Below are 56,047 nucleotides of genomic sequence, written 5' to 3'. Positions count from 1 at the left end.
GCTGCTGTGCGCAACGGCGAAGCGGATGCAGTCCTTGCTGACCGGTCGTTCCTGGCACCCTTTACCGAAGATGGCTCGGGCTTGCTTTTTGTGGGTGACGACGTTCCGCTGGGCGGCGGTGTCGGCATGGGTATCCGCGAATCCGATGGTGAGCTGAAAGAGAAGTTCAACGCGGCCATCCAGTCCATGAAGGACGATGGCAGCCTGAACGCGCTGATCACCAAGTGGGAAGTGTCCTCGACCTTCTGATAAACTCTGCGGCGCGCCTTACTTAGGGCGCGCCGCCTCAGAGCCCTTGCAAGTCAAAGAGGCCCGCCATTTTCTCGTTCTGCACCGATCCCGAAACACTCGGCACGTTCCGTTGGTTTGCCTGTTACCTGACCAACGGTGTGCATTGGCTGTTTTATCTATCCTTCTTCAAGGTCCTGCTGCTGCTGGCGATCACCGCCCCGGTTGCATTGGGGTTCGGCTTTCTGGGGGCCATGGCCGCGCGGTCACATTTTCCACCGCTTGCCATGTTGGGCAAAGGCTATATCGCCATCGTTCGCGGTGTGCCAGATATCGCGTTCTTCATGTTCTTCGTGATAGCGCTGGATCAGGCATTCGAATGGACGCGCCACAAGATTCTTTGCCCCGAATGGACTGACCCCGTTCGACAGGGCAATGATTTCATCGTTTGTCAGGCCGCCAAACTGCCGCTTGGAACTGCACCCGAATGGGTTCACGAGACCTATGGCTTCTTCCTGGCCGTTATTACTTTTTCAATCGTGTTTGGCGCATTTGCCGCCAATGTTCTGTTTGGCGGCATGCGCGCCGTCCCGCATGCGCAACTGGAAACCGCCGAAGCTTACGGTATGACCCGCCGCCAGACATTCTGGCGCATTCTGGTACCACAGATGTGGGTCTACGCCCTGCCCGGCCTGTCTAACCTTTGGATGGTGCTGATCAAGGCCACACCGTTGCTGTTCCTGCTGGGCATCGAAGACATCGTCTATTGGGCCCGCGAACTGGGGTCGTTCAAAAACCCGAAATTCACCCAATACCCGCACGGCGACTGGCGTATGTGGTACTTCCTTGCTCTGCTCGTGTTTTACCTGGGCATGACCCGCGTCTCGGAAATCGGCCTTGAACGGTTGATGCGTCGCCTGTCGCACGGACAAGCCACCGCAGGCGGAGAGCTTCTGCGCAAGGAGACCACCGCATGAGCTGCATCCAGACCATCCAGGACTATGCGCTTCGCTCGGTCGGCATCGGTGAACGCCTTCTGCCGCGCAATGATTTTACACTATGCGAGCAATTCACCCTGATCGGTTCGGGCATGATCTGGAATATTTATTTCGGGATCATGGCGCTGGCGACCGGGTTCTTTCTGGCTACAGCGCTGGCCGTTGGCAAAGCGTCAAGCAAGAAATGGCTGCGCAAACCGTCCGAGTGGTTCATTTTCCTGTTCCGGGGATCTCCTCTGTTCATCCAGTTTTTCTTTGCCTACTTCTTCTTCCTGTCCCTCAAGCAGAGTTTTCCCTTCTTCGACGCACTGACCTCTGCCTGGCTGGGAGCGTTGATCGTGTTGTTCTGCAACACCGCCGCATATTCAGGCGAGATCTTCTATGGTGCCCTACGTTCGATCCCCAAGGGCGATATTGAGGCTGCAGACGCCTATGGAATGACCGGCTGGTCGCGGTTTCGCCGTATCATTTGGCCGACCATGCTGCGGCTTGCCTGGCCTGCCTACACAAATGAGGCGATCTTTTTGTTCCACGCCACCACGCTGGTCTTCTTCTCGGCCTTCCCAGTCTGGCAACAACGGGGCGATGCGCTTTATTACGCGGGCTATTTCGCGGACAAGACGTTCAATCCGTTCATCCCCTACCCTATTCTGGCCTTCTATTTCATTCTGCTGACTCTAGTGGTGATCTGGGGCTTTGGGCTGGTGAACAAACACCTAAACCGGCACCTGCCCGTGGCCAAACGCAGCAAGATGAAGTTGAGACTAAATCTGGCCCGCTGAGACACAGCATTCCTGTCGCAGGCTTTGATGCGGTTCTGGCAGTGGTCCCGAAAGCACGCCACCGCAGAGCGGCCCCGCAGCTTCGCCGGCCAACACCCCGAGGCGTTTCTTCGTGAAGCTCAGAACTTGGAATTTTGATACCACCAAGCCCTTCCGCAGCCTTTGCACCTGTGCTGCCCTGGCGCTTGTCATCTCGGCTCCGTTAACAGCGGCGCTGATGCTGGTATCGTCCATTCCGTTCCTCGTTGGCGAGTCTCAGGCCGGCCCGGTTGTCACACTAGCCTATGTCGGGCTGTCGTTTCTAATGGCAGCTTTTACCCTGCCTTTCATGTTGCCGCTGATATTTTCACTGGTGCCATTCACGGCTCTGTTCCCTCTGGCGGGCGCGGCCCTGTCCTTTCCTTTGATCCGACACGGCCGGATCAAGAAACAGCCGCTCCTGTGGATCTGGGTTGCGCTTTGGCTGATCACCTTCTTTGCAGGAATTCTGTCTGGTAAGATCTCGGTCTAAGGAAAAATCGCCGCCGCGAACAGCAATGCACATGCATTCAGCCGGACAAGCAGCCTTGTAATTATTCAACCGATGATGAGGGAGATGGTACCGCCTCCCTGGCTTGAACAGGGGACCTCTGGATCCACAATCCAGCGCTCTAACCAACTGAGCTAAGGCGGCACTCGTGAGGGGCGATGTACCGAACGCGCCGAGGGAATGCAAGAGGATTAAAGCCGAATTTCCCACCTTTGTTCGACAAGATCGACCCCGAAAGAATGCACCGGTTTGCTACCCGTCAATTGCCATCCCGTCGCCTGATACAGCGCGCAAGCGGCACGGTGGCTTTCGTGGGTCCATAGCGACATTTTCTCAAACCCAGTGTCGCGGGCGTGGTCCATACAGGTATGCAGCAAGCGCTTACCCAAACCTTTTCCACGCGCCTCGGGCATCAGAAAGAACAGGCGCAGTTTTGCGATGGTCTCATCCAGTCGCACGCAGAAGATACTGCCCAGAGGAACGCCGGCCTGTTCCGCGATCCAACCGCGATCACAGGAGGGATCATGGGTTGCCACAAACTCATCCAGTATCTGCTGCACAAGGCGCGCAAAGCTTTTGTCGAACCCTTCATCGCGCTCGTAAAGAAGGCCGTGCTGCGCGACCAGCCACGGAACGTCTGATGGGTGAAAAAGTCTGATCACCGTGTCGTTCATTCCTCATCTGACCCGATCAGCGGCTTGATTCTCAAGTCTTTGCGCGCTAGCACAAACGCTCATCCCCGGAGGCGCAAATGGGTATCAACACCGAACGTGACATTCAGGCCAACCTGCAAATCGGCCCGACCGACCAAGGCATGGTGCGCCTGTTCATCGAGGCTGATGGCGTCGAGATTCCGATGGATTTCGAACCCGACGAGGCTGAAGAAATCGCCGAAGAGATCCGCGCTGCCGCGCAAGCCGCGCTGGCGGTGAAAGGCTAACGCGCTAAAGCCTTGGGTCTCGCAATGCGTGCAGCCTTCGGGCGGCATCGGTTGCAAATTTCTGGATCATCTTCTTCCGGCGCGCCGGAGCCAGCTTATCCTCTGGGGCCATGCGCACGATCTCGGCGTCATAGGCGTCGGCGATGATCAGACCAGTCTCGGCAGGCAACAGCTCGGTCGGGAACTCGGTATCCACGGCCCAGAAGAATCGGTCGCACCACTCCAAATAGCCCTGCCACTTGGAATCCGATTGGTAATCCGCTCGGCTGGATTTGCATTCCACTACCCACAATTCACCCTTGGGGCCCAACCCCATAACGTCCACACGCAACCCGCGCGCCGGCACGAATTCCTCAACAGAAACAAAACCATGCGCGCTGAGATGACGCGCCACGCCGCGTGCTAGCTTCTGGCCGGGTTGTAGATCCAATGTCATTGGGAAAATGTGAACAATTCGTGAACAAATTGCAAGAGCGAGATTGCTGTTGACATGATACCATATGGTATCAAATAAATATGAAACCTAATGGTATCGGATATGAGGAAACGGATGCCTGACCAAATCCAAAACGCGTTTCGCGCGCTTGCGGACCCCACGCGCCGGGACATCGTTCAGATGCTTGCATCGCAGGATATGACAATCGCGCAACTGACAGATTGCTTCGACATGACCCGAGCGGCCGTCAAAAAACACCTGACCGTGTTGTCGGACGGAGGCCTCATCCAGGTCGAAGCTCGGGGGCGAGAACGCATCAACCGTCTTGAACCCAAGGGAATGGCCCCTGTTCTGGATTGGTTGAGCTTCTTTGATCAGTTCTGGGACGAGCGCCTGCGTAACTTGAAAGAAGCCATTGAGAGGAAAGAGACATGACCAACGCAGTTTTGCAAAAGACCATCTTCCTGCGCGCTGAGCCGGACACTGTCTGGGACTATCTGACCGAACCGGAACGCCTTGCCGAATGGTTTCACAAGCCCGAACGCCCTCTGGCAGCAGGACAAAAGCTTGAGATGTTCGGAACCACAAGCGGCGATCTGTTGATCTGGGGAGAGGTGCGCGAGGCGCGCAAGCCGCAGTATCTTGAATATACCTTCACGGTAAAACCGATGGGAGACGTTGTCAGCGTGGTCAAATGGACGTTGGAGCCCGTAGACGGCGGCACGCGATTGTCCTTGGTGCACGAAGGCCTGCCGCAGGGCGCCCAGGCTTTCGGCCTGATCCTGGCCCTGGACAACGGTTGGGACGAGCATTTCGGCAAGATGCGCAAATCTCTGCACGAAACTGTTGACGCTTAACCCCTTGTGCCAGCCCGTCAGACGCCCTAACTAAGCCTTTGGCGGGTTCTGCCCTTCTTGTGACTGGTAGCATTCTGGTGGCCTTAAGCAATTCCGAGGGGGCTGGCTCTGTTCAGGTCCTGGCCTGATTATCTGGCGCCCACCTGTACATACAGGTCCTCGGGAATCACACCGCACGGTTGACTGGTGGTCCCGCCACATTTTTCTAAAATTATCAGCGCTCTGCGCGTGAGCTTTGCTTGGCCAGCACAGGTTTGAACACATTAACGACGGGTGATCCACGGCGCGGACCACACGGCCTTTCCGCCATGCTCATGATCTTGTAGGCGAACTGGACACCTGCAAAAACGATGCCGTTCATAAACCAGATCATGACGAGTGCCACCAACCCAACATCCGAACCCCAAATCAACCCGCGCAGATTGGCCACGTTCACAGCCAACAGCACGCCGACAAATACGGCCGAGATCACAAATCCCCAGATAACCTGAGTGATATAAAGACGAATGAGCTTGGGCATAGCGGCACTCCTTGTTTGGTCACAAGCGTAGCCTTCGGATGCTCTGAGTAAAGGCGTCAGAACGCCTCGGGCTGAGCCTCGCGCGCCATGTGGTCCAGTACAGCGTTCACGAATTTCGGCTCTTTGCCTTCCGGGAAAAAGGCGCGGGCCACGTCGACGAATTCGGTGATGACCACTTTGGGCGGCGTGTCACTCTGGGTCAGTTCGGCCCCGGCGGCGCGGAAAGCGGCGCGCAAGGTCGGGTCGATACGTGCGATGGGCCATTTGGCCACCAGCGCGCGGTCGGTCATCTGGTCGATGGGGGCCTGATAGTTCACGGCGTCCTCGACCAGTTTGCGGAACAGGCGGATATCGCCGTCCAGCATCTCTTCCCCCTCATAAACGGCACCAAACCGGTGATCCAGAAACTCGGTCACGACCGCTTCGGTCGTCTGGCCTGACTGCTCCATCTGGAACAGTGCCTGCACGGCGTAAAGCCGGGCGGCGGATTTCATCAGGCGTTTCTGGTTGGCCGGTTTCGGCGCGTCTGTCTGGGTCATGCTGTCGTGGATCCGTTGCTGTCGCCCGCCACAAGGATGGACTCGGACGGCGGCTTGAAGCCCACGCCCTTTTTGGAAGAGCCCCACTTACGGCTGAGCGCGATCAGATGCAAGGCCGCAGCGGCTGCCCCGCCCCCTTTATTCATCTTTTTGGGATTGGCGCGGACCTCGGCCTGTTCGTCATTCTCGACGGTCAGGATACCGTTGCCGATCACTAGACCCTGAAGACCCATCAGTTGGATGGCCCGACTGGAGTCGTTACAGACAGTTTCATAATGCGTGGTCTCGCCGCGAATAACGCAGCCCAGCGCAACATAGCCGTCGAAATCGCACTGACGGTCGGCCATTGCGATGGCGGTGGGAATCTCCAGCGCGCCGGGAACTTCGACCACTTCACAGGTGCCGCCTGCGGCCTCGATCTCTGCTTTCGCACCGGCGACCATATTGTCCGCGATAGCGCGATAGAACGGAGCCACCACCAGCAGCAGTTTCACCGGCTTGTCGAATGTCGGAGTCGGCAGGACGCCGTGTTTGTCTTGTTCAGCCACGATCAGTCTTCCTTGAGGATGGAACGGGTGCCGACGATGGACAGGCCAAACGCGTCGAGCCCCAGATATACGGTTTCGGGCGAGTCGGTCAGCAGCACCAGCTCGTGAATGCCCAATTTGGACAGGATCTGAGACCCCAGTCCTGTTTGTTTGATGGTCCGAGGGCCTTCATCCTCGACCGCGTAAAGCGAGTTGCGCGGTTGGCGGAACAGACAGACGACGCCGCGCCCCTCTTCGGCGATCTTCTCCATCGCACGCGGCAGTTCGCGCGAAGATTTAGGCCCGAGGCCCAAGATATCCGGCGCTTCGTGCAAAGCATGGGTGCGGGTCAGAACGGGCTCGGGCGTGGTGATGTCGCCTTTGATCATGACCACATGTTCGATGCCATGAAGCTGGTCAGTGAACAGCCGCATCTCCCATTCGCCACCATATTCCGAATTGACGGTTTCACGCGACGTCTCGACCACCAGATTGTCATTGCGGGATCGGTAGGTGATCAGGTCGCTGATCGTACCGATTTTCATGTCATGGGTTTGTGCGAATTCCACCAGATCGGGCAGACGCGCCATTGTGCCGTCGGGCTTCATGATCTCGCAGATCACGCCCGAAGGGTTCAGTCCGGCCAAGCGCGAGATATCAACCGCAGCCTCGGTATGGCCCGCACGCACCAGCACCCCGCCCCGCTTGGCGCGTAAGGGGAAGACATGGCCCGGGGTGGCAATGGCCGCCATCGTGTTTTGTTCATTGATGGCCGTCGCAACAGTCAAGGCGCGGTCAGCGGCGGAAATCCCGGTCGACACACCTTCGCGTGCCTCGATCGACACGGTGAACGCGGTTTCATGACGCGAGGAATTGTTCACCGCCATCATCGGCAGGCCCAGCGCATCCACCCGTTCCGCGGTCATCGGCAGGCAGATCAGGCCGCGCCCATGGGTGGCCATGAAGTTGATCGCCTCGGCATCCGCAAACTCGGCGGCGATAACCAGATCGCCTTCATTCTCACGGTCTTCGTGGTCGACCAGAATATACATCCGACCTTTGCGCGCCTCTTCGATGATCTCTTCAATCGGGCTGATCACGTCGCGCAGTTGCGCCTCGACGGGTCCGGGGGTTTCAAAGCTCATTGGGCAGCCTTTCGCAGAGCATGTTTGCACGGGTGGATAGACCACCCCGCGCGCAAAGACCAGTCTGCAAACGTCCCGAACCGGTCAGAACGCGGCGTTTAACTCAGGACATTTCGGCCAGACGCGCGACGTAACGAGCCAGCGTGTCGATCTCAAGGTTCACCGTGTCTCCGACCGCAACATCGCCCCAGGTTGTCACCTCTTTGGTATGAGGGATGAAGTTAATGCCAAAGTCACATCCGTCCACGTCATTGACGGTCAAAGACGTCCCGTTCAGCGCAACAGATCCTTTCGGCGCGATGAACCGCGCCAAGTCCTTGGGAGCGCGCAGGGTGACGCGGGTGCTGTCGCCTTCGTCCTGCATGGCCACAATTTCGGCCACGCCATCCACATGGCCCGATACGATATGCCCGCCGAGTTCATCGCCAACTTTCAAGGCGCGTTCAAGGTTGACGCGTTTCCCGAGTTTCCAGCCATCCAGATTGGTCTTCGACACGGTCTCGGCGCTGATCTGGACATCGTACCAGTCATCGCCCAGCGCGATCACAGTCAGGCACACGCCGTCACTGGCAATGGATGCGCCGATATCAATCCCAGCAGTGTCATAGCCCGTCTGAATGCGCGCCCGCAAATCGCCCTGCTGATCTAACTCGGTAATGGTTCCGATATCTGTGACGATCCCAGTGAACATTTTCTTTACCCTTGGTTTGCTAACCTATGACCCGTTGTCCCTGTCGAGGTAAGCGTAACCGCCATGGCGGGCAAGCCCTGCCTTGCCGGGAATGATGGAAACGGGCATAAATTTAGCCATAACACCACACGAGCAGTCCTCATGCCACCAATCCCCCCAGACGCGGATCAACGCGTCTTTCTGTTCCTGCAAGGACCGCACGGCCCGTTCTTCAACGCGCTAGGGCGGATTTTGCGCAAAACAGGGGCGACGGTGTGGCGCGTGGGGTTCAACGCTGGCGACCGAGCCTTTTGGTTCGACCGGGCCAGCTATATCCCATTTCGCGGCAGGCCTGAAGATTGGCCGGACACATTCACCCGACTGATAACGGATCTCGGCGTCACAGATCTGGTGCTTTATGGCGACACGCGACCGATCCACGCGCAGGCTGCCGAAATCGCGCAAGAAAACGGGCTGACAGTGCATGTGTTCGAAGAAGGGTATCTTCGCCCCTGGTGGGTGACGTACGAAAGGGCGGGCTCGAACGGGAACTCGCGGCTTATGTCCATGGATATCACGCAGATGCAGGATGCGTTGGAGCAGACTGACACTCAGACATCGCCTCCGCCTGCCCATTGGGGCGACATGCGTGAGCATATTTTCTATGGTGCGCTCTATCATTGGTTCGTCCTGTTTCTGAACCAACGCTACCGTAATTTCCGCCGTCACCGGGAATTACCCGTCTCACGGGAGTTTCTGCTTTATTTTAAACGCTTCATGCTGATGCCCTTCCACAGGCTACAACGCTTTTGGGCCACCCAGCGCGTGCGCCGGACAGGGCAGCCTTACCATCTGGCGTTGCTGCAACTTGGGCATGACAGCTCAGTACAGGCGCATTCGGATTTCAACGGAATGAGCGAGTTTCTGGAACATGTCATTCACGGTTTTGCCGAAGGTGCGCTCCGGCATCACCAACTGGTGGTCAAGGAACATCCTCTGGAAAATCATCGGGAGCCTTTGCGACAACGCACACGCGATCTGGCCCGCTCTTTTGGGGTTGCCGACAGGGTGCACTATGTCCCCGGCGGCAAATTGGCCCGTCTGTTGGATGAGGCCAGCTCGGCCGTGACGATCAACTCGACAGCAGGACAGCAGGTGCTTTGGCGCGGCATACCGCTGCGCATTTTTGGACGGTCGGTCTATGACAAGGCGGAATTCGTCTCGCAACAACCGCTTGAGGCGTTTTTTGCGAATCCCACCCGGCCCGATCTGGACGCCTACCGGAGCTATCGCCGGTTTTTGCTGAAGACCAGCCAAATTCCGGGTGGTTTCTACTCGGTGCGAGGGCGTCGGCAGCTGCTACGCCGTGCGGCTGATTTGATGCTGAACCAATATGATCCCTACCAAACCCTGCTGAACGAGACCGAGAGGCCACAGTTGAAAATCGTGCAAGGACTCGAACGAGTTGAGACTGGAAGTCGTGCGGCGAACCGGTTAGCCTGACACAAACAAAAAAGACTGAGGATATTCGGCAGTGCAGTGCTTTCCCATCCGCTGGGCACGGGGGGTCTCCCTTGTGGCCGCTTTCGGTCTGCTGGCGGCGTGCCAGCTTCCCAAATCTGGTCCTAATAAATCCGAAATATTAGCGGGCTCCACCGCGAATGGAGGCAACGCTTTTGTCGTCGAGGTGGATGACCGCGTCACCAAGGAAACATCGGCCATCCCACAATTCGGGTTCTCAGCAGCCTTTCGCAGCGCGCCAAATCTGACGGCAGACACGGTGCGCCCCGGCGATGTTCTCGGTCTGTCGATTTGGGAAAACGTCGACAACGGCCTTTTGTCGGTTCAGGCGGGCGCGGCCACATCCCTGAACGAAGTGCAGGTCGATAGCGAGGGCTTCATCTTTGTCCCATATGCCGGGCGGGTCCGCGCAGCGGGCAACACTCCGGAACAATTGCGCATCGTCATCACCGACAAGCTGCGCGAGCAAACCCCTGATCCGCAAGTCGAAGTACGCCGTGCTGCGGGGGATGGGTCAACCGTATCTTTGGTTGGCGGTGTGGCGTCTCCGGGCATTTACCCGATCGAACGCCCGACCCGAACGCTCAGTGGGATGCTGTCGCGGGCTGGTGGTGTTTCGGTCGGTTCCGATATCGCTCTGGTCACACTGATACGCGGCGATCAGCGGGGGACGGTCTGGTACAACGACTTGTTCAGCGATCCCAAACTGGACGTCGCGCTACGCGCCGGAGATCGCATCTTGATCGAGGCGGACACCCGCTCTTACGTGGCGCTTGGCGCCACCGGCGGGCAATCGCGGGTAGCCTTTGACAGTCAGGACCTTTCCGCCCTAGAGGCTTTGGCCCAGGTTGGCGGCTTACAATCTCTGTCCTCAGACCCAACCGGTATTTTCGTGCTGCGCAAGGAACGCGAAGAAATCGCACGTGCGGTCATGGGGCAGCCTGATCTGCAAGGGGATCAGCGCATGATCTACCTATTGAACCTCACCGCACCCAACGGGCTGTTCATCGCGCGCGATTTCGTCATCCGCGATGATGACACGATCTATGTCACCGAAGCCCCCTACTCACAGTGGAGCAAGTCCATCTCGCTGATCGCGGGCGGCCTGACACCGCTGGCAAATGTCACAACGCTGACAGGCGGCTGATGTATTCCGGCACAACAGCCGGGGACAGTCGGACCCGACTGCTTGTCTACAACGGCGGGTTTCTGACCCAACGCCGCATCCGCCGAATCCTGACGCTTGCAGGTTACGACATCCGCCTCGGCCTGCCGAAAGACGGCGACTTGGTGGGTGTCTGGGGCGACAGCCCCACCGCGCATCGTGGCCGATGGGTGGCAGAAAGGTATGACGCACCCATCCTGCATGTCGAAGATGCCTTTCTGCGCTCTCTTCATCCCGGTCGAAGCGGAGAAGTCCCTATGGGTCTGTTGCTGGACCGGTCGGGCCTGCATTTCGACCCGTCGCTACCCTCTGAGCTTGAGACACTTCTGGCCACACACCCGCTGGACGACACCGCCCTTCTGAACCGCGCCCGTAGCGGGATCGAGCGTTTGCGTGACGGACATCTTGGCAAATACTCGGCCTATCACCCGGACATCAAACCACCTGAACCCGGATATGTTTTGGTCGTTGATCAGGCACGCGATGACGCCTCGGTCAAGGCCAGTGGCGGGGATCTGGCGCGCTTTCGCGAAATGCTGGTGATGGCGCAAGAGGAGAACCCCGGCGCCCGCGTCCTGATCAAAACGCATCCCGAAACCATCCAAGGCCACCGCCCCGGCTATTACTCGGACCATGATGAGACAGACCGGGTCACACTGTTCAGCGATCCGATCAGTCCCTGGACCCTGCTGGAAGGCGCCGTTGGCGTTTACACGCTGTCGTCGCAATTCGGGTTCGAGGCCATTTTGGCCGGGCACAAACCGCGTGTCTTTGGCCTGCCATTCTATGCCGGTTGGGGATTGACGCAGGACGAGCCCTACCTGCCCCGTCGCCAGCGCAACTTGACACGACCGCAGCTATTCGCGGCGGCGATGATCTTGTACCCGACATGGTACGACCCATTCCGAGATCAGCTCTGTCAGTTGGAAACCGTTCTGGACACGCTCGAAGCGCAGACCCGCGCATGGCGGCAGGATCACAGAGGGTGGACCGCCTCGGGGATGCGTTTGTGGAAACGTAAACACATCCAACAGATGTTCGGGCGCGAGAAAAAAGTCAGGTTCACCCCGGATATTCCGACGGCGGGCGAACAACCACATATGGTCTGGGCCAATCAAGCCGAGGCGACGGATCACGTTGTGCGTGTCGAGGATGGATTTCTGCGGTCTCGGGGGCTGGGGGCCCGGCTAGTGCCCCCTCTGTCGCTGGCGACGGATGATCTGGGAATCTACTATGATCCAACCCGTCCCAGCCAATTGGAAAACCTGATCGCCCGGCGCGAAACCCTGCGCCCGGATCAGGAGCTGCGCGCCGAGGGGCTGGTGGCGCAGATCATCTCGGGCCAGATCAGCAAATACAACACAGGCGACACCGCCCCCGCCCTGCCCGATGGGCACCGCATTTTGATTCCAGGTCAGGTCGAGGATGACGCATCGATCCAGCTGGGGGCAAGCGATGTCCGCACCAATGCAGATTTGCTACGCGCTGTGCGCGCCGCCAACCCGGACGCAGTGCTGATCTACAAACCCCATCCTGATGTCGAGGCTGGCCTGCGCAGTGGCAATATCGACGCCCGCGATCTGGTGGACGTCGTCGTCTCGGATACCGATCCGGCCTCATTGTTGGCGCAGGTGCACGAGGTCTGGACCATGACCTCGTTGCTTGGGTTCGAAGCGCTGATGCGTGGGATACCCGTGACCACTCTGGGCGCGCCATTCTATGCAGGTTGGAGATTAACGACCGACTTGGGTTCAGTTCCCGCGCGGCGCGGCGCGCGCCCGTCAATGCTGGGGCTGGTCCATGCCGCATTGATAGACTACCCGCGCTATCTTGATCCTGTGACCGGCCTACCCTGCCCCGTCGAAGTTGCGGTTCAACGTCTGTCCGAGGGATATCAAAACGACCGGCCTGGATTACGGGCACTGTCGAAACTACAAGGGCTCTTTGCGACCTACGCGCATCTCTGGCGGCGCTAGCGCAGGGATCTTTCCCAGCGGTGCAGGATATCCGGCCCGATGGCACGGGTTTCCATCAAAGAAAACCGGGGCGCGGCCTCCAGCGTTTCAAGTCCCAGCGCCCCAATCGCGGGCAGCCCCTCGGCCCCGATGGTCAACCCGGCGCTGAAACCGATCAGCTCATCCACGAGATCCTGCGCGAGCAAAGACGCAGCCAAAGCCGAGCCGCCCTCACAAAAGACACGGGTCAAACCGGCCTGCCCAAGTTGCTGCACCAAATCCAAGGGATCAATTTGATGATCGTGCAAGGCACAAGGGATCAAACGCGCGCCCAACCCCTCCCACGCTTTTGCCCGCTCGGGGTCGGGGGATGGTCCGTGACAGAGCCAGACCGGGATGTCCTTGGCCGTTCTGGCCAGTTGCCCCAATAAGGGAAGGTCCAAATGGCGCGAGACCACCACGCGAACCGGTTGCGCCTGGACCCCCAAATCACGCACCGTCAGTGAGGGGTCATCCGCCCGTGCGGTCCCAGCGCCCACCATCACCGCATCGTGGCGGGCGCGCATTGCGTGGACGGCTCGGCGCGCCGTGGGACCGGTAATCCACTGGCTGTGCCCGGACGACGTGGCAATACGGCCGTCAAAACTGCTGGCCAGCTTGAGCGTTACAAACGGGCGACCCTGCTCGTTCTTCAGGAAAAAGCCCGCGTGATCCCGCTCGGCCTGATCCAAGAGGACACCGGTCGTGACTTCGATCCCCGCGTCGCGCAACATCGCAAAGCCCTGCCCCGCCACGCGCGGATCACTGTCTTCGATGGGTGAAATCACGCGCGAAACACCCGCAGCAATCAGCGCCTGCGCGCAGGGAGGTGTCTTGCCATGATGCGCACATGGTTCCAGCGAGACATAGGCCGTCGCACCGCGAGCCGCGTCACCAGCCTGTTTCAGTGCCTCGGTTTCAGCATGCGGGCGACCGCCGGGCTGCGTCCAACCGCGCCCGACAATCCGACCGTCCCGCACAAGGACACAGCCCACAGACGGGTTAGGCCAGCACAACCCCTGTCCGCGCTGCCCCAAAGACAGGGCCAGCGCCATATATCGCTTATCTGAGTCGCTCACTCGTCCGTCGAAGGCTGCGGCGGGCGCAGTTCGTGGACGAATTCCTCGAAATCATCGGCCGCCTGGAAATTCTTGTATACGCTTGCAAAGCGTACATAGGCGACGGTGTCGATCCGTGCCAGAGCTTCCATGACAATCTCACCGATTTTGTTCGAGGGGATATCCGTCTCGCCCATGCTTTCCAGCCGCCGAACGATGCCCGAGATCATCTGGTCGATACGCTCGGGGTCAATGGGCCGTTTCTGCATCGAAATACGGATCGACCGTTCCAGCTTGTCGCGGTCGAAATCTTCGCGCTTGCCGTTTGTCTTGATCACGACCAGATCGCGCAATTGGACCCGTTCATAGGTGGTAAACCGCCCGCCACATGCCGGGCAAAAGCGACGTCTGCGGATCGCAACGTGATCCTCAGCCGGGCGTGAATCTTTCACCTGTGTGTCAATATTTCCGCAAAACGGGCAGCGCATCCGCCGTCTCCTCGTCCCTATATCCGCCTCTTTTGTAAGCGCTGTGGCTTACTTATCCACAACTATAGGGCAGCCGCTAGGGTTTGGGTAGTCGGAAAATTTTACCGCAATATCCTGATTCTAAGCAAAATGCGCCGCGACCTTGCGGGTATGCGGTTGGGAGCGATGTTCAAAAACGTAGATCCCTTGCCACGTTCCCAAAACCGGGCGACCGTTCGCCACCGGGACAGTCAGCGACACGGGCAACAAGGCTGCCTTGATATGCGCAGGCATATCGTCTGGGCCCTCATAAGTGTGCCGCAAGTAAGACATCGATGGATGGTTCGAGGGCGGCACCAGCCGTTGAAAAAAAGCATTCATGTCCGTCTGCACCTCGGGGTCTGCGTTCTCCTGTATCACCAGAGAACACGACGTATGGCGCACGAACAGGGTCAAAAGCCCGTCTGCTTGGACCGAGTTGAGCCAGTTACACACGTCGCGGGTGAATTCATACAAACCCGGTCCGCGCGTCGAAATAATAAACTCGGTCTGCAAGACGGCGCTAGACTCCGTTAGTCGTCAAAGATTTGGCGACGGTAGCACAGCGAATTGGCACTTTGAACCGATCTGCTTTGACCGGCGACAAACCCGACAGACACAGTCTTGGTCGGGGTGCTGACACCCGCTGGCGGATTGATCGAGAATTGGACCGCCGTACGACGACCGGTCGCTTCGCTGGGACCATAGCCGCGCACAACATAGATCGGCTGTTTCCAACCCGCACCCAATGTTCTGCGCGCGTAATCCGCAGCGGCGCACCAATATCCGTCCACATCAGTTCGACCGCGCGGGATCACTTCGTAAACGTTGCTGTTGACGGACGCGATTTGGTACCCAAGTCGTGCAAATCCCGTCGCTGAGACCGGCGTACTCAGCACCACTGCCGCCAAAGCGGCATATGTCATAACCTGTTTCATAATCATACTCTTTCCTGTTACGAGGTAAGACTGGAAATAGTATACGCTGCTTGCAGTCAAAGGCGGTTCACGATCAATTCAGCCTCAGTCGGGGCTTGCGTGATCCGGCGTTAGCCATCCGTGATATCGGATGAGCAGTCCCAATACGGGCAATCTGGCCGAAACGTCAAAACGGAACCGACCCACCGCGTCCTGCCATTCGACGGTCGAGGATTTGGGCACCAAAACGCCCGGACATGGCACCCCGAAAACAGACAAGCCCTGAATTTTCAATTTCAGTTCTGCGCCGTTCCATATCGGTTTTAGCCAAAATGTCAGTACGCCCGCCTTTTCACAGACCAACATGGTCTTTGGATCAAACCGAATTGACGATTGCATCAGATGCCCGGCAAAATCTCGCGTCCAAAACCACGTCTCATTGTCCTGTCGGGTCACGATGCGGATCGCAATGTCGCTAGCCACGGGTGGGAACCTACCCAGCCATAGCGCTGATCTTACGACCCAACTTGATCCGGCCTCGACCGAACAACGCCCTGAAAACTTGCCAGGATGCCCGTGCAGAGCGCGAAGCGCGTCAGGCAAATCGGAATGCGTTGGCAGGGCTTGCCAGAACGGGTCCAATCAGAACCCTCCGGGCAGAAAACGCGTGTGGATTGCCGCGTCTGGTATCAGGCAGCTAGGCCTTTGCCCGAATAGCCTGTAGCGATTGCGCGCGACTGCAAAATAGACCGGGTCTTTCATAATTCTTGGCAAAAAGCGGCACAGCCCAAGAACCGGCCACAAACCTGGCAAAGCCCGCATAGCTGCAGCAAAAGCATCCAGACGTTGGAACACCTGGCCATCAACAATGACCAGATTGGTCTCAAAATCCTCGGTTGGCAGGCCAAGACTGATATACATCTGCTGCCCCAGCGGCGACTGCGCCGTGACAAATTTGAACCGAGCCAGCCTATCGTGTCTTAGCATGAACTGAAAAAAACCAGCACACAGGACACATTCGCCGTCGAAAACGATTACGTCCTGGTCTTTCGTCACGCTGGTCAGATCAAAATGCTGCATGTCGCCCTTTTCACGCCAGTTTTGCGCTGGTTGCGTGAATGGAGCAATGCGACACAATTGGACACGGGTGTGCCGGGGAGCCACTGACAATCCGTTTTGTGTCCGGACTGGGCTCGACCTCATCCCCGAGAAGGTTCTAACCCGGCAACGAGGCTCAGATAATGCCTTAGTAGAAAATGCGCTTGTGACTTTGCGCCAAGCTTTTTCGACAACCGGACAATCGTCGTTGCAGCATAGATGCAAAATCTGGGCAAACAGGCTATGATGAACCTATGGACGTCGACATCGCCCGCATTCAGACATTGACCCGAACGCTTGATCAGAAAGCGGCGGACAATTCTGTCGCCAACAAATTGCTTGAGAAATGTGGGCTCAGCCGGCCCGAGGTCGAAGCGCTAAACAGCGGGATCAGCGCAAAAACCGAAGCTCTGTTCACCAGATATGCCTGTGATGCCCTAGGCGATCCGACGTTTGCCGCGCAAGCGGGGCTGGCCTTCAAATCATCCTCGAGCCTGACGGCCTATGTCAGCAAATACTCTCGCGATCTGAAGCAGGTACTGGAAAACGCGGCCCGCTATCATGGCCTTATTGATCCCGCCCTGCGCTTCAGTCTGCGCGTGGCCGGGAACTTTGCCACGATCGAGGCCGAGTGGAAGGACGCCAGCTATGCCCGTTTTCATCGCCGGACCGAGTTTCTGATGTTCGCCGGTCTTTCACGTTTGCGCGACCTTACCCAGATTGATTTTTACCCGATAGAAATGTGTTTTCAGCACGAAGTTGGGGGAAACAAGGCGCAGTATCAGAAGCTTGCAGGATTTCCCGTCTCTTTCGGAACCGAGAGGCTCGAGATCATTCTGGCCCTATCAACGCTAGATTTACCTGTCCCGACATATGACCCCAAATTGCGTCAGCATCTGTTGGAGTATGGGGATCGCGTCATGGCCGACAGACGCCAACCCAAACAGAAATTGCGCGCGCAGGTCGAAGGGCTGATCACCAGATCCCTTCCTGGTGCAATCCTGCAAGCCGAGGAAGCCGCCGCCAATTTGGGTCTTAGCACCCGTACCTTTGCGCGTCGATTAAAGCATGAAGGAACCAGCTATCGCGAGATCGTCGATGACCTCAGATGCGATCTAGCGCAGACCTTCATCACCAACGGAATGAACTTGACCGAGATTGCCTATTCGCTTGGCTATGCCGATCAACCCGCCTTCTCCACCGCTTTCAAGCGCTGGACCGGGCAAGCCCCAAGCACGTTCCGCAGCAGATTGGATCCTCCACCCCAAGGGTGAGACCGGGGGTCATCGGCGCAGATGCCTCGCCCCGGTCCGTCCCATGAGTGGACAACAGTGAGGTAAGTACCGCTGCTGCTCAGAACTTGTGAAATCCTGCCAAAGCGTTTTCTGGAACGGTCATCTGAATGAAAAAAGGCGCCTTGGTTGGGGCGCCTTTTTGTTTATTGGTCTAGGAAGGATCGCAGTTTTCGTGACCTGCTGGGGTGTTTCAACTTCCGCAACGCCTTCGCCTCGATCTGGCGGATACGTTCGCGGGTCACGCTGAACTGCTGGCCAACCTCTTCCAGCGTATGGTCGGTGTTCATACCGATGCCAAAGCGCATCCGCAGCACCCGCTCCTCACGCGGAGTGAGAGAGGCCAGAACCCGTGTGGTGGTCTCTTTGAGGTTTTCCTGAATGGCGCTGTCCAGAGGCAACACTGCATTCTTGTCCTCGATGAAATCGCCCAGTTGGCTGTCTTCCTCGTCGCCGATCGGTGTTTCCAGAGAGATCGGCTCTTTGGCGATTTTCATCACCTTGCGAACCTTCTCTAGCGGCATTTGAAGCTTTTCGGCCAGTTCTTCCGGCGTCGGCTCGCGACCGATTTCATGCAGCATCTGGCGACCGGTCCGAACCAGCTTGTTGATCGTCTCGATCATATGAACCGGAATACGAATGGTGCGCGCCTGATCCGCGATAGACCGCGTGATCGCCTGACGAATCCACCAGGTCGCATAGGTCGAGAATTTGTAGCCGCGGCGGTATTCGAACTTGTCCACCGCCTTCATCAGGCCGATGTTCCCTTCCTGGATCAGATCAAGGAACTGCAGGCCACGGTTGGTGTATTTCTTGGCGATCGAGATCACCAGACGCAGGTTGGCCTCGACCATTTCCTTCTTGGCCTGCCGCGCCTCTTTCTCACCCTTCTGAACCTGCTGCACGATGCGGCGGAATTCGGGGATGTCCAAACCGACATACTGACCGACCTGAGCCATATCGTTGCGAAGTTCTTCGACCTTCGCGGTCGAGCGTTCAATGAACATCTGCCAGCCCCGACCCGGCTTTTCCGCCATATCCGACAGCCAGTTGGGGTCCAGCTCGCGCCCGCGATAGGCGTCGATAAACTCACGGCGGTTGATCCGTGCCTGATCCGCCAGCTTCACCATCGAACTGTCCAGCGACATCACGCGGCGGTTGATACCGTAAAGCTGGTCGATCAGCGCTTCGATCCGGTTGTTATGCAGGTGCAGCCCATTCACCAGCTCAACAATCTCGGCGCGCAACTTTTGGTATGTTGCTTCGTCCTGTTCGCTGAAGGTGCCGTCTTCATTCAGTGTGGCTGAAATTCGGCTGTCCTGCATTTCCGACAGCATCGAGAAGTCGGTCGAGATGCGTTCTAGCGTGGTCAGAACCTGATCCTTCAGCGCGGCTTCCATCGCGGCCAGTGACATGTTGGCCTGATCATCGTCGTCATCATCGTCGTCGTTGTTCAGCGGGTTGCCGTCGGCGTCCAGCTCGGGGCCGGTATCCTCTTTCGCGGGCTTGGCGGCCTGCACGTTCGAGGTGTCAACCACTGGTTCCTCGACGTCGCCGTCTTCGTCCATCTGGTTGCCAAAAGTGGCCTCCAAATCGATGACGTCGCGCAGCAGAATGTCTTCGGACAGCAATTCGTCGTGCCAGATGGTGATCGCCTGGAACGTCAGCGGGCTTTCGCACAGGCCTGCGATCATCGTGTTCCGCCCGGCCTCAATCCGTTTGGCGATGGCAATCTCGCCCTCGCGGCTCAGCAGTTCGACGCTGCCCATCTCGCGCAGATACATGCGCACAGGGTCGTCGGTGCGGTCCAGCTTTTCGGTCGCCGCCCCGGCCAAAGCAACCTCGCGGTTGCTTTCGGTCGTGGTTAGTTCGGTCGAGCCTTTGTTTTCTTCTTCCTCGGCCTCTTCATCTTCGATGATGTTGATGCCCATCTCGGACAGCATCGACATCACGTCTTCGATCTGCTCCGAGCTGACCTGATCCGGCGGCAAAACCTGATTGAGCTGGTCGTAGGTGATGTAACCTTTCTCGCGGGCCTCGGCGATCATCTTCTTGACCTGGGCCTGGCTCATATCCAGCGAGATTTCCTGTTCCTGCTCGTCGGATTTGCGGTCTTCGTTGGTATCCTTGGCGGCCATTCAATGCTCCTGCAGGGATGGGTGATTCGTTTGAACCGAATCATTAGCGCGTAGAAGTGATTCGGCCACCCGTTTACCCGTTTTTCTTTTCCAGTGCCTTACGAAAACACCACCTTACCGGCGTTTCCGCTCGAAATTGATCCCGGACATGATTGCCTCAAACTTGTCTTTCTCGTCGCGGTTGATTCGCGCGCCATTGTCGGCCACGTCGAATATCGCCCTGTCCTCATTCTGGCTGCGGCTTGTGCGGTTACGCTCTTCGGCGGCCTGGGCCAGCCGGTATGTCAGCGCCTCATCGGCCAGATCAGACAGTTCCTCCTCGGCTTCGGCAATCTCTGCGTCCAACCCCCTGAGAGCTTTGATCTTTGCGAGCTCCTCGGCCAGCGTCATTTCGGCCTTTTCGACATCGCCCGGTTTATACACACAAGGGATCACTGCGACATGGCGAAGGGCCAGCAGGTTTTCAAGGGCTTCGGGCCCCAAAGTTTCAGCAATGTGGTCTTTCAGATTCTCGGGGTCATCAATCGCATGGCGCAGGATGGCGTGGCGCAGAGCGGCGTGGTCGGGGTCACGGCACTCCATCTCTTCCAACTGGATTTCGAACTGCACAACCACCTGCGGGTTCAGCGCTGCAATGGCCAGAATCGCCGCTTCGCGCAGTTGGATTTCCGAACCTTCGGACGAGGCCAGGAAGGACGCGCGTGCTCCTGGTGTCGCCGTCGGCTGAGGCTGCCACTTGCCACGCGGTTGCCATTGGCGGTTCTGCTGTTGGCGCTGCGGGCGGAATAACTGCCAGCGCAGGTCCTTGATTTCCTGCCCGTAATGCGACCGGATCGAGGGGTCGCGGATAAGCTTGATCTTCTCGCGCAGCGCCTTGTCCAGCGCCGCTTTGCGCTCGGGACTGTCGAACACCTTGCCCTCGGTCTCGCGCTGCCACAGCAGCTTGACCATGGGAATTGCACCTTCCAGCACGGCTTGCACGGCCCCCGGCCCTTCGGCGCGCAGCAGGTCGTCGGGGTCCTTGCCCTCGGGCATCAGGGCAAACCGCAGAGATTTCCCTGCCTCAAGCAGCGGCAGGGCCAGATCAACCGCGCGCATCGCGGCGCGCAAGCCCGCCGTGTCGCCATCCAATGCAATGACCGGCTCATCGGATATGCGCCAGAGCAGTTGCAGTTGATGTTCGGTAATCGCGGTGCCCAGCGGAGCAACCGACGCGCCAAACCCGGCCTCGGCCAGCGCGATCACATCCATATAGCCTTCGGCCACGATCAGAGGTCGCCCCTTCCCCGCCGCTTGCCGCGCGGGCCCGTGGTTGTAGAGGCTGCGCCCCTTGTCGAACAATTCGGTCTCAGGCGAGTTCAGGTATTTGGCATTGTCATTGGGGTCCATCGCCCTACCGCCGAAGGCAATACACCGCCCACGCGGGTCACGGATCGGGTACATGATCCGGTTTCGGAAGGTATCATAAGGCTTTTTGCCTTTGTTCGACGGTTTCGCCAGACCCGCCCCCAGGATCAGATCCTCGGCCACATTCTTGCCGGTCAGATGATCCCAAAGGGCCTGCCATCCATCGGGGGCGAAGCCAATCTCCCATCGATCCAGCGCCTGCGCGTCCAACCCCCGGCGGGTCAGGTAATCGCGAGCCGCGCTCCCGGCCCCGGTCTTGATCTGCAGACGGAAGAACTGCACCGCCTGCTCCATCACCTCGGCCAGTTGCGCGCGGCGGTCCTGCATTTCCTGCGCCTTGGGATCGCGCTGCGGCATCGGCATCCCGGCCTCGCGGGCCAGAATCTCGACCGCTTCGATGAACGAGACATTCTCGGTCTCTTTCACGAAACTGATCGCATCCCCTTTGGCGTGGCACCCAAAGCAGTAGTAAAACCCCTTTTGATCATCCACATGGAATGACGCCGTCTTTTCATGGTGAAACGGGCACGGCGCCCACATATCACCCTTGCCTTGATTGGATTTGCGCTGGTCCCACATGACCTTTCGCCCCACGACCTGAGACAGGCTGAGGCGCGTACGCAGTTCATCCAGAAATCCGGGGGGCAATGACATGTGCTAAACCTGCCAGAAATGAAAACGCGCGCCAAGGGGATGGCGCGCGGTTGTCCACAGGGAAATGGCGGGCCTGTGGATTATTGCTGCAAGCACAGCTCCAGCCAGGCGGCACCAAGGTCTTTCTTGCGCACGTCGCGCATCTTTTGCTCATAGACCCAAGGCGTGATCAGCGGGATAGCCGCATTGTAATTTTCTGGCCAAGTGGGCCCTGCATCGGCGACAGCCTGCGGCACGTCGCGTTCCTTCACCCGGTCCAGCCGCGCCTGCTGAATGGCGGCCACGACGTCGGCTTGAAACTTGCAGCTTTGTTCCTTGGTTTCCTGAGCGGCCAGAGGGGTAGCCAGTACAAGGGCCGCAACGGCGATACGCAACATGTAGGTCTCCGGGATTCGTTTCTGTTCCGGCAGTCTATCCCCGGCAAACCCGTCCCGCCATCGCCGTTTTGCACCTCGCGCCTTCGTGTTGCACAGGGGCGACCCAAGGCCGCCCCTGCGCTGACATCACAACCCTTTAGCGCGATAGCTTTTCGAGACCCGGTCGATCGCCACGATATACGCAGCTGTGCGCAGGTCTTCGACATCATCGCGGCTATGCCAAACCTCACGCATGGATTGATACGCAATCCGCATCGTGTCATCGAGGCCCGAGCGCACTAGCTCAAGCTCATCCGCACCTTTCAGGTACTTGGCCTTGAAGTCCGGTGACATCGACCAGGCATCGCCCAGATACCGGTCCAGACGCTCCAGTTCGCTGACGATCAGTTCGTGCCGCGCCTCTTCCTGCCGGCGCTGCATCCGGCCAAAGCGGATATGGCTGAGGTTCTTGACCCACTCGAAATACGAGACCGTCACACCACCTGCGTTGGCATACATATCCGGGATGATCACGGTGCCTTTCTTGCGCAGAATCTCGTCCGCGCCCGCCGTCACAGGGCCGTTGGCCGCCTCGATGATCAGCGGGGCCTTGATGCGATCAGCGTTTTCCAGGTTGATCACGCCTTCCAGCGCCGCCGGGATGAGGATATCGCATTCTTGTTCCAGCACTGCCGAGCCTTCGGCGGAATGGGTCGCGTCCGGGTAACCCTTGACGCCGCCATGTTTGACGATCCACTGCCGAACAGATTCAACGTCGATCCCATCAGGGTTATATAGCGCGCCATCCCACTCTATGATGCCGGTGACAATCGCTCCGTCCTCTTCGCTCAGGAATTTAGCCGCGTGATAGCCCACGTTACCCAATCCCTGAATGATCACCCGCTTGCCGTCCAGCTTCCCTGACAGGCCCGCCTTCTGGATATCTTCCGGGTGGCGGAAGAACTCGCGCAGCGCGTATTGCACACCGCGCCCCGTTGCCTCGACCCGCCCGGCGATACCACCTGCGTTCAGCGGCTTGCCAGTTACACAAGCGCGCGCGTTGATATCGGTGGTGTTCATCCGCGCATATTGGTCGGCCATCCAGGCCATCTCCCGCTCACCTGTACCCATGTCGGGGGCCGGAACGTTCTGAGACGGGTTGATTAGGTCCCGCTTGGCCAATTCATAGGCGAAGCGCCGAGTGATCTGCTCAAGCTCATGCTCTTCATACTTGCGCGGGTCGATGCATAGCCCGCCTTTCGAGCCGCCAAACGGCGTTTCTACCAAGGCACATTTATAAGTCATCAGCGCAGCCAGCGCCTCGACCTCGTCCTGATTTACGGCCAGCGCATAGCGGATACCGCCTTTCACGGGTTCCATATGCTCGGAATGAACCGATCTGTATCCGGTGAAGGTGTGTATGTCGCCACGTAGGCGCACACCGAAACGAACAGTGTAGGTGGCATTGCAGACACGTATCTTTTCTTCAAGTCCGGGGGGCAAATCCATCAGGGACGCCGCCCTGTTGAACATCAAATCAACACTCTCACGAAAACTTGGTTCATTAATGGCCGTCATCTATACCTCCGTGCCAACGAACGACTGGCGTTCTGACGTTTTGTCGCACCCCTTACTTAAACGATCAATATTTAAGCAGAAATAAAAGTCGAAATTTTCTGCACATCTTGTTGAACCCCCGCTGAGTCGCGAGGGATCTTCAGCGCCAACGCGATTGTCGCCAGCGGGAAAACAGAGCGACACGTGTTCGATAAATTATCCTCCATTTGCCCCCAAAAGGGCCTAAAGGGGGGCCGTTTCGCCCAATTCCCGCCACGTTTCACCAGTAATTTCCATGCGTTAACTTTTTCCTAGCAGCTTGGGATGTCTGCTCAACGAGGTCTGCATAATGATTGAACACGCACGTCACGGCGGCAAAACGTTTTTTGGTCGACAAATTCCTTTAGCTCGTCATTTCGCGCAGCGAGAAGACGGTGCATTCACCATTTTCGTGCTGCTGGGTTTCCTTGTCATTTTGGCAACGACCGGTATGGGCGTTGACCTGATGAACTTTGAGCGAGATCGCGCGAACCTTCAGTCCACGTTGGACCGCGCCGTTCTGGCAGCCGCGGATCTTGATCAGCAACTGCCTCCGAAAGCGGTCGTGGTATCTTATCTGGAAAAGGCCGGGCTTGGAGATAAACTGGTCGGAGAACCCGTTGTCGAGGAAGGCTTGGGGTCTCGTCGAGTTTCTGCCAGGGCGCAGACCGTCGTTCCCACTCATTTCATGCGGTTCTCGGGTGTCAAACAACTCACGGCCGTTGCGGCAAGTACTGCCGAGGAATCTATCGGCGCTGTCGAAATCTCGTTGGTTCTGGATATGTCCGGGTCCATGAACGAAGATTCAGCCGAACCAAACAAGACCAAGATTGAGGTTCTCAGGGATGCGGCAAAGGAATTTGTCACGCTGATGCTGCAAAAGCAGGAAGGCAGCGAGATTTCGATGTCAATCATCCCTTATGCCACTCAGGTGAACGCGGGTGCCGACATTTTGGACAAGTTCACCAATGTCTCAAGCGAGCACAGCTTTTCGCATTGCGTTAACTTCACTTCGACTCAGTTCCAGCAAGCAGCCCTTGACCCGGCAACGGCGTTGGAACGCACCGGACATTTCGACGTTTTCACGAACTCGGAAAACCCAATCAGTGCCCCTGTTTGCCCGGTCCGCGCCGGGAGCGAGATTACGCCTGTCACTGACGACATTACCGTATTGCACAACCGAATTGATGCCCTGACAGCGACCGGGAACACCTCGATCGACGTCGGTATGAAATGGGGTACGGCATTGCTGGACCCTGCCTTCCAGGATGTCGTCAGCGATCTGTCGACTGACGGCAACGTCCCGGCAAAATTCAGCAACCGCCCGCTGGGATACGAAGAAGATGTTCTGAAAATTGTGATTGTTATGACCGACGGCCAGAACACCTCGCAATTCCGTTTACGCTCGGACTTGCGCAGTGGCAACTCGAACGTCTGGTACAACCCCAACTACGTTCATTTCAACGGCCAACGAGGTGAATACAGCACCCGCGTTTCCAGCAACCCGCCCACTTATTTCTGGACACGTCAAGGCGTTTTCCGCGATCACCCTTTTGGTGACAACGAACCAGGTCGAGCCACTCGCCTGACATACCCCCAACTGTTTAATCAAGCATCCCTGTTCTGGAACGCGGTCAACAATTACCGCTGGCAGAACAACCACCGCACCAACTGGTACAACAACGCCTTCCGCTCGACAGGGGCGTCCAGCAAGAATACGCGCACAACCAATATCTGCTCCGCGGCCAAGAACAAGGGCACGATTATCTACGGTATCGCTTTTGAAGCCCCCGCGGCGGGTCTGACTACGATCAAGAATTGCGCAAGTTCCGACAGCCATGTCTACGAAGTCGACGAGTTTGATGATCCCGAAGGTATCTCTTTGGAAGAGGCATTCGCCTCGATCGCATCGTCGATCAAAAAGTTGAGGTTGACTCAATGACACATCGAGCATTCAAAAAACTACGGCTTTTTAGAAAGTCTGAAAACGGATCGATCACACTCGAATTCGCACTCCTGTTCCCTGCCTTCATCTTCTTCATCCTGAGCGCGACGGAGTATTCGCTGGTCACGCTCCAGCAGGCGATGTTGGAACGCGCTGTAGACCAAACCGTTAGGGACGTTCGTCTGGGCACTGGCACTGAGCCGACACATGACTCCATCAAGGATTCCATCTGCGGACGGACTTTGGTTATCAAGAACTGCCAAGACAACATGCGTCTTGAGATGATCGTGCAGAGCGCGTTCACCGGGGTTGTCTTGCCGGAAACGGCTGACTGCACTGACAACTCAGAAGAAGCCAGACCTGTGCGCGAGTTTACACCGGGCCTGTCAAACGAGCTGATGATTTTGCGGGCCTGCGCCAAAGTGGACCCTGTATTCCCCACTTCGTTGATGGGCCGCGCTTTGTCTGACGACAGGGGCCAGATCGCTCTTACCGCCACCACAGCATTTGTTCAGGAGCCTTGATAGTCCCATGTCCCTGCTTGCAAAAGTTCGAAACCTATTAAACCGCAAAGCCCGTGACGAACGCGGTGCCCTGTCGGTCGAGGCTGTTCTGGTCTTTCCGATGCTGTTCTGGACGGTCACCGGCACCTACACGTTTTTCGACGGTTTCAGGCAAAGCGCCGCCAACCTTCGGGCCGCCTATACCGTTGGAGATCTGATCTCGAGGGAAACGTCAGAGGTTACGGATACATACGTAGACTCCATGCAGGAATTGATGGAGCGTATGGTCGACAATGGTACGCCACTACGTGTTCGTATTTCGCTGGTCAGGTATGATGAAGGCGATGCACGACATTATGTTGACTGGTCTGCCATTCGCGGCTTCTGCGATCAATTGGACAATGACAACATCACCAGCATTAGCGGCTCTTTGCCGCCGATGCCGGATCAGGACACACTTATCATCGTTGAAACCTCAAATGACTTCGATCCGGCCTTTGGTGGCGCCGCAGTCATCGGGGATTGGGTAAGCGACGATTCAACCTTCGAAAATTTTGTATTCACTCGTCCGCGTTTTACGAACGCTATTGCGCAGAACCTTGGCCCTCAGCCGGTCTGTTCATAAGCAAGATAGAAAGCGCCTCAGACATGAATTTGGTTTCGGCGGCGGATGTCATGCCGCCGATGCCAACCCGACGGCCTAGACGCCACCAAAGTCCCGGTGCCCAGGCGTTCGCCTGACCCTCCTTCGTGCGAACCAAAAAGCCGTTTGAGGGCTTGAACGCAAAGACCCCGCGATCCACGGCCTCGATACTGTCGACATAAGCGATAACGCGCCCTGACCCTGTACGCATCTCGGTTTTGGTCAACTCGATCCAGTCGGCAGTTGCAGTCCACATACGGTGCGCCAGCCAGAATGCCGCGATCCCAACCAAGACCAGAAACACCTGCCAGGCCGGCTCTGGCGGGGTTGCCGCTGCCACATAGAGAACCAGCGCCCCAACCACAGCCAACATGCCAACGCCAAGCCAACGTCTTGGTGTTGAAGCCCTTACAGTGGCCAGTACCTCTTGCTGCATCGTCATATCCCCGCGTTCGTTTGACCGGATGTAGCCGCTTTCGCTGACGAAGGACAGAGGGCGGTGCATTGCATTTTTGCGCACAGGTCCCGTGCCTGACTGCAAATTGACGAACCTTACCCGCGCGATACATGGTTCGCATAAGATACAGGAGGCCCATATGTCGCTTAGACCCACGCTGGAGACCAGAAAAGCCATGCCAACGATGGAAGGCGCGGGCGTCAAATTGCACCGCGCATTCGGGTTTCAGGACCCGTCCGAATTAGACCCCTTCCTGCTCTTCGATGATTTCCGAAATGAACGTCCGCAGGACTACATGGCCGGTTTTCCATGGCACCCCCACCGCGGGATAGAGACGATCACTTATGTGCTGTCCGGCACGGTCGAGCATTCGGATTCTCTGGGCAACACCGGCACCTTGGGCGCGGGCGACGTACAATGGATGACCGCCGGGTCCGGCATTCTGCATCAGGAAATGCCCAAGGGAAACAGCTCTGGGCAGATGCACGGGTTTCAACTTTGGGGCAACCTGCCTTCAGCCCAGAAAATGACTTCACCGCGGTACCAGGATGTGGAAAGCAAAGAGATCCCCGAAATCACGGATGATGACGGCACCAAGGTTCGCGTCATTGTTGGTGAGTTCTGGGGCAAAACCGGCCCGGTAGACGGCATCGCCGCTGACCCGCAATATCTCGATATCCAGATCCCGGCGGGCGTGAAAAAGACCTTTCGCGTCGACACCTATCGCCGCGCCTTTGCCTATGTGTTTCAGGGACAGGCGGCCTTCGCCGATGCCTCGCAACCCACTGGCGTCTTGCTGGAAAAAGAGGTCTCAGGGCAAGAGGTCAATATCCGCGACATGTCCGGCGATCGCACATTGGTGCGGTTTGGAACCGGGGATGAGGTCACGGTTCAGGCCGGGCCGGATGGGGTCCGTTTCCTGCTGATCTCAGGTGCTCCGATCGACGAGCCGGTGGCGTGGCACGGACCCATCGTCATGAACACGCGCGCTGAACTGGAGCAGGCCTTTCGAGAGCTGCAAAACGGCACCTTCATTCGCCCCGCGCACTGACCGAGCGTCGCACCATATCCCAATAAATCCGCTCGACCTCGTCCAGCGACAAACGCCCGCCCGCGCGATACCAGGTCATCACGCCATTCAGCATTGCAATCACGGCCAACGTGGCGATCTTGGTATCCGCGATGTCAAACTGCCCTGCCCGCTGACCGTCTTGCAGAATTGTCTCCAGCGAATCCTCATAGCTGCGGCGCAGAGCCTCAATCTCGGCAAAATTCTCGGGGGTCAGATTGCGCAGTTCCATATAGGCGATGAAGACCTCATCGGGGCGTTGCAGGTGAAACCGGATATGGAAGCCGACAAAGCGGCGCAGGGCCTCAATGGCATCACCTGCGGGATCCAGCTCGCCATAGGCTGTCAGAAGGTCCTGCATGTGGTCGGACATCAGCCTGTATAGAAGGCTCTGCTTGTCGGGTGTGTAGTTATACAGCGCACCGGCCTGCACACCGACTTCGGCCGCGATCTGGCGCATCGACACCGCTGCATAGCCGTGGCGAGCAAACAAAGCCAGCGCCGCCTTGCGAATGCGGGGGCCAGTGATATCGGAATGTGAACCTTGCGTGCGTGCCATAACTCAACAATATCTGAACAGATGTTCAGATAGAACCCCGCTTGAACCGCCGGCGCAAAAGAGGCATCACTGGAGCAGTACTGTTCGAAAGGGTTCTGAATGAAACCCCTGCCATTTCTGATCGCTGTGCTGGCTTGCGCAGCCTGTGCAAACTTCCCGGAATTGGAGGGAGAGGAACCCACCAACGTGAAAAAGGCACGCTATCCCAAGCTGATCGCGTTGCAGCAGAATCTGGGCCCGCCAGTCGACCCCGTCAGCGAAGCCGCCGAGGTCGAAGAAGAGCTGAACGCCCGCCGCGAAGCGCTGGAAAACAAGGCGGATCAACTGCAGAACGCAGAAATCAACTGAACGTCGTCAAAATCCCTTGTTGGCCCGGTTCGGGACGCATTGCACCCTTGCGCCGAACCCGCTAAGGCAGCGGAGAACGGGCAAGGCCCGAAAGGCGATGAATTCGAGCGAAAGGAACCCACGGGATGACACAGGCGCTGCGGCTTGGAATTGCGGGCTTGGGAACGGTCGGCGTGGGTGTCGTCAAGATCGTGCGCCAACATGCGGATTTGCTGCAAGCGCGTACTGGCCGCCCCATTGAAATCACCGCCGTATCGGCGCGCGACGCGTCCAAGGATCGCGGCGTGAACCTGTCGGGCTATGCGTGGGAAACCGACCCGGTTGCCCTGGCGCAGCGGGACGATATCGACGTCTATGTTGAACTGATGGGCGGTGAAAACGGCCCCGCCAAAGCCTCGGTCGAGGCGGCGCTGGCCAGTGGCAAAGACGTCGTAACCGCAAACAAAGCGCTGCTGGCGATCCACGGGCAAGAGCTGGCCGAAAAGGCCGAAGCCGCCGGGCGCGTGATCCGGTTCGAGGCCGCCGTTGCAGGCGGTATTCCCGTGATCAAATCCCTGACCGAAGGTCTTGCAGGCAATGAAATCACCCGCGTCATGGGCGTGATGAACGGCACCTGCAACTATATTCTGACCCGGATGCAATCGCAGGAGCTGGGCTATAACGCCCTGTTCGAAGAATGCGCCCAGCTGGGGTACCTCGAAGCTGATCCAAATCTGGATGTCGGCGGCATCGATGCAGCGCATAAACTGGCGCTGCTGTCGTCGATTGCCTTCGGCACCAAACCCAACTTCGACGGGATCGAGATTGAGGGCATTCAGCAGATCAGCCTCGATGACATCCACCAGGCCGACGATATGGGCTATCGCATCAAGCTGCTCGGCGTCGCACAGAAAACCGCGCGAGGGCTGGTCCAACGGATGCAGCCCTGCCTTGTACCCAGCGGCTCGGCGCTGGGACAACTGGAAGGCGGCACCAACATGGTAGTGATCGAGGGCGATGCGGTCGAACAAGTCGTTCTGCGCGGCCCCGGCGCGGGCGAAGGCCCCACGGCAAGCGCCGTGATGGGCGATGTCTGTGATCTGGCGCGCGGGTTGCAAATCCCGACCTTTGGCCGGCCCGCGACCTCGTTGCAGGATGCGGCACCGGCGATCACCGGCCTGCCCGCCCCCTATTACCTGCGTCTTGCGCTGTTCGACAAACCCGGCGCGCTGGCGAAAGTGGCTGCCATTCTGGGCGATGCCGGTGTGTCGATCGACCGGATGCGCCAATATGGCCACTCGGACAGCACCGCGCCGGTCCTGATCGTAACGCATAAAACAACACGGGCCACGCTGGATGTGGCGCTGGACGGGTTCCGCGACACCGATGTGGTATCGGGCGAACCGGTCGCGCTGCGCATTGAAGAGGTTTGACCCTTGCGGCCTGCCTAGGCCGCAGGCTATGCCCAAGAAAACGCCTATACTGACCTGAGGATAGTGAAAATGAGTGCTGCCAAGATTGATTTCAACGACCGACTGCTGTCGCTGGGCCTGGCGCGGGTTGCGGAACAGGCTGCTCTGGCCTCTGCCTCGCTGGTGGGACGTGGTGACGAGAAGGCAGCCGATCAGGCAGCGGTCAACGCGATGCGCGAACAGTTGAACCTGCTAGATATCGCAGGCGTCGTGGTCATCGGCGAAGGCGAGCGGGACGAAGCGCCGATGCTTTATATCGGTGAAGAGGTCGGTACCGGTAATGGCCCCGGCGTGGACATCGCGCTGGACCCGCTGGAAGGCACCACCCTGACCGCCAAGGACATGCCCAACGCCCTGACCGTGATCGCCATGGGCCCGCGCGGCTCGATGCTGCATGCGCCCGACGTTTACATGGACAAGCTGGCCGTGGGTCCGGGCTATCCCGAAGGCGTCGTGAATCTGGACATGAGCCCGCGCGAACGGGTCGAGGCTCTGGCCAAAGCCAAGGGCTGCGCGCCCGCTGACATTACAGTTTGCATTCTGGAACGCCCCCGGCACGAGGCGATGATCGCCGAAGTACGCGAGACCGGAGCCTCGATCCGTCTGATCACCGATGGGGACGTGGCCGGTGTGATGCATTGCGCCGAAAGTGAAGAGACCGGCATCGACATGTATATGGGCCAAGGCGGCGCGCCCGAGGGTGTGCTGGCTGCAGCGGCCTTGAAATGCATGGGTGGTCAGATCTTTGGCCGCCTGCTGTTTCGCAACGATGACGAACGCGGCCGCGCGGCCAAGGCGGGCATCACCGATCTGGACCGTATCTACGCACGTGATGAGATGGTGACAGCCGACGTGATTTTCGCCGCAACCGGCGTGACCGGCGGGTCGCTGTTGCCGCGCATTAAGCGCGAGCCGGGTTGGCTGGAAACCACCACCCTGCTGATGCGCTCCAAGACCGGATCGGTTCGGCGCATGTCCTACCGCACCCCGCTGTGGTCACACGACAACTAGCGGCTTGCACCGCTGCCTCCGACGGTCGTATTTTGAACGAAAAGAAAGGCCGGGTCCGAAAGGTATCCGGCCTTGGCATATAAGGGGCGGGTCATGAGCTATCTTGGGGTTGAACAGTCTTTGTCCGGGCGGCGTTGGGTCGGCCCCTCGGCTGATGTAGAACGCGCGACCGAGATGCTGGTGCAACAGGCTGGGTTGCCGCGTGCTGTTTGCCAGGTGCTGGCAGTCCGTGGCGTTCCTGCGATGGAGGTTCCCGGTTTCCTGGAGCCCAAGCTTAAGGAACTGCTGCCCGATCCGCGTGACATGAAGGATATGGAGGTCGCAGCCACCCGGTTTCTGACGGCGGTGCGAGCCAAGCAGCGGATTGCTGTTTTTGCGGACTATGATGTGGACGGCGGCAGTTCTGCGGCGTTGCTTTTGGTCTGGCTGCGGCAGATGGGGTTGCAGGCGACGCTGTACGTGCCCGACCGGATTGATGAGGGCTATGGCCCCAATGTGCCCGCAATGGAGGAGCTGGCCGCCCGTCACGACCTGATCATCTGCGTCGATTGCGGCACGCTGAGCCATGAACCGATCGCGGCAGCCAAGGGCGCGGATGTAATCGTGCTGGATCACCATTTGGGCGGCGAGACCCTGCCCGAATGCGTGGCCGTGGTGAACCCGAACCGGCAGGATGAAAGCGGCGATCTGGGCTATCTGTGTGCGGCTAGCGTGGTGTTCTTAATGCTGGTCGAGGCCGGGCGGCAACTGCGTGAGGCCGGGGTTAAGGGACCGGACTTGATCTCGCTGCTGGATTTGGTGGCGCTGGCGACCGTGGCAGATGTCGCTCCTCTGATCGGGGCGAACCGCGCGCTGGTGCGTCAGGGGCTAAAGGTGATGGCACAGCGGCAGCGGCCCGGTCTGGTGGCCTTGTCGGACGTGGCGCGGATGGATTCGGCCCCCAACAGCTATCACCTTGGGTTCATGCTGGGACCGCGCGTGAACGCGGGCGGACGCATTGGCCAGGCCGATCTGGGAGCGCGGTTGCTCAGCACCGATTCGATGCACGAGGCCGAGGCCCTGTCGCAGCGCTTGGACGAACTGAATACCGAGCGCCGCGATATCGAAAACACCGTACGCGCAGCCGCCATGGAACAAGCCGAGGAGCGCGGGCTGGACGCGCCTTTGGTCTGGGCCGCCGGTGAGGGCTGGCATCCCGGCGTCGTGGGCATCGTTGCCTCGCGCCTGAAGGAGGCTGCGAACCGCCCCGCCATCGTCATCGGTTTTGATGGAGATGAGGGTAAAGGCTCGGGTCGCTCGGTTTCGGGCGTCGATCTGGGGGCTTCGATCCAGCGTCTGGCTGCCGAAGGGCTGCTGCTCAAAGGTGGCGGGCACAAGATGGCTGCAGGGCTAACCGTGATGCGCGATCAGCTGGAACCGGCGATGGCGCGGTTGTCGGAACTATTGGCCAAACAGGGCGCGGGCGAAGGCGGCCCGGCGGACCTGAAACTGGACGGCACATTGATGCCGGGTGCCGCCACAGTGGACCTGATCGAACAGATCGAAAAAGCTGGCCCATTTGGCGCCAGCGCCCCTGCCCCACGCTATGCTCTGCCCGATCTGCAAGTGCGCTTTGCCAAACGCGTAGGCGAGTCACATCTGAAACTGTCCCTGTCCGATGGTGTGGGCAGCGGTCTGGACGCCATCGCGTTCGGTGCGTTCGACGGGCCAATCGGGGAAAAACTGTCCAACCACGGTGGCGCTCGGTTCCATTTTGCTGGGCGGCTCGAGGTCAATACGTGGGGCGGACGGCAATCCGTGCAGCTTCGGTTGGAGGACGCAGCTGAGGCAAATTAGGCCCGCGACCGACCCCGCCAAAAAACTTGTCCCTCCCTGCATTTTTCGGCTTGCGGGGGGTGTAGGTAAACCGTAAAAGGCCCTCCACAAGCAAGCGTGGCCCGTTCGTCTATCGGTTAGGACGCCAGGTTTTCAACCTGGAAAGAGGGGTTCGATTCCCCTACGGGCTGCCACTTGTGCTTGTTCGGCTTAAATGGCCCGTTCGTCTATCGGTTAGGACGCCAGGTTTTCAACCTGGAAAGAGGGGTTCGATTCCCCTACGGGCTGCCATTTTCCCCCTCTTTTTCGCCGTGCAGTCCGCCGGTTTCGCTTTGGATGTCTGGGAATCGATTTCAACAACAAACCCGAACTCACAGTTGCGGCAAACCACCTCTCAGCCTTTTGTCTGTCTTGTGACTGCGCTCGCAATAACTTGAAAAGTGTTTTTTTTCAGCGCATTATACGACGTCAATTTCATTTACTAAAAATTTAGTTTGACACATATGCAAAAAATCGCCGATGCTCCTCGCCATCCGGTTCGCGCCGGAAACCATAATCTTTGGGAGGAGACAGATGCGGAGACATCTACTTTCCGCCGTGGCGGCAGCAGCCGTCATTGCGGGGCACGGTACCGCTTGGGCCGACGAAGCCGCAGCAACACGTTGGATCGACGACGAATTCCAGCCATCGACCCTGTCGAAAGACGAACAGATGGGTGAGATGAAGTGGTTCATCGAAGCTGCACAACCCTATGCGGGCATGGAGATCAACGTCCTGTCCGAGGGCATCCCGACCCATTCCTATGAATCCGAGGTGCTGACCAAGGCATTCGAGGAGATCACCGGCATCAAGGTAAACCACCAGATCCTCGGTGAGGGCGAAGTGGTTCAGGCCGTGCAGACCCAGATGCAGACCGGCCGGAACCTGTATGACGGTTACGTCAATGACAGCGACCTGATCGGCACGCACTCGCGCCTGCAACTGGCCTATAACCTGACCGAACAGATGGCAGGTGACTGGGCGGCGACCACATCGCCGACATTGGATCTGGATGACTTCATGGGTATTCAGTTCACCACTGGCCCGGACGGTAACCTGTACCAGCTGCCCGACCAGCAGTTCGCGAACCTCTACTGGTTCCGCAAGGACTGGTTCGATGATGAGGCCAACAAGTCCGCGTTCAAAGAGAAGTATGGCTATGACCTGGGCGTTCCGGTCAACTGGTCAGCCTACGAAGACATCGCCGAGTTCTTCACCAACGACGTGAAAGAAGTCGATGGTGTGGCGATCTATGGCCACATGGATTACGGCAAACGTGCGCCTGACCTTGGGTGGCGTATGACTGACGCGTGGCTCTCGATGGCCGGCGCAGGCGACGTAGGTGAGCCGAACGGCGTTCCCGTCGACGAATGGGGCATCCGCATGGAAGCGGGCACCTGTAACCCAGTTGGTGCGTCCGTTTCGCGTGGTGGTGCTGCAAACGGCCCGGCTGCGGTTTACGCGATCCGCAAGTGGGATGAATGGCTGCGGAACTATGCGCCTCCGGGTGCGGCGTCCTATGACTTCTACCAGTCGCTGCCGGCGCTCAGCCAAGGCAACGTGGCCCAGCAGATCTTCTGGTACACCGCCTTTACCGCCGATATGGTCAAGCCGAAGTCCGAAGGCAACAACACCGTGGATGACGAAGGCACGCCGCTGTGGCGGATGGCGCCCAGCCCGCACGGCCCCTACTGGGAAGATGGCCAGAAGGTCGGCTATCAGGACGTGGGCTCCTGGACGTTCCTCAAATCGACCCCCTCGGATCGTGCCCAGGCCGCGTGGCTGTACGCTCAGTTCGTGACGTCCAAGACTGTTGATGTGAAGAAGTCCCACGTGGGTCTGACCTTCATTCGCGACAGCTCGGTCAACCACGAGTCGTTCACTGAACGCGCACCCAAGCTGGGTGGTCTGGTCGAGTTCTACCGCTCGCCTGACCGTGTGGCATGGTCGCCGACCGGCATCAACGTTCCGGATTATCCGAAGCTGGCCCAGATCTGGTGGCAGCAGATCGGTGACGTGAACTCGGGCGCCTTCACCCCGCAAGAGGCGATGGACCGTCTGGCCGAGGAAATGGACATCACCATGGCCCGTATGCAGGCCGCGGATGAGGCAGCCAACGTCTATGGCGGCTGTGGTCCGCGCCTGAACGAGCCGCAGGACCCTGCCTTCTGGCTGGAGAAAGCCGGTTCGCCCAAGGCCAAGTTGGAAAACGAAAAGCCGCAGGGCCAGACCGTCAACTATGACGAACTGGTTGCGCGCTGGCAGGCCAACTAAGCCAATGCAACCGGGGGTGCCGTGCGCGGCATCCCCACCCCACGACCAGTGCGCCGCACTGAAGGACCGGAACCCACGGACATGATCGAACTTCAAGACGCCACAAAGCGGGTTGGCAATGTTATCCATATCAAGCCAACCAACCTGACGCTGCAGACCGGCAATTTCAATGTGCTGCTGGGCGCGACGGGATCAGGTAAGACCTCTCTGATCAAGATGATGGCCGGGCTGGATCCGATGGCCTCGGGCAAAGTGCTGATGGATGGGCAGGACGTGACCCGGCTGAACACGCAAAAGCGGCAGATTAGCCTGGTGCACCAGTTTTTTGTGAACTACCCGCATATGACTGTTTTCGACAATATCGCATCACCCCTGCGCGTGGCGGGCATGGCGCAATCAGAGATCGAAGGCCGCGTGGAAGAGGCCGCTGACTTGCTGCAATTGCGCCCCATGCTGCACCGCCGCCCGCATGAGCTGTCGGGTGGTCAGCAACAGCGTACAGCTCTCGCCCGCGCGATTGCCAAGGAAAGCCGCGCGGTATTTCTGGACGAGCCGCTGGCCAACCTCGACTACAAACTGCGCGAAGAATTGCGCGAACAACTGCCCGACCTGTTCGCAGGGCGCGGCGCCGTGGTGGTCTATGCCACCTCGGAACCCGAAGAGGCGCTGCTGCTGGGTGGCTACACCGCATTGATGGAGGATGGTCGCGTCACGCAGTTCGGCCCGACAGCAGATATCTATCGCAATCCCGAAAACATCGCCGCCGCGCGTGTGTTCTCGGACCCACCGATCAACGTGGCCCACATCACCGTGTCCGGCGCTCAAGCGCAACTGGCAGGTGGCGGAGGCTGGGCCGTCTCGGGTATGGCCGATGGAGACTACATGGTCGCCGTGCGCCCGCACCGGGTGACGCCGTTCCGCACATCGGATGCGGATGTTGAACTGACCGGCCGGGTCATTGTGACCGAGCTGTCGGGATCAGATTCCAGCGCGCATTTCCGCCATGGATCGGATGATTGGGTTTCCCTGGCGGCTGGCGTGCATCCCTACCAAGTCGGCGAGGATCACAGTTTCTACTTGAACCCGGCGCATTGCCGGTATTTCGGCCAAGACGGCAAAAGGGTGGCCTGACATGGCACAGATCAAACTTTCCAATCTGCGACACAGCTATATGCCCGCGCCGAAAGGCCCCGAAGATTATGCGCTGAAGGAAATCGACGTCACATGGCGCGATGGCGGGGCCTATGCGCTGCTGGGGCCGTCGGGCTGCGGCAAGTCCACCTTGCTGAACATCATCTCGGGCCTTCTGACCCCGTCCGAAGGGCAAATCTTATTCGATGATCGGGATGTGACCGCCCTGCCCCCCGATCAGCGCAACATTGCGCAGGTGTTCCAGTTCCCGGTGATCTACGACACGATGACTGTGGGCGAAAACCTGGCTTTTCCGCTGAAAAACCGGGGGTTTGACCCGGCAACGATCAAACGCCGGGTCGATGAGATCGCCGAAATGCTGGATGTCACGGATATGCTGAGCACCCGCGCCAGCGGCCTCAGCCCGGACAACAAGCAGAAAATCTCGATGGGGCGTGGACTGGTCCGCGATGACGTGAATGCAGTGATGTTTGACGAACCGCTGACCGTGATCGACCCGCATCTGAAATGGAAACTGCGGTCCAAGCTGAAAGAGCTGCACCAGCGGGTCAAAGCCACGATGATCTACGTGACCCATGACCAGACCGAGGCCCTGACCTTCGCCGACGAAGTCGTGGTGATGCAGGAAGGCGAAGTGGTGCAGATCGGCACACCGGTTGAACTGTTCGAGCGCCCTCAGCACACATTTGTGGGTCACTTCATCGGCTCCCCCGGCATGAATGTCCTACCCTGCGAAGCCAAAGGTGACCGCGCGGTTTTCGAAGGCCACGAGGTCATGCTGGAAGGCCCCACCCATGGCGACGGAGGCCGCACCGACCTGGGTATCCGCCCCGAATATGTGGGCTTTGGTGATACGGGCATCCCGGCGCATGTGACCAAGGTCTCGGATATTGGTCGCCACTACGTGGTCAGCGCCATGGTCGGCAACACGGCTCTGAAAGCCGTGACCGAGCACAGCGTGCCCGAGCCCGGATCGCAGGTTTTCCTGCAATTCAAACCAGAACAATCCCGCGTCTACCGTGACGGCTGGATCGCAACCGAGGAGCGCAGCTGATGAGAACGGAAAACCAAAAAGCGTGGTTCTTTGTGTTGCCCGTGCTGGCGCTGGTCGCATTCAACGCGCTGGTGCCGATGATGACGGTGGTCAACTACTCGGTGCAGGAAACCTTTGGCAACAACCAGTTCTTCTGGGAAGGCCTTGGCTGGTTCGAGCAAATCCTGCGCTCGGACCGTTTTCAGGCTGCTTTGGGACGGCAATTCCTGTTTACCTTCCTGATCCTGCTAATCGAGGTGCCCCTCGGCATCATCGTCGCCCTGTCGATGCCGCGCAAAGGCTTCTGGGTGCCGGTCTGTCTGGTCCTGATGGCCCTGCCGATGCTGATCCCGTGGAACGTAGTCGGCTCGATGTGGAACATCTTTACCCTGCCCAAGATCGGCCTGCTGGGCTACTTCCTGAATGATGTTCTGGGCATCAACTATGACATGACGCAGCAGCCGCTGTCGGCCTGGATCACCGTGATCATCATGGATGTCTGGCACTGGACGTCGCTAGTTGTCCTGCTGTGCTATGCGGGCCTCGTATCGATCCCGGATGCCTATTATCAAGCGGCCAAAATTGACGGTGCCAGCCCGTGGTCGGTGTTCCGCTATATCCAGTTGCCCAAGATGAAAACCGTCCTGACCATCGCCGTTCTGCTGCGGTTCATGGACAGTTTCAACATCTATACCGAGCCCTTCGTTCTGACCGGCGGTGGCCCCGGCAACTCAACCACCTTGCTGTCGATCGACCTTGTGAAGATCGCGCTGGGACAGTTCGACCTTGGCCCTGCAGCCGCGATGAGCCTGATATATTTCGCCATCACGCTGCTGGTCAGCTGGGTCTTCTACACTCTGATGACAAAGGATGACGCGCAATGAAGAAGCGGTCTCTTATCCCGATCCTCTATATCGCGTTCCTGATGCTGCCGATCTATTGGCTGGTGGCGATGTCCTTCAAGACAACGAACGAAATCCTGTCGGGCTTTTCCTTATTCCCTCAGACCTTTACGCTGGAAAATTACATCACCATCTTCACCGATCCGACATGGTATTGGGGTTATATCAACTCGATCATCTACGTAACACTGAACACGGTGCTGTCGGTCTGTGTGGCCCTGCCTGCGGCCTATGCGTTCTCGCGCTATCGGTTTCTGGGTGACAAGCAGCTGTTCTTCTGGCTGTTGACCAACCGGATGGCCCCGGCGGCGGTGTTCGCGCTGCCCTTCTTTCAGCTGTATTCTTCCATCGGGCTGTTTGACACGCATCTCGCCGTGGCGCTGGCGCATACGCTGTTCAACGTGCCGCTGGCGGTGTGGATTCTGGAAGGCTTCATGCGCGGCATCCCAAAGGAACTGGATGAAACCGCCTATGTCGACGGCTATTCCTTCCCGCGCTTCTTCGTGACGATTTTCCTACCCAACATCAAGGCGGGCGTCGGCGTGGCGGCGTTCTTCTGCTTCATGTTCTCGTGGGTCGAGATGCTTCTGGCCAAAACCCTTACGGCGGTTGAGGCCAAGCCCATCGCCGCCGTGATGACTCGTACTGCATCCAGCGCGGGGTATGAATTGGGCCTGCTGGCAGCCGCCGGAACACTGACCATCATTCCCGGCGCCATCGTCATCTGGTTTGTCCGCAACTACATCGCGCGTGGTTTCGCGATGGGCCGTGTGTGAGGTTCGATATGCGTAAACTTCTTCTCACCCTCCCCTTTCTACCCTCGATGGCGGCTGCCCAGCAGGCCGGTTGGGGCAGCGTCGGCCAGCAGGAGGAAAAAGGGTTTTCCTGGACCGATCCCTTGTGGCCCGATTTCTGGATGGCTTGGACCCCCGCAACGCTGGCGCTGTTCGTCGGTATCTTTTCGGCCATCGCCCTGATCGGCGTGCTGGAGGGGTTCAAGTTCCGCGACGGGATCGAACGGCGCGGCGTTCTGGGCCTGACCACTACGCTGGGGGATCGACTGTTCATCACCCTATTGGGATCGGCCTATATCTTCCTTGCTTGGCTGGGATTGGTTGGCCAGCCCGTCTGGGCACCGCTTTTCCTGTCGATCGGCTGGGGATTCTTCGTCTTCTGGAAAGTTTGAGCTTTGCGAAACAGCGAAAGGATGCTTGTCTGTCAGGCATACTAAAAAATGCGACACGAAAGACCGATGCGAAAGAAAAAGACAACAAACCTTCTGACCGAGGTAGAGCTGGAGTTCATGAACGAACTTTGGGCACTTGGTCAGGGCTCGGTCCGTGACGTGCTTGATCGTCTGCCTCCAGAACGCAATCTGGCCTATACCTCCGGCGCAACCATCCTGCGGATTCTCGACGAGAAAGGCTTTGTCGAAAGCCGCAAGGACGGCAAGACGCTGATCTATACGCCGCTGCTGGAGAAAGACAAATATCAGGCACGGTCGTTGCAGAACCTCTCGCGTACATTGTTCGATGACACGCCTGCCTCGCTGGTGGCGCGCCTGGTCGACGATGCGGGCCTGAGCGAAGCCGATCTGGAGGAAATTCGAGCACTGGTAGAAAGGAGACTGCACAATGACGGCGGTTAAACCGGTTCTCGACGCGTATCTGGAATGGAATATCGTACTGGCCCTCGCGGCACTGGTGTGGCTGGTCGTGCGGGCCATTATGGGTCGGACGCGGCTGCAATATGGCTTTGTTGCGCAGCTTCAGGCGCTCAAGGCCCTGTGCCTTTGCGTCGTTCTTAGCCCTGTTCTGGCCATTGGGGCATTTGCACTCACCTCAGCCCATGGCACCGTTGCTTTGGGGGACATCGCCGTTGCCGCCTATCTGCGCGGCGACATCGCCATGCCCGCGACCCAATTCGAGGCGCTTTTGAACACACGCGAACGCTGGGTCGAAGTATTTGTTTCCGGTGCATATCCGGGTCTGTCCGCGATCTTCGGTCTGGTGGTTGTGATGGCCGCGGCCTATGCCGTGCGCGTCCTGCGCGATGGGCTGGCGATCCGTGAAACGATCCAGACCAGCTTTTTATGGCGGCATTCGGCCAAGGTTGATATCCGTCTCTCCGACCGGATCGCCGTGCCCTTTGCCGTGCGCGGCCTTCGTCGCCGTCATGTTGTCCTGCCCAGCCATCTGCTGGACACGCCGCGCGAATTGCGCTTTGCGCTGGCGCATGAGCTTCAGCACGTGCGCGCGGGCGATGTGGAATGGGAGCTAGGGTTCGAAATTCTGCGCCCCTTGCTGTTCTGGAACCCCGCCTATCTGGTGCTGAAATATCAGTTCGACCGTCTGCGCGAGCTGGCCTGCGACCAGTCCGTCGTTGCCCGTCGCGGGATCAACGCGCGCGACTATACCGCTTGCCTGCTGGATTATTGCGCCCGCACGGTGCGCAAGGGCAGCCCTCGGGTTCTGAATGTCGCGCTGGTCACCGGAGGCAAAGCAAAGCGCGTGTTGCGCCAACGCGTGATGGCGCTGGCCGAGGCGCCCGCGGTCCGCTCTGGCACTCCGGTGTTGTTTCTGGGTCTGACGCTGGTCTTTGCGACCGTGCTGGGTTTTGGTGCCGCCTCCGTGCAACAGACCGAGGATTGGAGCCACGACCGTTTGATGCTGTCGACAGTAGTTAACCTTGAACGTCTCGAGGCTCGTAACAGCGGCAACTGATCCCGCTTACCAACCACGCCGCCCAAACAGCGCGTGAAGTCGGTTCTGCCCGGCAAACGGGTCCGGCTTTTGCGGCGTGCTGAGCTTTGAGACAACGCGGCGCACCATCACCCAGCAGACAACCGCAAAGACAACGCCCCCCAGCGCCTGCCCCATCAGGACACCGGGCGCGCCTGAAAGGATGCCTCCGACCACGGCAAACGGCCAAGTACCCAACGTATGCCGCCCCCAATTGACCCATGTGGAATAGATGGGATGGCCCAGATTGTTAAAGCTGGCATTGGCAACAAAGATTACCCCGTTGAAGAAAGACGCCAGCGCCAGAGGACCGCAGAACAGATAGATCAGCGCCCGCGTTTCCCCCTGCGCCAGAAACAGATCCGCAATTGGGCCTCGAAGGGCAAACAAGACAGCGGCCATCAGCAGAACGTAGATGGCGGTGAATTTGACCCCGGCCAGAAACGTCTCTTTCACCCGATCATACTGCCCCGCACCATAGTTCTGGCCAACGATGGGACCGATCGCGCCAGACAGGGCAAACACAACCGAAAACGCAACCGGCATCAGCCGTGCGATAACCGCCATGCCGGCTACGGCATCGGTTCCGAACTGCGCCACCTCACGGATGACGATGGCGTTGCCGACGGGCGTGGCTATGTTGGTTAAGACGGCTGGTACCGCTATGGCACGCACCGGGCGTACATCCTGAACCACTTGCTTAAGCGAAGGCTGCGCGAACCCTCGATGCACCTTTATAGCAGGTCGCATCACCGCTATCAGCATACAGACCCGCGCGATGACCGAGGCTATCGCCGCCCCGTCTAGCCCAAGCCCAACCGCAAAGATCAGGATCGGATCCAGCACCGCGTTGACCAGCCCGCCGAAAATCGTCGCCTGCATGGAACGGCGCGCATCCCCATGGGCCCGCAAGACCGCCATCCCGGCCATGGCCAAAGCCATCACCCACATGGTCGGAAGAATGATCCGGCTATAGCGTGCCGCCAGATGCAGAACCTCTCCCTCGGCCCCTAACAGCGACAACAGGATGTTTAGGTTCAGCAGCACAAGCGCGGACAGGATCATGCCCGAGATCGCACCCAGAACGGCAACGCTGGTTCCGAACCGCCTTGCCTGATCGGGCCGCCCTGCCCCAAGCTCGCGCGCAACCAGCGCGCCTGCGGCGATAGACAGGCCGACATTGACCGAGTTGGTAAAGAACAGCAGCGTCCCGGCATAGCCAACCGCCGCCGCCAACGCGTCGTTCCCCAGCATCGAGATGAACACCATATCGACGAAGTCGACAGCGAAGATAGCCATCAGGCCGATACTGGTGGTCAATGACATGCGCGTGACATGGCGCATCAGGCTGCCCGACAGAAAGACTGCCTGCCCCGAGCTTTGAGATGTCATGACCGCCCCCCTTGTGCGGGGCTAACCTGCCAGTGGAATACAGGGGGCTTCAACCCCAAAACCCCGTCAGGCAGAAGGCCCAAGCAAATGATCCGCCAGCCGCAGGGACAGTTGTACAATAGTAAACGTGGGGTTGGCGTGGCCGCAGGTCGCAAACACACCTGACCCCGCAACATAGAGGTTCGCGGCCCCATGCACCTTACAGTTGGCATCGACCACGCCAGTCTCGGGCGTCTCGGACATGCGCGCGCCGCCCATATGGTGGCTGCCATAGTCCAACGGCAGGTTTTCGAATGCATCGCGGTTCCACAAGGCAGGGTCCATCCGCATCCGGCCCAGCCCGTTTCGGATCAGGAACTTGGCCACTTCAATTGTTGATCCGCGCAGGGTCTCGATATCTTCGGGCATCAGCCGCAGGTCCAGCCCGACCGTATTCAGATCAAACCGATCCCGCTGGTCGGTCAGAACAACCCGGCTGGCAGGGTTCGGGCGCTGTTCAGCCGTGACCTGAGAGTTGCTGGTAAAAAAGTAATCCTCGTCGAATTTCAAACCGTTGATAAAGCCCGTGTCCCCGAGCTCTTCGGGCGGCAGTTTTCTGCGTCTTAGTCGCCGCATCCGCACGGCTGAGTTGGTCCAGCCGTTTTTCAGCATCTGGTCCTGGCTGGGACTCAACACAAGCTCGGGGCGGGAGCGCCGCGTCAGACGTTCGAATTCCCATGTCGGGGAATGAGAATAAAGACGCCGTGTGATGAAGTATGTTTCATGGTCGATTACCGGATGCTCCATGAAACAGCGACCAACCATGTCGTTCTGATTGCCGAACCTGTTGTTTTGCCGGGCGTTCAGATGCAGCAACATACGGCTGTTTTCCAAGCCGCCCATGGCCAGCACAAAGCGTCCGGCAGCCACCGCCCCCTCGCCATCACCATAGTTACGGATCTGCGCCTGCGTGATTTGGCCGGTCTCACCATCGACGTCGAACCCTACCACATTGGCATTCAAGACAAGGTCGATGTTCGGCTCATCCTCCAATTGCCCCTGATAGAATGGACCGAAGCGTACCGGGTCCGTGTTGCCGATATCATAAAACGCCCGGTCAGAGCTGAACCTCTGCTCAACAACATCCAGCGTGCCGCTGTCGTCAACCGGTTTGCGGAAGCCGCCCGAGAACTGCCCTGTTTGCAAAAGTTTAGCTGTTTCCGCCTGATACGGGGCCAGATCCTCGTACCGAATGGGCCATCCGCTGAGGGGTACGTCCGGGCGCGGCAGAAAGTCGGACCGGTCCAGCAAAAGACATTGCCCGCCCCAATGACCGGTCGTCCCCCCAAGCGCGCGCAGCCGTGGCGCAGACAGAGGGTAATATTCCAAGCCCAGATTTTCGCCCTCATAGAGGTCCTGCGAGTCGGGCGTGACCTCACGGTCTCCGGCCTCTAGAAGAACCACTCGACGGCCCGCCTGTGCCAGTTTCAGCGCAAGCGTGATACCAGCCGGCCCCGCGCCTACGATGCAGCAGTCATAGGGCCCCTCTAACGCCGGGATTTCAGCGCGCGCATCCAGGATCATGACAACCCGTCCACATCCAGGTCGCTCGCATCCAACAGCCAGCCATCAGCAAAAACCACTTTCGGATCGGAAATGGGAGGCAGCGGATTATCCCGCGACTTCAAAATTGCAATCCTGGCAACCGGTGGGACAATGACCACCGCAGCAACAGCCCCAAGAAGATGACGTCTTTTCAAAGCAAATTTCAACGAACACACCAAACAAACAACAATTCCGGCAAGGCGACTGCATTGCCGTCTCTTTAACTTTATTGACAAGGGCCTGATTATTGCAAACCATAAAGTGATTGTCTCGCCCCGCCGCAATTCTCGCGTGATCTGGTCGGGTCGGACGGAAGCCTGTAATTTGGTCAACAGGTGAAGATTAATAAGGTTAATGAGTTCTGATGCGCCTATTGTCTCTTGAACAAGCCAGCGCCCGCGATTGGGATGTGGTGATCGCAGGCAGCAGTTTTTCCGCGATGTTTTTCGCCCACGGCTTGCCCGGTCATCTTAACATCCTGTTTGTCGAAAAGGGGCAGGACTATTCTCATGCAGACCAGATCGCACATGGATGGGCCGTTCGTGAAAAAATCGAGCAACGCAATAGCTCGGGCGCACACAAGGAATGGGTTGCATTCACCTTGTTTGGCGGGAATTCGAACTATTGGTGGGGCAACACTCCGCGTCTGCATCCCGATGATTTCATCCTGAAAAGCAAGTTCGGTATCGGTGAAGATTGGCCCATAACCTACGATGATCTTGAACCTTTCTGGGTTCAGGCCGAAGAGATGATTGAAGTTTGCGGTGGGCAATCCGATCACATCTTGCCACGCAGTGCGCCGTTTCCGTATCCGCCTCACGCGCCATCTCGCTCTGACATAGCCTTGCGCGCAGACAGCCCGCTTTGGGTGCCCTTGCCAAGCGCGACCTCGAACGGTGGCTCGCGAGCGCGGTGTTGCGCAAACGGTGTCTGCCGCATCTGCCCCGTGGACGCGAAATTTACGATTCTGAACGGGTTCGAGCGGCTGCAACATCCCGGCGCGCACTACCTGTTGGGCACCGAAGTACGCACGGTAGATATCGAAGGCGGTCAGGCCCGTGCAGTACAAGTCAAGACTGCTGACGGTGCTGAGGCGCGCTTGCGCGGCAACGCAATTGCGCTGGGAACAAACGGGATATTCAACGCTGCCATCTTGCTGAGATCAGGAATAAAAAACAAAGCTCTAGGTGCGTACCTTCATGAACAAGGCGAGGTTGACATCATTTTGGACACCGCAAATATCAAAGCCTTTTACGGCGGTGCGTCCGAAACCGGACATGGGTATCATTTCTACCATGACATTGACCGATCAGAGGCCGGCGCTGTTCTGATCGAAACCGTTAACGCCCCGGTCTCGATCCGGCGAGAACAGGGTAAATGGGCCAACCGACTGCATCTCCGGTTAACCGTCGATGATATTCCAATGGCAGAGAACAGGGTCCTGCTGGAGGACGACGAACCCGTCATCGAATGGGTCGGGTACACCGACTATGCGATGCGCGGCCTGCGACGGGCGATTGACGGCTTGCCGGACATCATCCCCGATACGATCGAGGAGCTTATAGTGGACGAAAAAATTCGCACACAGGCGCATATTCAAGGCACGCACCGCATGGGTCCCTCGGCCGAGTCATCGGTGGTTGACGATCGGTTGCGCCTGCATGGAGTTCCAAACCTGTTCGTACTGGGCTCGGGCGCTTTCCCGACCTGCTCGCCTGCCAACCCATCCCTGACCATTTCCGCCCTATCCCTCAGAGCATCGGAGGTTGTCACATGAGCTGGTCGCGCCGTCGCGTTCTTGCCTTGGGGGTTGGTGCCCTTGGCGCAGGTGTTGCCTACCGGCTGATCAAGGGGCACGGCATTGCCGGTCACGCGCTTGACGTCATCAACCGGATCTATGGCCCCCAGATCGCGCGACAGGATGCGGCCACTGAGTTCGCCTATGCTTACGAAGAATTCGTTCTAGAGAAAGGGATCGAAGGGAAGGCTCTGGATTTGGGATATTGGAGCGGGCTGCACCGATTGCCCTATGTAAAAGACGTCCTCGGCAAGATCGACGACAGCGTCATCGACAAATTTGCAACTTCGACTAATGTCATCCGTGCAGCAGAAGACGGACTACCGCTGGAATTTGTCGCCTTGTTCGAACCCTATCACACCCCCTGCCTGAACCAATTGGGGGCGTTTGCAGTGTCGTGATTTGCGGTTTACCCGGATATCTCTCACATTTGAATGACCGCTATTTTCTAAGTCATGAAAGGCCGTTGGGATGCGCCTGCGAGCAGTTTTGATCTGTGCGTTTTCAGTATTGTGTGTGCCCCTCGGGACATGGGCCGCGACGCCATTGCTTTGGTCTGAATTGCCCGACCCATCCGTACAGGATTTTCACGACCCGTTTCGCGCACTCAGCCCGGAACAGTTCGATGATCTTGTTTACGTCCTGCGTTTGCGCAGCCGCTTGCAACAGGATGTAGGCACCGCCGAGGAACGGCAGATGTGGCAACAAAATCTGTTTGAAACCGAAGATGCTCTTGCCGCTGAAAAAATCGACCTCGACCGATTGTTGAGTCAGCGCGAAAATGTGATCGCGCAGCGCGCGAAAGCCGGTTCCCAAGGCAATCCCGATCTTGAGGGTAAAGCCGCCACAATTCAAGGCTATGCTATCCCGGCTCCTCAAGCTCCTAACGGTGCTTCAATCATATACCTTGTACCGAGGCCAGGCATGTGCAGCCATTTACCGCCGCCGCCTCCGAACCAGATGATCCGCGTCGAACTGGAGACGGATTGGATGCCCGAATACATTCACCAAAGTGTAGAGGTCACTGGCCGGCTGACGATTTCCCCGAGCAACAGTCAATTTATTGTCGTGGATGGACCTGTCGCAATGCGTGCCACGTTTCTTCTATCTGATGCCATTGTCACCCAGGCTGACGTTGCAGACAGCGCGACCCAGACTTTCAAGGACCGTCTGCGTGCCGCATCCCGCAACAAAACGGGTGGCGCGGTTTTGTCGAATGAAAACTAAATTCATCGCCTGCTCGAGCTACGTGACGAGATGAGGCGGCACGCAGGTCGGGCTACTATCTTTCGTTGAAAGCACGGCCCAAAGTCGTCTGGACAGGTTTCAACATATAGGACAATAGCGTTTGCTCCCCTGTCGTCATCTCGGCCACAACCGTCATCCCGGCCTGAAGTGGCCTTTCATAAGGTCCACGTCCCACATTGCCTTCAGCCAAAACAAAGGATGCGCGAAAATAGGTCTCACCGGTCCTCTCATCGGTAAGCGGCATGGGGTAGACAGTTTGCAATCGCCCTTGAATCTTTCCGAACCTGCGCACATCGAATGTGTCAACGCTGACAGACACTGGCTGACTGGTATCCACATGACCGATATCCGCGTTTGGAATGCGTGCCTCAACCAATAGCGCGTCATGTGTTGGCGACAATTCGAACAGCACCTCACCCGGCGCAATGACCTCTCCCGGATTGGGATAGGCAGCAGCTTGAACGACTCCGCGGGCCGGAGCCACGATGGCCAGGCTCGCGATCTGAGCTCCCACTATCTTGAGAGCGGCAATAAGCTCTGCCCTTTCCTGATCCAGATCAGAAAGTTTCGTCAATACCTCTTCGCGCAGAGCCAGAGTTTCCTCTGCCATAGACGCGCGGGCCAAATTCAACGCATTTTCAGCCTGGGCCAACCGAACCCGCGCGTCCGATGCCGCAATTCGAACCGCTTCAACCTCATCTTCCTCTTCAAGATAGTCGCTCAGGGTTTTCAATCCACGTGCCCTAAGCTGTGCATATCTTGCCAGAAATTCTTGTTTTCTTTCGACCCGTGCTGCTGACAGTTCGGCTGCATCTTGCAAAATTCGCAGCGTCCCCTCTTGCTGCTGGATCGATACCTGCTGGATCGTCTGGCTTTCAGAATACAGATCCAGCCTAGCCGCGGCATTGGTCAGGCCTCTACTCCTTATCTCATCAAGCGCGCGGTCACTTGGCAAAGTCTCGCTGTCTAGCATGGACAAAACGGTTTTGGCATTTTCGGTCTGACGAATAATTGCTGAAAGCTGACCCGTCATAATGTCCTGCTCACGCGAAAGGTCTGGATGGTCCAATTCCACCAAAAGTTGGCCCGCCTCGACCGTTTGGCCATTGCGCACATGAACGGCACTGACCACGCCTCCGTGCAGAGTTTCGATCTGAGCATAGTCCCCGAACGGCAAGATTGTCCCCGGGGCCCGCGTGATTTGAGGAACGTTGGTTTGCCCCGCCAGAACTAGTATCACGCCCAGAAAGCCCGAGATCGTCAGCGCCAAAAACGCGGCCACCCTTGGAGGTCGCATCCGACGACGATTTATTAAACGTGCCGTGGGACCGGAGGTCGAATTTTGTTGTGTCTGCTCTCTCATTTTATTTTTCCATTGCCTGTAAAATGGCCTTCAACTTTCTGCGCCCGACCTCTCCGGTGTCATTCAAAACCACGCGCTCTCCGTTTAGAAACACAAAGCGATCTGCGATCGAAAGGAAGGACCGGTCCGCAGTTGCGATCACAACGGTGCTCCGCCTCTTTTGCTGTCGCATCCACTCCTTGAAGGCAGCACGGCGCTGATCTGACAAACCATTGGTCGGTTCCGAAAACAGATAAACCGATGAAGGGCGCGCCATGCTACGCGAAAGGGTCAGAGCCTTGAGGGTTTCATCTGGCAACTGCGCCAGGTGAGCGTCGGTCAGACGAGTTTCAAGACCATCTGGCAACAACTCCTGGTCCTGCGACAATCCCATCTGCGACAAGGCTGTTTCGATTTGGCAATCACTCAGTGACACAGACGCCAATCGAAAATTCTGTGCGATCGTGCCGTAGAACAGCTTTTTTTCAAAGGTCGCGTAAGTAACCGAAGTGCGCAGTTCGTCCCTGGCGATTTGCCGCAAGTCAACGTCATCATAAGATACAGTGCCCGCTAAAGGCGTAGCCAACCCGTCCATCAGGTCTAAGACCGCCGTTCGCACGGCTGCATCACTGCTCATGACTAAGGTGACTTCACCGGGATCACAGCTCAAACTCGCCTGCGACAGAAGCGGTGCATTCAGCGGATCTGGGCGAAAAGTGACGGCAGAAAACTGGATCGCGCCCTGAATGTCTTTGCGATGAGAATGCTCCAACCCCAGTTCAAGCTCTTCTGGCAATGAAAGCACCCGATCAGCCTGATTGCGGCTGTGACTGAAAATCAGGATTTGAGCCCAGCAACTACACAATGTCTGTACCGGGGCAAGAATTTTTGACACCAGAGCAATCACAGCGATTAAAGCGCCAAAACTGAGATCGCCATTCACCGCTGCATAAGCGCTGAGAATAATGGCCCCCACCGTGGCCAACGCTGTCACCGATTGGGACAAGGACTGCGTGAATGCCTGAAACACACGTGCACGCCGCGTTGCATCCTCTGCCGCTTCGGACAAAGACAAGCTGCGATCCAGCCATCTCTGTTGCAGTCCCAAGTCGCTCATCATGCGCTGGTGCAATATCGCCTGCTGCATTGCAGATTGACTTTTTGCAGCCGCATCTGAGGCTGCACTGTCCAGTCGCCGCTGTTCGGGGATGGTGACGAAACCGAGTATCACCAAAATAACAACAAGCCCAAGCGTCAACAATCCGACCTGAGGGGCAAGAAAAGTCAGGACGGCAAAGAAAATTAAAACGAAAGGCAAATCGAGCAAGCTGGTCATGATCTGGCCTGTGAACACGTCTCGCAGGGCTTCGAATTGCCTGAAACGAGAGAGCTGTTGGCTGATATCCGACTTCTGCAATTGCTGCAGGGGCAGCGACATCAGTTTGTGAAACAACGCAATCATGAGTTGGTGTTCGCCGCGCGCGCCGATATACGCCAATGCCCGTGTTCGCGCGTGTCGGAAACACATATCCGAGAGGCCGATAACCAAGACCGCAACAACCAATGACGTAAGCATTGCCACCGAACCCGATGGGATAACCTTGTCATAAATCGCCATGATCAAAAGTGGCGCAGCCAAGCCCAATAGATTGATGAGGAATGACGCAAGAAAAAGCCAAGGCAACATCGGCCTAAAGACTCGGAATGCCATACGAACAGTTTGCGGCGTACCATCCTCTTCGCGCCAAGCCTTCGATTCAATTTGGATGACCAAACACTTACGACGTTTTGGTGAGTGGTCTTTCGCGCCAGCCACCCGCAAAGACAAGCCGTTACGCCCCAAGGCGACGTACCACGGCCCGGTTTCGGGAATAACCAAAGCCGGGCAATCCGCGTCCACAATGGTGTCTTCCCGGCATCGAGTTTTGGTATAAGAAATTTTCAGCGTGTCGAGCACATCCAGAATGTCATCCTGATCTAGCCTTTCTGATTGATGTGGGAGTGCTTCCAGCAACGTGTTTAGGCTGCTTCGGCGCCCTTGGTTGTAAAGCAGAGCGTCCAGCAGGCCGGTTGCTTTTTCTACTTCAAGCGTCGTCATGCGGCCCCCTTTTGCATGGCCTCTGATGTCAGCCTTTCAAGATCCGTATCCGCGACCCACGCTGCCATGTCGCGTGACTTGGTTGCATTTAGCCTGACGACCTGTGGCGCAAATTGCTTAAAACGCGGGTCGGGCGATGCCACTATAAGCGTCGGTCGCACTTCTAACTTAGCCAGATAATCTGCCAGCGCCTGTCGCTCAGCCGTATCAAGCACAGCGGTCGGCTCGTTCATTAGCAGGATGTGAGGCTGTAGAGCCAGTGCGCGCACCAATGCGATCAATTGCCGGTTCACCGGGTCGCGTTCGAACGCCGACCCAATTGTCATTGGGGTGTTGTACCCAAGCGGAAGGCGAAAAATCCGGCGTTCCAACCCCAATGCAGCGGCAACCGTCTTGGCGTTTTCGATCCGTTCGTGATCACCAAACGCACTTAGGTTTTCCAGCAAGGTACCTGAAAGGATAACCGGTTCGCTCTCCAGCGCGACCAACGCGTTTTCGCCGCGAAAGGCAACTCGTTTTTTGGCATCCACTTTGTCGAAAAGAATGCTTCCCTGATCCAGGTCGCACTGTCCCGTTAGCGCATCAAAAAGGGCGTCGACCATCCAGCTTTCCTCGGCTTCGATCAAAACGCCTCTATCGGCGCTGGCTGTAAAACTGACCGTTGAAAATGACGCACCGTTTCCATGCAAACGCCTGACCGAGACGTCCGAGGCCGTAACAACACCCGATAGCTTCCCGTCGCCAGACGTCGCGACCAGATGCGTTTCAAGCTCATTCATCTCTTTCAATCTGGACCAGGCGACAGTGATATTTTCAGCCTGGACCCACATTGCCATCAATTTGGTCAGCGGCTGCACGATCCGCCCATTCAGAAGCATACAGGCCGCCATTTCCGCGATACCAATCTGATTTCGGATCGCCAGATAAGCGCCCAACAAGCCCATTGCGGCCACCGATACCTGAGCAAAAACGGTGCCAAAACTCTGTGCGAAGCCGGCGAAACGTATCATTCGGCCGCTGATGTCGACTGTCTGATCCTCAAGCATCTCAAATCGCCGCGACATTTGCGGCTCCATCCGGTTAGCCTTGATTGTCTTCATGTTCGACAAAAGCTCGGACAAAAAGGCGTATCTGCGGGTGTCCAGCGTCTTACGCTGTCGGAACAAGTTCCATTGAGCACGTTTCATTACGGCCGCAAAAATCAGGACGATGCCAAAAGCACCCAATGGAACCAGAACGAGCCAGCCGCCAATCAATCCGATCAAGATTGCAAACATGAGCGTAAACGGCAGATCAATCGAAAGCGTTTGCCCTTGCCCCGCATAATGATCCCGAAGTTGCGCAATCGCAGCGTAGCGCTCGGCATAACTGCTGGGTGGCTCTTTGGCGAAGGTCAGGGTATTTGCCGTCAGAACCTGTCTCATAAAAAGGCTGTAGTTGGCGCGCGCCGCATCCTCTGCGGCGGTCGACAATAGAATGGATCGGCAATGTCGCAAAACAAGCTCAAACCCCGCACTGAACAGCAGAACGCCGGTCAGAACGTGCAGAGTTTCCATGGATTGGAATGGAATGATCCGGTCGAAAATCAACAGGATTGAGATCGGCATCAAAAGTGACAATACGTTCAAAGACAGGGAAGCCACCCAAACCGGAACACCCAACCGTGGCGTCAGTTTTCGTCCGATAAATTCGCTCGGTCCCATCCTATTGCTCACCCAGTTGCCTCGTCCAATCGGTTTGGCCTGAACCTATTGAAGAAGTGTAAACTCCGATCGAGAACTGTGGATTATTCCGTTTAATTTTTAAATACTTAAGTCGCAATCGCAGTAACAACCTATGGTACTGATGGGCCGGAATCAGGGGAACAAACGGGGATCAGATCAATGCAAAAAGCCGGGCAATATCTTGAGCATCAGATTAATTCCGCACAAACCGAACTGAACGACAAAGCCGAGATCGTCTCTCACGTTACGCGCGGCGTTTCGATCCAAGAGGATCCGACCCGTAGCACTTTGCACACAGGGGAACGGGTCGAAGGAACGATAGACGAAAGGCTGCATCAAAACGGTGCACCTGAGAAAGCAGACATGCCTTCTGCGCGCGACGACTTCATCAGCGCCGAACGCTCGCTTCCTCAAGCACAGGCCGTCATTGATGGCCAGAAAACTGTGCAAACGCGCGCTGCTCCAGATGCACCTGAAGCACCCTCTTCTTTTTCAGGATCCGCCAATGAGCCTTTTTCGAAGCTCAACACCTCAAACACGGAGGGCTCACCGACGGTTCCAGAAATTCCGGATGTTCCGCCAAGAATCGCTGCCCCGGTTTCCAGTGGTCCCAGCGCAGTGCCTCCTCCAGAACAGGAGGTTGACCTTGCGCCTGACGCGCTAAATCTGGACAACGCGACCGTCGCAGAGAATGCGTCTGGTGCAGCGATTGGCACCCTCACCGTCATTGATCCAAATAGCAGCGACGCGCATGAACTTACCGTCTCGGACGATCGGTTTGAAACTATAGATGGAGAGCTGCGAATAAAACCCGAAGTATCGCTGGACCATGAAGATGCAGCCCAGATCGAAGTGGACGTGACGGCCACAAACGCGCATGGGTTCAGCTTGACGCAAACCTTCACCATCGAGGTGCTGGATGTGAACGAAGGGCCCGAGGGCGTTTCGCTCAGCAATTCAACTGTGGCAGAAAATGCAGCCGGTGCCGTGGTTGGAGAGATTTCGGTGATTGATCCGGACAAGAGCGACAGCCACAGCTTCGAAGTCTCGGACGACCGTTTCGAAGTTGTTGATGGAAAGTTACGCCTCAAGCCTGAGGTGGACATTGACTTTGAGACCACCCAACAGATCGAGCTTGAGGTGACAGCTATCGACGCCGGCGGGCTGAGTGTTTCTGAAACCTTCGTAGTGGATATCCAAGACATCAACGAAGCCCCGGTCGACTTGTCCATTGGCAATGCAACAGACAATCTGGTCGCAAACGGAAGCTTTGAAGAATTCGACCTCGACCGTGGCAGATGGCGCGGCTTCGACAATGACGACTCTGGGGGATGGACCGACGCTCATGGCCTTGAAATCTGGGACAATCTATGGGGGACCAAGGCTTCACATGGGGACCAATTGTTGGAGTTGGACCACGCAAGGGGCGTCGACAGTATTTCCCAGACGATTGAGACTGAAGACGGGCAGCTTTACGATTTGGGCATTGACCTGCGAGAGCGCCTATCCGGTGGCACCGACACGGTCGAAGTATATTGGAACGGACAGTTGGTCGGCGAACTGGATCCACAATCGTCCGATTGGGAAACGTTCCAGCTTCAGGTGGTCGGCTCTGGCCAGGACACGCTGGAACTCCGTGAACCAGAAAGTCAAAATGACAGCTACGGCGCCCTGGTCGACAACATCACCCTGACAGAGGCTCAGCTTTCGGTCGCAGAAAATACCGAAGGCGCCATCGTTGGGTATCTGAGTTTCACTGATCCCGATGCAAATGACATACACCGGTTCGAAGTTTCGGATGATCGGTTCGAAGTGGTCGGCAACCAGTTGCGACTGAAGCCTGGTGTCGCCTTGGACTATGAAGTAGCAGCCTCGATTGACATCGATGTATCAGTGATCGACGCAGGTGGTTTAAGCCGAACCGAGACAATCTCGATCACTGTTGCCGACATGCCTGAGGCTGCAATCGCCAGCAGTCTGGCGTCAAAAAACAATTCCGCAAGTCAAAGCTACTCAAAAGCCAAAAACCGTGATCAGGAAGTCCAACGCTCTTTCGATGAAAGCGCGCCGACCACCGCGTTGGAAACAGGTCCAGACAACCGGCCGGAAGGAGAAAGTTCAGACGCGCCCGAAATTCAGGTCAGCGGAATTCTCTCAGCCGAAGAAGGTGGAACTATAGCTCTAAAAATCGACATAGCGGAAGCCAGTGAGCGCGCGACGATTTTGTTGGACGGCGCACCCGAAAACACTCTCTTCGTTAGTGGCGAAGCCTCATTGTTATCGGATGGAGAAGTGGTCAATTTGGATGGCTGGGACCTTTCGAGTTTGGAAATTTCCCCGCCCGCTGGATTCGAAGGTAGTATCAACCTCGAACTCGCAATCTCTGATCGCAACGATCCCGACTTAGTGGACAGAATAGAAATCCCCGTTCAACTCACTGTCGGAGGATCAGAACCAGCGGGCGCGGAGTCCGAAAGAATGGATGCATCTGTACTCGCCGACGCGGCGGAAACTGATATGGCCTCTCAACCTTGGGACATGGCACCGGAGGCTCAGGATATAGCCCAAGAAGCAGATGTCCTGTCCGAGACAGTGACACTACCTGACAGCCCGCAAGTTTCGGCACTAGATACACAAGTCTATGAGCGTTTCGACTGGTGAAGTAATTTTGGGCCAAGGCTGATCCAAATGGACGGCCTAGTTGGATCGTATGATTTTCGGCAGATCAGTAAGTCCATGTCCTTTTGCAGGCCTGTTACGCGGTGCCAGGATGGGAAACTCTACGAAAAATTCGGTTCCGACGCCTAGTGTGCTGTAGTAGTCGATCGTGCCACCAAACTGTTCCACGATTTCCTTGGAAATGTTCATTCCAAGACCTGTACCTCCGGCGTGGCGTTCATCAGATGAATCAATCTGCGAAAAGCGGTCGAAAACTTTGTCTCGGCTTCCCGCGGGGATACCGATCCCCTGATCCTTTACAAAAATCCGCACGCGGCCGCCAACCTGCTTGTAGCCGACGGTGATCGAGCCACCATCGAAAGAGAAC

57 protein-coding genes and 3 tRNA genes (2 of these 60 cut by a window edge) are annotated in these 56,047 nt (G+C 57.7%); 33 read left to right on the top strand and 27 right to left on the bottom strand.

The features are described 5' to 3' along the window. From GOV79_RS02250 to GOV79_RS02235, 4 genes are all read left to right on the top strand, one after another. Positions 1-249 carry the end of a transporter substrate-binding domain-containing protein gene (locus GOV79_RS02250; protein ID WP_170769361.1) on the top strand. The gene continues 465 nt to the left of window position 1, outside the view, so the window shows 249 of its 714 coding nt (coding positions 466-714); its start codon lies off the left edge, out of view; the stop codon is at positions 247-249. Positions 250-317: 68 nt separating this feature from the next. Continuing rightward, entirely contained in the window at positions 318-1,205 is an 888-nt protein-coding gene (locus GOV79_RS02245; protein ID WP_170769835.1) for an ABC transporter permease, read from the top strand. Then, entirely contained in the window at positions 1,202-2,008 is an 807-nt protein-coding gene (locus GOV79_RS02240) for an ABC transporter permease (RefSeq protein WP_170788435.1), read from the top strand. Before GOV79_RS02245 ends, GOV79_RS02240 begins: the two co-directional genes overlap by 4 nt. A 112-nt stretch (positions 2,009-2,120) precedes the next feature. Continuing rightward, positions 2,121-2,519 carry a hypothetical protein gene (locus GOV79_RS02235; protein WP_170788434.1) on the top strand — a complete coding sequence of 133 codons (399 nt, stop codon included), beginning with the start codon at positions 2,121-2,123 and terminating at the stop codon, positions 2,517-2,519. A gap of 85 nt (positions 2,520-2,604) precedes the next feature. On the opposite strand, the gene GOV79_RS02230 is transcribed toward GOV79_RS02235, so the two are convergent. After that, positions 2,605-2,681 (bottom strand) — tRNA-His (locus GOV79_RS02230). A 47-nt stretch (positions 2,682-2,728) separates the two neighbouring features. Further along, the gene (locus GOV79_RS02225) at positions 2,729-3,211 is read right to left on the bottom strand and encodes a GNAT family N-acetyltransferase (protein ID WP_170788433.1); all 483 of its coding nucleotides are present in this window, start codon (positions 3,209-3,211) and stop codon (positions 2,729-2,731) included. A gap of 77 nt (positions 3,212-3,288) precedes the next feature. Between GOV79_RS02225 and GOV79_RS02220 the strand changes: the two genes are divergently transcribed. After that, the gene (locus GOV79_RS02220; RefSeq protein WP_170769357.1) at positions 3,289-3,477 is read left to right on the top strand and encodes a DUF6324 family protein; all 189 of its coding nucleotides are present in this window, start codon (positions 3,289-3,291) and stop codon (positions 3,475-3,477) included. Positions 3,478-3,481: 4 nt separating this feature from the next. Here GOV79_RS02220 and GOV79_RS02215 read toward each other — a convergent pair whose 3' ends face one another. Beyond that, complete coding sequence (locus GOV79_RS02215) at positions 3,482-3,913, bottom strand: MmcB family DNA repair protein (RefSeq protein WP_170784335.1); 432 nt, start codon at positions 3,911-3,913, stop codon at positions 3,482-3,484. Positions 3,914-4,027: 114 nt separating this feature from the next. Between GOV79_RS02215 and GOV79_RS02210 the strand changes: the two genes are divergently transcribed. Both GOV79_RS02210 and GOV79_RS02205 read left to right on the top strand, forming a co-directional pair. Then, the gene (locus GOV79_RS02210) at positions 4,028-4,348 is read left to right on the top strand and encodes an ArsR/SmtB family transcription factor (RefSeq protein WP_170769355.1); all 321 of its coding nucleotides are present in this window, start codon (positions 4,028-4,030) and stop codon (positions 4,346-4,348) included. Then, positions 4,345-4,770 (top strand): SRPBCC family protein, encoded by a 426-nt coding sequence (locus tag GOV79_RS02205; protein ID WP_170788432.1) that lies wholly within the window; start codon positions 4,345-4,347, stop codon positions 4,768-4,770. The genes GOV79_RS02210 and GOV79_RS02205 overlap by 4 nt, the downstream gene beginning before the upstream one ends. Before the next feature lie 214 nt (positions 4,771-4,984). Here GOV79_RS02205 and GOV79_RS02200 read toward each other — a convergent pair whose 3' ends face one another. The 5 genes from GOV79_RS02200 to GOV79_RS02180 all read right to left on the bottom strand — a co-directional run bounded on the left by GOV79_RS02200 (position 4,985) and on the right by GOV79_RS02180 (position 8,192). Then, positions 4,985-5,290, bottom strand: a complete 306-nt coding sequence (locus GOV79_RS02200) for a hypothetical protein (RefSeq protein WP_170788431.1) — start codon at positions 5,288-5,290, stop codon at positions 4,985-4,987. 56 nt (positions 5,291-5,346) lie between these two features. Next, a complete protein-coding gene (gene nusB / locus GOV79_RS02195; RefSeq protein ID WP_170784329.1) occupies positions 5,347-5,829 on the bottom strand; it encodes a transcription antitermination factor NusB in 483 nt (160 codons plus the stop codon). Beyond that, positions 5,826-6,377: a 6,7-dimethyl-8-ribityllumazine synthase gene (locus GOV79_RS02190; protein ID WP_170788430.1), complete on the bottom strand. Its 552-nt coding sequence runs from the start codon at positions 6,375-6,377 to the stop codon at positions 5,826-5,828. Before GOV79_RS02190 ends, nusB begins: the two co-directional genes overlap by 4 nt. Positions 6,378-6,379: 2 nt before the next feature. Then, positions 6,380-7,501 carry a 3,4-dihydroxy-2-butanone-4-phosphate synthase gene (ribB, locus tag GOV79_RS02185; protein ID WP_170788429.1) on the bottom strand — a complete coding sequence of 374 codons (1,122 nt, stop codon included), beginning with the start codon at positions 7,499-7,501 and terminating at the stop codon, positions 6,380-6,382. Between the two features lie 103 nt (positions 7,502-7,604). Then, complete coding sequence (locus GOV79_RS02180; protein WP_170788428.1) at positions 7,605-8,192, bottom strand: riboflavin synthase; 588 nt, start codon at positions 8,190-8,192, stop codon at positions 7,605-7,607. A 141-nt stretch (positions 8,193-8,333) separates the two neighbouring features. On the opposite strand from GOV79_RS02180, the gene GOV79_RS02175 reads away from it, so the two are divergent. The 3 genes from GOV79_RS02175 to GOV79_RS02165 are packed head-to-tail and all read left to right on the top strand — an operon-like array spanning position 8,334 to position 12,833. After that, positions 8,334-9,674 (top strand): capsule polysaccharide biogenesis protein, encoded by a 1,341-nt coding sequence (locus GOV79_RS02175; RefSeq protein WP_170788427.1) that lies wholly within the window; start codon positions 8,334-8,336, stop codon positions 9,672-9,674. 31 nt (positions 9,675-9,705) lie between these two features. After that, positions 9,706-10,839 (top strand): polysaccharide biosynthesis/export family protein, encoded by a 1,134-nt coding sequence (locus GOV79_RS02170; RefSeq protein ID WP_170788426.1) that lies wholly within the window; start codon positions 9,706-9,708, stop codon positions 10,837-10,839. Further along, positions 10,839-12,833: a capsule polysaccharide biogenesis protein gene (locus GOV79_RS02165; RefSeq protein WP_170788425.1), complete on the top strand. Its 1,995-nt coding sequence runs from the start codon at positions 10,839-10,841 to the stop codon at positions 12,831-12,833. Before GOV79_RS02170 ends, GOV79_RS02165 begins: the two co-directional genes overlap by 1 nt. Here the strand turns inward: GOV79_RS02165 and ribD are convergent. From ribD to GOV79_RS02135, 6 genes are all read right to left on the bottom strand, one after another. Next, positions 12,830-13,930, bottom strand: a complete 1,101-nt coding sequence (gene ribD, locus GOV79_RS02160) for a bifunctional diaminohydroxyphosphoribosylaminopyrimidine deaminase/5-amino-6-(5-phosphoribosylamino)uracil reductase RibD (protein ID WP_331252273.1) — start codon at positions 13,928-13,930, stop codon at positions 12,830-12,832. The two genes, GOV79_RS02165 and ribD, sit on opposite strands and share 4 nt — an antisense overlap. Continuing rightward, entirely contained in the window at positions 13,927-14,397 is a 471-nt protein-coding gene (gene nrdR, locus GOV79_RS02155) for a transcriptional regulator NrdR (RefSeq protein ID WP_008756450.1), read from the bottom strand. Before nrdR ends, ribD begins: the two co-directional genes overlap by 4 nt. A 120-nt stretch (positions 14,398-14,517) precedes the next feature. Further along, on the bottom strand, positions 14,518-14,931 hold the full coding sequence (locus GOV79_RS02150) for a secondary thiamine-phosphate synthase enzyme YjbQ (RefSeq protein WP_170788424.1): 414 nt from the start codon (positions 14,929-14,931) through the stop codon (positions 14,518-14,520). Positions 14,932-14,948: 17 nt separating this feature from the next. Next, entirely contained in the window at positions 14,949-15,353 is a 405-nt protein-coding gene (locus GOV79_RS02145; RefSeq protein ID WP_170788423.1) for a hypothetical protein, read from the bottom strand. 84 nt (positions 15,354-15,437) lie between these two features. Then, on the bottom strand, positions 15,438-15,974 hold the full coding sequence (locus GOV79_RS02140) for a DUF4166 domain-containing protein (protein ID WP_170788422.1): 537 nt from the start codon (positions 15,972-15,974) through the stop codon (positions 15,438-15,440). Then, positions 15,975-16,412 (bottom strand): thiol-disulfide oxidoreductase DCC family protein, encoded by a 438-nt coding sequence (locus GOV79_RS02135; protein WP_170769343.1) that lies wholly within the window; start codon positions 16,410-16,412, stop codon positions 15,975-15,977. Positions 16,413-16,684: 272 nt separating this feature from the next. Between GOV79_RS02135 and GOV79_RS02130 the strand changes: the two genes are divergently transcribed. Beyond that, a complete protein-coding gene (locus GOV79_RS02130; protein ID WP_170788421.1) occupies positions 16,685-17,704 on the top strand; it encodes a helix-turn-helix domain-containing protein in 1,020 nt (339 codons plus the stop codon). 164 nt (positions 17,705-17,868) lie between these two features. Here GOV79_RS02130 and rpoD read toward each other — a convergent pair whose 3' ends face one another. The 4 genes from rpoD to GOV79_RS02110 all read right to left on the bottom strand — a co-directional run bounded on the left by rpoD (position 17,869) and on the right by GOV79_RS02110 (position 23,855). Next, positions 17,869-19,860: an RNA polymerase sigma factor RpoD gene (gene rpoD, locus GOV79_RS02125; RefSeq protein ID WP_170769341.1), complete on the bottom strand. Its 1,992-nt coding sequence runs from the start codon at positions 19,858-19,860 to the stop codon at positions 17,869-17,871. A 114-nt stretch (positions 19,861-19,974) separates the two neighbouring features. Further along, a complete protein-coding gene (dnaG, locus tag GOV79_RS02120; protein WP_170788420.1) occupies positions 19,975-21,921 on the bottom strand; it encodes a DNA primase in 1,947 nt (648 codons plus the stop codon). Between the two features lie 80 nt (positions 21,922-22,001). Then, positions 22,002-22,298 carry a hypothetical protein gene (locus GOV79_RS02115; RefSeq protein WP_170769339.1) on the bottom strand — a complete coding sequence of 99 codons (297 nt, stop codon included), beginning with the start codon at positions 22,296-22,298 and terminating at the stop codon, positions 22,002-22,004. A gap of 126 nt (positions 22,299-22,424) precedes the next feature. Next, on the bottom strand, positions 22,425-23,855 hold the full coding sequence (locus tag GOV79_RS02110) for a Glu/Leu/Phe/Val family dehydrogenase (RefSeq protein WP_170788419.1): 1,431 nt from the start codon (positions 23,853-23,855) through the stop codon (positions 22,425-22,427). 328 nt (positions 23,856-24,183) lie between these two features. On the opposite strand from GOV79_RS02110, the gene GOV79_RS02105 reads away from it, so the two are divergent. Genes GOV79_RS02105 through GOV79_RS02095 form a run of 3 tightly spaced genes read left to right on the top strand, consistent with a single transcriptional unit; the run spans position 24,184 to position 26,946 of the window. Next, positions 24,184-25,815 carry a TadE/TadG family type IV pilus assembly protein gene (locus GOV79_RS02105; protein WP_170788418.1) on the top strand — a complete coding sequence of 544 codons (1,632 nt, stop codon included), beginning with the start codon at positions 24,184-24,186 and terminating at the stop codon, positions 25,813-25,815. Continuing rightward, entirely contained in the window at positions 25,812-26,342 is a 531-nt protein-coding gene (locus tag GOV79_RS02100) for a TadE/TadG family type IV pilus assembly protein (protein ID WP_170788417.1), read from the top strand. Before GOV79_RS02105 ends, GOV79_RS02100 begins: the two co-directional genes overlap by 4 nt. A 7-nt stretch (positions 26,343-26,349) precedes the next feature. Continuing rightward, positions 26,350-26,946 carry a TadE/TadG family type IV pilus assembly protein gene (locus GOV79_RS02095; protein ID WP_170788416.1) on the top strand — a complete coding sequence of 199 codons (597 nt, stop codon included), beginning with the start codon at positions 26,350-26,352 and terminating at the stop codon, positions 26,944-26,946. Here GOV79_RS02095 and GOV79_RS02090 read toward each other — a convergent pair. Next, complete coding sequence (locus tag GOV79_RS02090) at positions 26,906-27,469, bottom strand: hypothetical protein (protein WP_331252068.1); 564 nt, start codon at positions 27,467-27,469, stop codon at positions 26,906-26,908. The two genes, GOV79_RS02095 and GOV79_RS02090, sit on opposite strands and share 41 nt — an antisense overlap. Before the next feature lie 91 nt (positions 27,470-27,560). On the opposite strand from GOV79_RS02090, the gene GOV79_RS02085 reads away from it, so the two are divergent. Next, the gene (locus tag GOV79_RS02085; RefSeq protein WP_170788415.1) at positions 27,561-28,472 is read left to right on the top strand and encodes a pirin family protein; all 912 of its coding nucleotides are present in this window, start codon (positions 27,561-27,563) and stop codon (positions 28,470-28,472) included. Here the strand turns inward: GOV79_RS02085 and GOV79_RS02080 are convergent. After that, a complete protein-coding gene (locus GOV79_RS02080; protein ID WP_170788414.1) occupies positions 28,453-29,049 on the bottom strand; it encodes a TetR/AcrR family transcriptional regulator in 597 nt (198 codons plus the stop codon). The genes GOV79_RS02085 and GOV79_RS02080 overlap by 20 nt on opposite strands. 99 nt (positions 29,050-29,148) lie before the next feature. Between GOV79_RS02080 and GOV79_RS02075 the strand changes: the two genes are divergently transcribed. From GOV79_RS02075 to GOV79_RS02010, 14 genes are all read left to right on the top strand, one after another. Further along, positions 29,149-29,397, top strand: coding sequence for a hypothetical protein (locus GOV79_RS02075; RefSeq protein WP_170769332.1), 249 nt, complete (start codon positions 29,149-29,151; stop codon positions 29,395-29,397). Positions 29,398-29,522: 125 nt separating this feature from the next. Then, entirely contained in the window at positions 29,523-30,809 is a 1,287-nt protein-coding gene (locus tag GOV79_RS02070) for a homoserine dehydrogenase (RefSeq protein WP_170784300.1), read from the top strand. Between the two features lie 69 nt (positions 30,810-30,878). Beyond that, on the top strand, positions 30,879-31,859 hold the full coding sequence (gene glpX, locus GOV79_RS02065) for a class II fructose-bisphosphatase (protein ID WP_170769330.1): 981 nt from the start codon (positions 30,879-30,881) through the stop codon (positions 31,857-31,859). 93 nt (positions 31,860-31,952) lie between these two features. Continuing rightward, the gene (gene recJ / locus GOV79_RS02060) at positions 31,953-33,695 is read left to right on the top strand and encodes a single-stranded-DNA-specific exonuclease RecJ (RefSeq protein WP_170788413.1); all 1,743 of its coding nucleotides are present in this window, start codon (positions 31,953-31,955) and stop codon (positions 33,693-33,695) included. A 98-nt stretch (positions 33,696-33,793) separates the two neighbouring features. Beyond that, positions 33,794-33,868: transfer RNA gene (locus GOV79_RS02055), tRNA-Glu, on the top strand. 22 nt (positions 33,869-33,890) lie between these two features. Continuing rightward, a tRNA-Glu gene (locus tag GOV79_RS02050) sits at positions 33,891-33,965 on the top strand. A 282-nt stretch (positions 33,966-34,247) separates the two neighbouring features. Then, positions 34,248-35,987, top strand: coding sequence for an ABC transporter substrate-binding protein (locus tag GOV79_RS02045; protein WP_170788412.1), 1,740 nt, complete (start codon positions 34,248-34,250; stop codon positions 35,985-35,987). Between the two features lie 81 nt (positions 35,988-36,068). Further along, the gene (locus tag GOV79_RS02040; RefSeq protein WP_170788411.1) at positions 36,069-37,118 is read left to right on the top strand and encodes an ABC transporter ATP-binding protein; all 1,050 of its coding nucleotides are present in this window, start codon (positions 36,069-36,071) and stop codon (positions 37,116-37,118) included. Between the two features lies 1 nt (position 37,119). Then, on the top strand, positions 37,120-38,193 hold the full coding sequence (locus GOV79_RS02035; RefSeq protein ID WP_170788410.1) for an ABC transporter ATP-binding protein: 1,074 nt from the start codon (positions 37,120-37,122) through the stop codon (positions 38,191-38,193). Then, positions 38,193-39,056: a carbohydrate ABC transporter permease gene (locus GOV79_RS02030; RefSeq protein ID WP_010442342.1), complete on the top strand. Its 864-nt coding sequence runs from the start codon at positions 38,193-38,195 to the stop codon at positions 39,054-39,056. The genes GOV79_RS02035 and GOV79_RS02030 overlap by 1 nt, the downstream gene beginning before the upstream one ends. Beyond that, a complete protein-coding gene (locus GOV79_RS02025; protein WP_085807800.1) occupies positions 39,053-39,850 on the top strand; it encodes a carbohydrate ABC transporter permease in 798 nt (265 codons plus the stop codon). The genes GOV79_RS02030 and GOV79_RS02025 overlap by 4 nt, the downstream gene beginning before the upstream one ends. 8 nt (positions 39,851-39,858) lie before the next feature. Beyond that, positions 39,859-40,260: a DUF2160 domain-containing protein gene (locus GOV79_RS02020; RefSeq protein ID WP_170769323.1), complete on the top strand. Its 402-nt coding sequence runs from the start codon at positions 39,859-39,861 to the stop codon at positions 40,258-40,260. A gap of 66 nt (positions 40,261-40,326) precedes the next feature. After that, on the top strand, positions 40,327-40,722 hold the full coding sequence (locus GOV79_RS02015) for a BlaI/MecI/CopY family transcriptional regulator (protein WP_170769322.1): 396 nt from the start codon (positions 40,327-40,329) through the stop codon (positions 40,720-40,722). After that, on the top strand, positions 40,709-41,797 hold the full coding sequence (locus GOV79_RS02010; RefSeq protein WP_170788409.1) for a M56 family metallopeptidase: 1,089 nt from the start codon (positions 40,709-40,711) through the stop codon (positions 41,795-41,797). The genes GOV79_RS02015 and GOV79_RS02010 overlap by 14 nt, the downstream gene beginning before the upstream one ends. Positions 41,798-41,803: 6 nt before the next feature. Here the strand turns inward: GOV79_RS02010 and GOV79_RS02005 are convergent, their stop codons facing one another. The 3 genes from GOV79_RS02005 to GOV79_RS01995 form a co-directional block, all read right to left on the bottom strand. Then, entirely contained in the window at positions 41,804-43,207 is a 1,404-nt protein-coding gene (locus GOV79_RS02005; RefSeq protein WP_237217916.1) for an MATE family efflux transporter, read from the bottom strand. A gap of 66 nt (positions 43,208-43,273) precedes the next feature. Beyond that, positions 43,274-44,770, bottom strand: coding sequence for a GMC oxidoreductase (locus GOV79_RS02000; RefSeq protein ID WP_170788408.1), 1,497 nt, complete (start codon positions 44,768-44,770; stop codon positions 43,274-43,276). Beyond that, positions 44,767-44,958, bottom strand: a complete 192-nt coding sequence (locus GOV79_RS01995) for a hypothetical protein (RefSeq protein ID WP_170784288.1) — start codon at positions 44,956-44,958, stop codon at positions 44,767-44,769. Before GOV79_RS01995 ends, GOV79_RS02000 begins: the two co-directional genes overlap by 4 nt. Before the next feature lie 197 nt (positions 44,959-45,155). Between GOV79_RS01995 and GOV79_RS01990 the strand changes: the two genes are divergently transcribed. The 3 genes from GOV79_RS01990 (at position 45,156) to GOV79_RS01980 (ending at position 47,816) form a co-directional block, all read left to right on the top strand. Further along, entirely contained in the window at positions 45,156-46,568 is a 1,413-nt protein-coding gene (locus GOV79_RS01990; protein WP_170788407.1) for a GMC oxidoreductase, read from the top strand. Beyond that, positions 46,565-46,990, top strand: coding sequence for a hypothetical protein (locus tag GOV79_RS01985; RefSeq protein WP_170788406.1), 426 nt, complete (start codon positions 46,565-46,567; stop codon positions 46,988-46,990). The genes GOV79_RS01990 and GOV79_RS01985 overlap by 4 nt, the downstream gene beginning before the upstream one ends. Before the next feature lie 160 nt (positions 46,991-47,150). Further along, complete coding sequence (locus tag GOV79_RS01980) at positions 47,151-47,816, top strand: DUF3299 domain-containing protein (RefSeq protein ID WP_237217915.1); 666 nt, start codon at positions 47,151-47,153, stop codon at positions 47,814-47,816. Between the two features lie 55 nt (positions 47,817-47,871). On the opposite strand, the gene GOV79_RS01975 is transcribed toward GOV79_RS01980, so the two are convergent. From GOV79_RS01975 to GOV79_RS01965, 3 genes are all read right to left on the bottom strand, one after another. Continuing rightward, the gene (locus tag GOV79_RS01975) at positions 47,872-49,119 is read right to left on the bottom strand and encodes an HlyD family type I secretion periplasmic adaptor subunit (RefSeq protein WP_170788404.1); all 1,248 of its coding nucleotides are present in this window, start codon (positions 49,117-49,119) and stop codon (positions 47,872-47,874) included. Positions 49,120-49,201: 82 nt separating this feature from the next. Next, positions 49,202-51,277 (bottom strand): ABC transporter transmembrane domain-containing protein, encoded by a 2,076-nt coding sequence (locus GOV79_RS01970; RefSeq protein WP_170788403.1) that lies wholly within the window; start codon positions 51,275-51,277, stop codon positions 49,202-49,204. Next, positions 51,274-52,980: an ABC transporter transmembrane domain-containing protein gene (locus GOV79_RS01965; RefSeq protein ID WP_170788402.1), complete on the bottom strand. Its 1,707-nt coding sequence runs from the start codon at positions 52,978-52,980 to the stop codon at positions 51,274-51,276. Before GOV79_RS01965 ends, GOV79_RS01970 begins: the two co-directional genes overlap by 4 nt. A 180-nt stretch (positions 52,981-53,160) precedes the next feature. Here GOV79_RS01965 and GOV79_RS01960 point away from each other — a divergent pair, with 180 nt between their 5' ends. Beyond that, positions 53,161-55,662: a cadherin repeat domain-containing protein gene (locus GOV79_RS01960; RefSeq protein ID WP_170788401.1), complete on the top strand. Its 2,502-nt coding sequence runs from the start codon at positions 53,161-53,163 to the stop codon at positions 55,660-55,662. A gap of 36 nt (positions 55,663-55,698) precedes the next feature. On the opposite strand, the gene GOV79_RS01955 is transcribed toward GOV79_RS01960, so the two are convergent. Then, positions 55,699-56,047: the 3' portion of a sensor histidine kinase gene (locus tag GOV79_RS01955; RefSeq protein ID WP_170788400.1), read on the bottom strand. It continues 1,079 nt past the right edge of the window; the window shows 349 of its 1,428 coding nt (coding positions 1,080-1,428); its start codon lies off the right edge, out of view; the stop codon is at positions 55,699-55,701.

It is taken from the genome of Ruegeria lacuscaerulensis, from assembly GCF_013034745.1.
Taxonomy (GTDB): domain Bacteria; phylum Pseudomonadota; class Alphaproteobacteria; order Rhodobacterales; family Rhodobacteraceae; genus Ruegeria; species Ruegeria lacuscaerulensis_B.
Note: the sequence above shows the minus strand (reverse complement) of the source record. Positions and strands in the feature narration are given on the sequence as shown.

What these genes read in the sequence shown, in the direction of transcription:
- GOV79_RS02090 (WP_331252068.1), bottom strand. Translation starts at nt 27,469, where the DNA reads ATGCACCGCCCTCTGTCCTTCGTCAGCGAAAGCGGCTACATCCGGTCA.
- GOV79_RS02020 (WP_170769323.1), top strand. Translation starts at nt 39,859, where the DNA reads ATGCGTAAACTTCTTCTCACCCTCCCCTTTCTACCCTCGATGGCGGCT.
- GOV79_RS02210 (WP_170769355.1), top strand. Translation starts at nt 4,028, where the DNA reads ATGCCTGACCAAATCCAAAACGCGTTTCGCGCGCTTGCGGACCCCACG.
- GOV79_RS02035 (WP_170788410.1), top strand. Translation starts at nt 37,120, where the DNA reads ATGGCACAGATCAAACTTTCCAATCTGCGACACAGCTATATGCCCGCG.
- GOV79_RS02145 (WP_170788423.1), bottom strand. Translation starts at nt 15,353, where the DNA reads ATGAAACAGGTTATGACATATGCCGCTTTGGCGGCAGTGGTGCTGAGT.
- GOV79_RS02175 (WP_170788427.1), top strand. Translation starts at nt 8,334, where the DNA reads ATGCCACCAATCCCCCCAGACGCGGATCAACGCGTCTTTCTGTTCCTG.
- GOV79_RS02205 (WP_170788432.1), top strand. Translation starts at nt 4,345, where the DNA reads ATGACCAACGCAGTTTTGCAAAAGACCATCTTCCTGCGCGCTGAGCCG.
- GOV79_RS02135 (WP_170769343.1), bottom strand. Translation starts at nt 16,412, where the DNA reads ATGCAGCATTTTGATCTGACCAGCGTGACGAAAGACCAGGACGTAATC.
- GOV79_RS01960 (WP_170788401.1), top strand. Translation starts at nt 53,161, where the DNA reads ATGCAAAAAGCCGGGCAATATCTTGAGCATCAGATTAATTCCGCACAA.
- rpoD (WP_170769341.1), bottom strand. Translation starts at nt 19,860, where the DNA reads ATGGCCGCCAAGGATACCAACGAAGACCGCAAATCCGACGAGCAGGAA.
- nusB (WP_170784329.1), bottom strand. Translation starts at nt 5,829, where the DNA reads ATGACCCAGACAGACGCGCCGAAACCGGCCAACCAGAAACGCCTGATG.
- GOV79_RS02100 (WP_170788417.1), top strand. Translation starts at nt 25,812, where the DNA reads ATGACACATCGAGCATTCAAAAAACTACGGCTTTTTAGAAAGTCTGAA.
- GOV79_RS02030 (WP_010442342.1), top strand. Translation starts at nt 38,193, where the DNA reads ATGAGAACGGAAAACCAAAAAGCGTGGTTCTTTGTGTTGCCCGTGCTG.
- GOV79_RS02220 (WP_170769357.1), top strand. Translation starts at nt 3,289, where the DNA reads ATGGGTATCAACACCGAACGTGACATTCAGGCCAACCTGCAAATCGGC.
- GOV79_RS02005 (WP_237217916.1), bottom strand. Translation starts at nt 43,207, where the DNA reads ATGACATCTCAAAGCTCGGGGCAGGCAGTCTTTCTGTCGGGCAGCCTG.
- nrdR (WP_008756450.1), bottom strand. Translation starts at nt 14,397, where the DNA reads ATGCGCTGCCCGTTTTGCGGAAATATTGACACACAGGTGAAAGATTCA.
- GOV79_RS02080 (WP_170788414.1), bottom strand. Translation starts at nt 29,049, where the DNA reads ATGGCACGCACGCAAGGTTCACATTCCGATATCACTGGCCCCCGCATT.
- GOV79_RS02115 (WP_170769339.1), bottom strand. Translation starts at nt 22,298, where the DNA reads ATGTTGCGTATCGCCGTTGCGGCCCTTGTACTGGCTACCCCTCTGGCC.
- GOV79_RS02085 (WP_170788415.1), top strand. Translation starts at nt 27,561, where the DNA reads ATGTCGCTTAGACCCACGCTGGAGACCAGAAAAGCCATGCCAACGATG.
- recJ (WP_170788413.1), top strand. Translation starts at nt 31,953, where the DNA reads ATGAGCTATCTTGGGGTTGAACAGTCTTTGTCCGGGCGGCGTTGGGTC.
- GOV79_RS02010 (WP_170788409.1), top strand. Translation starts at nt 40,709, where the DNA reads ATGACGGCGGTTAAACCGGTTCTCGACGCGTATCTGGAATGGAATATC.
- GOV79_RS02015 (WP_170769322.1), top strand. Translation starts at nt 40,327, where the DNA reads ATGCGAAAGAAAAAGACAACAAACCTTCTGACCGAGGTAGAGCTGGAG.
- GOV79_RS02130 (WP_170788421.1), top strand. Translation starts at nt 16,685, where the DNA reads ATGGACGTCGACATCGCCCGCATTCAGACATTGACCCGAACGCTTGAT.
- GOV79_RS01970 (WP_170788403.1), bottom strand. Translation starts at nt 51,277, where the DNA reads ATGACGACGCTTGAAGTAGAAAAAGCAACCGGCCTGCTGGACGCTCTG.
- GOV79_RS02200 (WP_170788431.1), bottom strand. Translation starts at nt 5,290, where the DNA reads ATGCCCAAGCTCATTCGTCTTTATATCACTCAGGTTATCTGGGGATTT.
- glpX (WP_170769330.1), top strand. Translation starts at nt 30,879, where the DNA reads ATGAGTGCTGCCAAGATTGATTTCAACGACCGACTGCTGTCGCTGGGC.
- GOV79_RS02025 (WP_085807800.1), top strand. Translation starts at nt 39,053, where the DNA reads ATGAAGAAGCGGTCTCTTATCCCGATCCTCTATATCGCGTTCCTGATG.
- ribB (WP_170788429.1), bottom strand. Translation starts at nt 7,501, where the DNA reads ATGAGCTTTGAAACCCCCGGACCCGTCGAGGCGCAACTGCGCGACGTG.
- GOV79_RS01965 (WP_170788402.1), bottom strand. Translation starts at nt 52,980, where the DNA reads ATGGGACCGAGCGAATTTATCGGACGAAAACTGACGCCACGGTTGGGT.
- GOV79_RS02110 (WP_170788419.1), bottom strand. Translation starts at nt 23,855, where the DNA reads ATGACGGCCATTAATGAACCAAGTTTTCGTGAGAGTGTTGATTTGATG.
- GOV79_RS02240 (WP_170788435.1), top strand. Translation starts at nt 1,202, where the DNA reads ATGAGCTGCATCCAGACCATCCAGGACTATGCGCTTCGCTCGGTCGGC.
- GOV79_RS01990 (WP_170788407.1), top strand. Translation starts at nt 45,156, where the DNA reads ATGCGCCTATTGTCTCTTGAACAAGCCAGCGCCCGCGATTGGGATGTG.
- GOV79_RS02040 (WP_170788411.1), top strand. Translation starts at nt 36,069, where the DNA reads ATGATCGAACTTCAAGACGCCACAAAGCGGGTTGGCAATGTTATCCAT.
- dnaG (WP_170788420.1), bottom strand. Translation starts at nt 21,921, where the DNA reads ATGTCATTGCCCCCCGGATTTCTGGATGAACTGCGTACGCGCCTCAGC.
- GOV79_RS02070 (WP_170784300.1), top strand. Translation starts at nt 29,523, where the DNA reads ATGACACAGGCGCTGCGGCTTGGAATTGCGGGCTTGGGAACGGTCGGC.
- GOV79_RS02225 (WP_170788433.1), bottom strand. Translation starts at nt 3,211, where the DNA reads ATGAACGACACGGTGATCAGACTTTTTCACCCATCAGACGTTCCGTGG.
- GOV79_RS02215 (WP_170784335.1), bottom strand. Translation starts at nt 3,913, where the DNA reads ATGACATTGGATCTACAACCCGGCCAGAAGCTAGCACGCGGCGTGGCG.
- GOV79_RS02105 (WP_170788418.1), top strand. Translation starts at nt 24,184, where the DNA reads ATGATTGAACACGCACGTCACGGCGGCAAAACGTTTTTTGGTCGACAA.
- GOV79_RS02075 (WP_170769332.1), top strand. Translation starts at nt 29,149, where the DNA reads ATGAAACCCCTGCCATTTCTGATCGCTGTGCTGGCTTGCGCAGCCTGT.
- GOV79_RS02000 (WP_170788408.1), bottom strand. Translation starts at nt 44,770, where the DNA reads ATGATCCTGGATGCGCGCGCTGAAATCCCGGCGTTAGAGGGGCCCTAT.
- GOV79_RS02165 (WP_170788425.1), top strand. Translation starts at nt 10,839, where the DNA reads ATGTATTCCGGCACAACAGCCGGGGACAGTCGGACCCGACTGCTTGTC.
- GOV79_RS02045 (WP_170788412.1), top strand. Translation starts at nt 34,248, where the DNA reads ATGCGGAGACATCTACTTTCCGCCGTGGCGGCAGCAGCCGTCATTGCG.
- GOV79_RS02180 (WP_170788428.1), bottom strand. Translation starts at nt 8,192, where the DNA reads ATGTTCACTGGGATCGTCACAGATATCGGAACCATTACCGAGTTAGAT.
- GOV79_RS01985 (WP_170788406.1), top strand. Translation starts at nt 46,565, where the DNA reads ATGAGCTGGTCGCGCCGTCGCGTTCTTGCCTTGGGGGTTGGTGCCCTT.
- GOV79_RS02095 (WP_170788416.1), top strand. Translation starts at nt 26,350, where the DNA reads ATGTCCCTGCTTGCAAAAGTTCGAAACCTATTAAACCGCAAAGCCCGT.